Origin of the sequence: Legionella sp. km772 (assembly GCF_003989735.1) — a bacterium.
Lineage (GTDB): Bacteria > Pseudomonadota > Gammaproteobacteria > Legionellales > Legionellaceae > Legionella.
Genome location: NZ_RZGQ01000005.1, coordinates 1 through 49,990 on the forward strand (window position 1 = coordinate 1; position 49,990 = coordinate 49,990).

Sequence of the window (49,990 nt, forward strand, 5' to 3'; positions counted from 1 at the left end):
AGCTCTCCTGGCCTATGGACTTGTGGATAAGCCATTCTGAGAGTAAGGTGAATGAACTAACAAACCGGGAATAGCTCTTATTTTTCCTGAATTTTGTTCCAGATCCCCGGACCTAGCTAAGCACTTTCTGAGCTAATTGAAGATGCTTTAAATCTCCAACAAACCAGCATCGAACAATACAATATTAAGGTTGAGCGCCGCTATCAGCAACTCCCACCCATCGCGGTGGTTAAATCTAAATTGTTCCAGATTTTAATTAATGTGGTAAAGAATGCTATTGAGGCCCTAATTGCAGGTGATGAGCAAGAAAAGCGAATGATCATCACCTTAGAGGAGGATGAAAAAAATCTCATCCGTCTAAGCATCCGAGATAATGGAATAGGCATTAGCAAAGAACATTTAGATAAAATTTTTTCTTTTGGATTCACTACCAAAACTAATGGTCATGGCTATGGAATACATAGTTGCGCATTGATTGCTAAAGAATTAGGCGGCTCAATTACTGCTAGGTCAGACGGTTTAAATCAAGGGGCAACTTTTATTTTAGCTATTCCTCAAAGAGGACTTTTCGATCAATCTTAAACCAAGCTCAGAGTGAAACCCATTTTTTTTAAGCTCGCTCCTAGGTAGAGCGAGCGATTGCAAATTTAATTTTTTAGGGCTAGAGTGCGAAATTAGCTGCAAAACAATTCGGATGAACCACCAATGCTTAATAAAACCAGGAACTGTCTTTTAGCCTTACTTATAATTGTTCTATTTCACCCTAATGCCCAGGCATTTACCACTTATAAACTAGCACCGAATGAAACCATCGTTTTAAAAAACACCTTAAACCGCCCTATTTCGTCTTATTGCTTAATTAATGCTGTCTCTAACGTGGTTAACAGCATTTCAATTTATATGCTAAGTGGCGCTGGAATGTTCAATGGAAACAGCATAACCCCAGGACAAACTCTGTTCGAAAACATCTACAATACTCAATATATTCCTATTAGCGCCAATGCTTATGCCAGTGCTCGAATTACCAATATTGGTGGCTATACAGTGCAAGCACAATGTACGCTGAGCTAAATATCTAGCAAAACGCGGTATGCAGGGCAATAAATCGCTGAATGAGCCAAGAAAAATAGGGTTAACTAGAATAGGTCTAAAAGAAAGGGGGTGATGCACCTTGGTAAAAAGGTGCATTAAAAAGAGAACTTATTCAGAAGCAAGTTCAATCGCAAAAGCAATTGCTAATTTTGAAAAATTAGTCATATGCTCCAGGCTTAATTTCTCCATAGTATCCGCAGAGCTATGAATATAGGGGTTATGCTCCTCAAAATTTGACTCACATGGAAACGCAGCGGGTACACCTATATCAGTCCAAGACGCATGATCACTGCAGCCATAGCCACATTTAGAATAATCTACTGGGACGTGGACGTAGGTATCAATCAATTTGGCTACATAATTATTTAAGCCTTTGTCGGTATAATCAGTAAATACCCACATGGTTGGATCGTTTGCCTCGACGCGATAGCCCGTCATATCTAATTGTAAAGCGGCTTTAACTTTAATTTCTTTAGCTTGGAAGTCTTCGACTACATATTGCGATCCCACTAAGCCTCGTTCTTCAGCAGCATACCAAATAATGTAAATCGGGCGTTTTAATGCTGCTTTTGATGATAAGAGAATACGCGCCGCTTCCATTAAGCTTGATGAACCACTACCATCATCACCTGCACCAGGCATCTTACCATCGAGAGTATCCATATGAGCACCCAGGACAATTGCAGGTGCATCAATATCCTTACCAATAACGGTAACTAAAGAAGGTTGGATGTACCAGCCTGTTTTAACAAAAAAAGTATCAGTATCTGTACGGCCCGCTTCGCTGGCCATTTTTTCGAATTGTTTTTTCAGCCAATGTGCGGTTTCAACACCGGTGGCTTTAGTAGCAGAACGGTTATGGTACGTGGTGAGATGAGTCAAGGTGTCCCAAATATTATCAGCTACCACCTCTTTTAAAGCCGCATTGACTTCTTCTGAATGTTTAATTTCATAAACTGGTTTATCAGCCTGCTTGGTATTTTCAACGGCAAAGTTGGCTGGTTTTACCGTTCCACGCTGTAATAACCTTTGTGCTGCTTTGGAACTAGCCAATCCTGATTTCTTTAACTTATGGCTTACATTAATGAAGTGTCCGCAGTGTTCCTGATCCGCCAATGCAATTAATTTTTCCAGATCAGCAGCAGGCATATTAATAATTTTAAATTGCTTATTCTCGGCTAAGACAGAATGAGACGTTTTTATTTTTGCAGCGAGGCATTGAGGAACTTGCAACTGCTCATACACAGGGGGAGCACCAGCTGAAATTGAATTACCAGCCAGTAAAAGACCAGTAGAAATAAAAGCTATCCATTGATTCAAACGCATTTCCTCTCCTAAGTAATAAATTAATCAACAACGATAGTACATGATGAAGAAAAACATGCAAGTACCTTGAAATTATTCACCCATTTTCTCTGATTGCCTTGTATTTATTTAAATCCAAAACGATGAATGTGCTTTTTTTGAGCTGATTGGTATTGATAATCATTTTCATTTGAGATAAAGTTTTAACTTCCATACCTCAGCGTGGGCAAATATACTACAATGAAGACAAAAAATATACCTGTGAACTTAAAAAAGATACCTTATTACCTGGTGCTAAGCTTACTTACCACGGGAGCCAGCCTGATTTTAGGTTTTTTAAGCTTTAGTGGCATGTATGCCCTCTTGCCGGTGTTACCTTTGGCGTTCGGCACCTTCTTTTTATCAGTAGCCTACGAAGGCGAAATTTATTTACAAAATATTAAGGGGGCTTTGACTAAATTATTTAAAAATAATTATTTAGAAAATTACCTCGCCAAAGAATATTTGCTCACTCATTTCCCCGACAATACCGAGCAAGCAGATTGTCCCCAGTTTTTCCGGGATTATAAAGCCCAGCTGTTACTACTTGCTCAGTATGAACATAAAGAATTAAATCAAGAAAGCAAACAAAGAAGAAAACAAATTGCCAGAACCCTAAAGGATATGGAGCATTGGTTCGCTCAGCAATTATTTACAAAAACTCCTGATGATAAGGCAACACCTTATGCCTTAGAATTGCAAAAATGGTTAGCGGAGCACAGCCAAAAAGAATGGCAAGAAAAGATTAGCCAGCGCGGCTCGCGTTTCAATATAGTAAAAGGCTTCAGTGCACTTGCCGCGTTATTTATGGGGCTTGGCAGCACTTATTTAATGGTTGAAGCATTCAGCGCCATCCCCTTCTTTGCAACGATTCCATTTACCGTCTGGCCCCTGATTATTCTTCCCCTAGCAACCGTTGCCGGTGCGGCTTATGGCTTACTGACTTACAATGCTATCACCGATTTAATTAATAATAATACCGTTGTTAAATGGTATAACAAATTAAAAGCCGATTTAATGCAAGGATTGACTCCGCGTAATTTCTTTATGGCCGTTACCGCCACTTTTCTTGCAACCTTAGCAGTTGCCCTGACTGTATGTACGGCAGGAACTTGGTGGACTATTGCTACTAATGCTCGTCCTTTATTTGATTGGATGCGAAAAATGCCTAGTTTTATCATGGGCGTCATTAATCCCATCATTACAGGTGCTTCTGCAATAGTATTTAATATTCAAAACTCAGCGGAATCATTAGAGATGGTTGACGAGGCACTGCGCAGTGAAAAAAGTGTTTTTCAAAATGTTTATGATGCGCTTGCGAAGGGATGGCAAAACCTCCTGGATACAGAAAATTGGCTACAGATGCTTAATCCCTTTCGTTTGTTATTAAAACTAACCATCACGCCCTTACGTATCTTATTTTTCTTCGGCCATCTGGTGAGTATCGCGCTTACTTCAGATCGCATGCCAGGTGTTCCCCAAATTGTTGCAGCCTTAGTGGCTATTATTAGCGAGGGTTTTGAAGATGCGCATTACTTTATAGGCGGCTCTTCTGCCGAACAATGTGGACATCAGAATATTCCTGGCCACGTCCACCAATTTGAACTAAAAAAACTACTGCAAGAACGGGTGGAATCTGGCTCTGAACATGCTCATGGCGTGGATATCCCTACTTGGTTTATCCAAACTATTTCCGCCCCTATCTATGCTTTAGCTGCCGCTTGGGACTCTTTAGCCAGTAAGTGGAATCAAAGCAACAACAACGAGGAAGCAGCCACCAAACGCACCCTCAGTTTTGCTCAAGCCTGGAGTAAACAACGCGGTATTCCCCAAGAAGAAAATGTTAATCCCGCATTAAGCACCCGCCCCTCATGGGCATGGCAGGTAGAACATACGGTTACGTTGATTGATAAGCAAAGTAAAAAACTTGCGCAAGCCTCAGTAAACCGTGAATTGGCGCAAGAAAAAATCACCAGTCTTGACGCATTAAAAACCAAGGTACTACAAGAACCACAATTATTAGGCAAAACCTTAAGACAAGAAAAAAAGAATGCCGTGTATAATAAACATCGTCTTTTTGCCCTTGAAGAGCAAACTAGTACTCAATCCTTTATAGAGGAATTACCCGAGCGGGTAGGAACCAAAAATAAAGGACCTAAAGGTGCTCCGACCATGTGGAACCCTCGTGTCGCTAGTAGGAATCTCACCTCGCGGCCAGGTACAGAGAAAGAGAATGAAGAGTTTTGCATCCCTTGCAATCCCTAGTTACTAAAATTAGCGACGGAGCCTGGAGCAGTTCTGCAGGCTTCGTATCCACGTCGTAGTTTCTTAACTTAAGTTTTCCCTTCACCCAATAAACTTTTCAAACCCGATAAATGGGATTGGGCGAGCTTCTTCGATTGCTCTTCATTGCGCTCACCAGTCTTCCCAAACCATTCTAAGCTTTCTTGCGGAAGTTCTTCTAAGAAACGGCTAGGAAGGCAGTCGTTTAATTCCCCAGCTCGACGTCGTTGTTTTGCTAAGGTAAAGCACAAGCCTTTTTGTGCTCTCGTTATCCCCACATAGGCAAGCCGTCGCTCCTCTTCTATGTGATCCTCATCAATACTTACACGATGAGGTAAAAGCTCTTCTTCCATGCCAACTAAATAAACATAGGGGAACTCTAATCCTTTAGAGGCATGTAAAGTGAGTAACTGAACGGTTTCTTTATCGGGCTCATCTGCTTGCTCTAAGATATCAATTAAAATCAATTTATTAATTATCTCGGCTAAGGTTTTTTCTGGCTCCTTAGTCAATAAACGAGCGACCCAATCAATGAGCTCCCAAACATTATCCATTTTTTTTTGCGCTTTAGCAGGCGTATCAGTTTGCTCATAAATATAAGCTTCATAACCACTGTCTTCCACCATTTGTTTTAAAGTTTCACTAATAGAAAGCCCGGTGGCGGTATGTTGTTTAACCCGTTCAAACCATGATTTAAAGGTTTGCAAAGCTTGCCGCGGTTTTTCGCCTAAGAGCTCAGTCAAGGCTAGATGATCAGCCGCCGCATATAAGCTCAGCCCTCTTTTTTGCGCGTAGTGGCCTAAGGCATCTAAGGTTTGTTCACCAATACCACGTTTAGGCGTATTGATTACGCGCAAAAAGGCAGCATCGTCAGCTTCATTGCACAGCAACTTTAAATACGCGAACACATCTTTTATTTCAGTTTTAGCAAACCAAGATTGTCCACCGCTTATCCGATAGGCAATGCCATAATTTCTTAATACCTTCTCAAAAATACGGGATTGGTGATTGCCGCGGTATAAAATGGCATAATCACCGTATTGAACTTGCCCGCGCATTTTGTGGCTGATTAAATCAGTGACTACGCGTTCGGCTTCATCTTGTTCATCCTTACAACACAAGACACGTAATAATTCGCCATGGCCTAACTCGCTCCATAATTTCTTTTCGAATAAATGGGCATTATTGGCGATTAAGTGATTGGCGGCATGTAAAATTCTGGCCGTAGAACGGTAGTTTTGCTCGAGTTTAATTATTTTGAGGCGGGGGTAATCTGTTTGTAATTGCGCTAAATTTTCTGGTTTTGCCCCACGCCAAGCATAAATAGACTGATCATCATCACCCACTACGGTAAAATGGGCACGCACCCCTACTAATTTTTTTACTAAGAGATACTGACTCGTATTAGAGTCCTGGTATTCATCAACCAACAAGTGGCGTACTTTATTTTGCCAATACTCCAGGACCTCTGGGTGTTCAGTTAATAAGGCCACCGGCAAGCGAATCAGATCGTCAAAGTCAACGGCATTATAAGCCTTCAGGGCTAACTGGTAACGAGGATATAATAAGGCAGCCTCTTCAAATAAAGGTGCATTGGCATTCATCGTCATGACGGTCTCAGGACCTAATAAATCATTTTTCCAACGAGAAATATGTTGCTGAATTTGAAACAATAGCTCACGCTCATTGGCCTTATTAGCCGGTAAAAAACCGCGGATAATCTGTAAGCTGTCTTCACTATCAAAAATAGAAAAACCAGATTTCAAACCACATAAGGCTAAATGACGTTTTATCATACTTAAACCTAAGGTATGAAAAGTAGCCACCTTTAAACCACGGCGTTGGGATGCAGGTAAGAACGAGGCAATCCGCGCTCTCATTTCATTAGCCGCTTTATTGGTGAACGTGACCGCAAATACCGAAGAAGGAATATAACCGCATTGGTTTATTAAATACGCTATTTTCTGAGTAATCACTCGCGTTTTACCGCTTCCTGCTCCTGCAAGAACCAACAAGGGCCCATCGATATAATGTACTGCGGCCATTTGTTGACTATTTAACATCGTTTAATCTCAAGGCAAAAGAGGGGATTATTACTTAGTCAAAGTACTGACGCAACTTTTACTTTGTATTTATATCCAGTGAAGAGTATCGGCTTATTTTCTAGGCTACTGTCCCGTAATAGTTCCAATGCCTGTTACGGGAACAAAGGGGGTTACTTAGTTGGTGGAGCGTTGAACATCAAACTCCTCATCATTATCGCTTTCGATAAATTCAGGTTTTTTTTCAATTTCATTAATTTCTTCGAAACCAAAGAAAACTTTATCAATTTTCTTAAATAAGGGTTCAAGTATGTCGTGCTTTTTCATGATAGTATCCTCTTCTTCTTTGTAATTCTTTACCTAGGGAATATATTTAAGCGTAGTTCAAATTTTCGTTTTCTCAAGGAGAAACGCATTATTTTGGCAAATTAAAGACAGCCCAAAAACTAAGTTCCTCATTTTTTGTAATTTTTGTCAAAACGGGAACCACTCAGCAGATTTGTGCTAGAATGTTCATTAACTTTGAGCAGACCCAATACTAATAGGCTTTAAATGAACCAGGCAGATACTATACAACGATTTATTTTTGAACACGCTAATATTCGCGGGGAAGTTGTTCACATTGAGCAAACCTATAAAACGATTATTAATCAACGTGACTACCCTCCGATGGTTAAAAATTTGCTGGGCGAGGCCATTATTTCCTGTTTACTCTTGGCCAGTAGCATTAAATTTGAAGGCAGCCTTAATTTACAATTTCAAGGAGATTCTCGCCTTTCCTTGCTGCTAGTTCAGTGTGATAATAAGCTCAATGTCCGCGCTTTTGCTCGCTATACTGATGCCCTCACTATCGAAGAATATGCCCAAGCCTTTTTACAAGGCCAAATGGGATTAACCATCAATCAATCTAATCAAACGCAAAATTATCAAAGTCTAGTTCCCCTTCAATCAACCTCCATGAGCGAAAATTTAATGAACTATTTTGCTCAATCAGAGCAGATAGCAACCCGTGTATGGCTTGCAGTAAATGAGGATAAGGCCGCCGGGATGTTATTACAATTAATGCCTGGACAAGACACCCAACAAAGAGAACAGTTCTGGGAATACGCCGTACAATTAGGGCAGACTGTAAGTGAGGAAGAGCTTCTAGATTTAGATAATGAGACACTGTTGTACCGGCTCTACAACGAAACCGACTTGCGATTATTTGAGCCCCGCACGACGCAATTTCAATGCCGCTGCTCCCCAGACAAAATGAAGCAAGTAATCACTATCCTTGGTGAGCAGGAGGCTCAAGATTTAATCAAAGAAAAAGGCCTTATTGATATTAATTGTGATTTTTGTAATCAACACTATAGTTTTGATTCAATCGATGTTGCGCTGCTTTTTCACCATTAGTCATGGTCAAGTTAAACGCTTGACCTGAACTTCTTGCATTTCGGTTAGTAAACCCCCCCTATAAAATGAATTTAAATTCAGTTTTTTTTAATTTAAATTCATTTTTAGTTGACATCAAGGGATAAATCCAACTATATTCAAAAAATGAATAAAAAGTGGATTTAAAATCAAATGCACGCTTTACAACAAAATTTTTTCTATATCGGTCAAGGAACGATTTTGACTTTAGAATTAATGTTGGGAGGGATGTTCATTGGCTTGCTTGTCGGCACCCTATTAGCTATTTCACGTTACAAGGGTTTTGCCCGCCGAATAATTGATCGGTTCATTTCGTTTACGCGCGGGACGCCTCTCATTTTGCAATTGAGCTTCGTCTATTTCGTAACCCCTTCCTTAATCGGTTTAAAAATTAATATTGTAACGGCTGGCATTTTAACCTTTGGCTTCAATAGCTCGGCATACATCGCAGAAATACTTAGATCAGGCATTGAAAGCTTACCTAAAGGGCAATTTGAAGCGGGCAAAACCTTACAAATCCCCAGATTCTATTTATGGAAAGATATCATTTTACCCCAGGTAATAAAGAATATCCTGCCCGCCCTTGTTAATGAAATGATTGCCTTATTGAAAGAGACTGCCTTGATATCGACCATTGGCGGCATGGATTTAATGCGTAAGGCCCAGTCCATTGCAGCGGAGCAATTTAGTTATTTTCTACCTTTATGTATTGCTGCTTGCTATTACTATGTTTTGGTCTTGCTGATTGAATATTTAGGAAAAACTATAGAACGAAGGGGCAAATTATGTTAATCATCAATGACGCCAGTAAAACCTTTAACGCCCTCCCAGTGCTAAAAAATATCAGCCTAACCTTATTAGAAAATACAGTTCTGGGTCTGGCTGGGCACTCAGGCAGTGGAAAATCAACCCTGCTAAGATGCATCCAGGGCTTGGAATCATTAGATTCGGGGTTTATCCAGGGACCAGCAAAACGTGGATTTATGTTTCAAGATTTTCAACTGTTTCCTCACCTGACTGTCTTAGAAAATTTAACTTACGCCCCCAAACTTCATAATAAGGCAGTGGATCATAGCCAAGAGGCAAAGCAACTATTAGCCAACTTAGGTATTGCTGATAAACTAAACACCTATCCTCATCAGCTCTCAGGAGGGCAAAAACAGCGAGTTGCCTTAGCCAGAAGTTTGATGATGAAACCCTCATTATTACTCTGCGATGAACCGACTTCTGGATTAGATCTGGTCAGTATTGATGAGGTTATTAAGGTATTAAACATCGCCAAGGCAATGGGGCTAACCATGGTTATCGCATCGCATGATCTAGAGTTCTTAAGTAAGATTGCCGATCGCATGCTCATCCTAAAAGAGGGTCAAGGCATTGCCGATATTAGACCCCCGTATAATGACTTAAAAAAATATTATCAGGAATAAATAGCGACGCGTTCACTTATTGGTTATAGAAATAAGTGCTGTAGAGGTTTAAGTAGCTGTTATTTTGCTCCATAACCATTAAGATCTGGTTGATCCGTTCTATTAAAGCAGCATTTTGCGGTGTTGACATAATGCCAATCCCGAATCCAATCTCATCAATTGGCCCTAATTCTGCAAATAAAGTACAGTTTTGCGTCCAATACTTCACCGAAGAACGGCGCATAAAAGCGGCTGAAATGGATTTATTATTTAATGCTGTGACAATATCACTGATACTATCGTATTCATTTATTTTAAAACCAGGGTAGCTGTTTTGCAGATAAGTGATAAAGAGACTTCCTGAAGGATTTCCTTTAATAACACCGATAGTAGTACCTTTTAAATCGGCGATTTTTTGGTAAGGGCTTCCTCTTAAAGTCATAAATTGCCCTAAACCTACGATGTAGGGCAAACTAAAAATGTATTTAGGGCTAGGTTGAATAAAAATCCCCCCTATCGCAAAATCAATTTTTCCCGTATCTAATGCAGGAAAAAATTCATGATAATTCATGAACACTAAATTACATTCAGTTTTTAAGCTCGTGCAAATGTCACGCGTTAAATCAATATCAAACCCTTCGCTGGGAGAGTAAACATAGGGAGGGTCAAAAACAAGGACCCCCACATTAAGGGCTGCTTGAGAGCAAAGAGAAAGAAGGCTCAGCAATAAAGCTACTAACAGTGTTTTAATCGTCATTTAGTTCTAGTCCCTTAAAATCTATTATTCTTCTAGTTATAGCTCTAAGTTTAGACTAAAATACCGCCACTATTGAAGGGTTAAATCAGGAGGAGATAAAACCCCTGAATCCGCTTGGGAAAATTGAAAAAACTCGCCCCTCATTGCTTGTAAAATTTGCTGCAAACTCACAAACTGCGCGCTTAATTGAAAATATAAGTCTGCAGTTTCACTCGCATGCAACTCGCCGACAGAAAGATAGGCGGCTTGCCCCATATCAGAAAAATAATTCAAACTTACATGTCTTTTTCGGGCCATTCCCGGGAATAAACCGCAAAATAATAAACTTTTGTCGCCAACTTCACGCAATAACTCGACTTGATGTAGGCGTGATTTGCGCATGGACTCTAGAAAATCCAGCGCAACTATCGATTCAATAAGTTTTGGACCTTGAGAAAAGCGCATCAGCAGAAAAACCAGATAACTTTCCGTGTTTTCATTTAGAACTAGCCGAGTAGCCGCTTGTGCCTCATTAACTAAGGCATGCCATTGGCTAATATCAGTGGGATGTAAAATTAATTGTTTCATAAATACCCCCTTATTTACTTCTCACCACTTATCTTGCAAGGCACATACCAACATCACTTATTATTAGTATAGTCGCTACTCGGCTAAAAATAGAGAAAACTACCTATCTGGTTTACCCTATTCTCAATTTATTGACATTAAGGTCCTATGCCGTCAAATTATTGTCATCAATAGATTAAGTGCTTTATTAACAATAAAAAGTCGGCTCCCTTTCCGCCTCGATTCTTCCTAGTTATTATTCCTTAATAATACAAACCTGATAGGATTTAGCCGGCTATTCGTGTATAATGGTAAATCTATGAACAAACGCCCCATTTTATTCTTAATTTATTTTCTTGTTATTTCAATAAAAGGTTATTTATGATTGAAAAGATTCGCAATATCGCCATTATCGCTCACGTTGACCATGGTAAAACTACACTGGTGGATAAGTTACTCCAACAAACCGGCACCTTAAACGAAAGAGCACCAACTGTTGAACGCATGATGGACTCTAATGCCTTAGAAAAAGAGCGCGGCATTACTATTTTAGCTAAAAATACCTGTGTTTATTGGAATGGCTATCAAATTAATATCGTTGACACCCCTGGGCATGCTGACTTTGGTGGCGAAGTGGAGCGGATCCTATCCATGGTTGACTGTGTTCTATTGCTAGTAGATGCCGTCGATGGCCCTATGCCGCAAACACGTTTTGTTACGCAAAAAGCCTTTGCCCAAGGGTTAAACCCAATTGTTGTAGTCAATAAAATTGATAGACCGGGGGCTCGTCCTGACTGGGTTATCGATCAAGTATTCGATTTATTTGATAATTTGGGCGCCAATGATACTCAGCTAGACTTTCCAGTGGTTTATGCCTCCGCGCTTAATGGGTATGCCCAATTAAGTTTAGACGAAGAAGCCAGCAATATGGATGCTTTATTACAAACGATTGTTGAGCGAGTCTCCCCTCCTGATGTCGATGAGGAAGGTCCTTTCCAAATGCAAATTAGTTCTCTAGATTATTCTTCTTATGTAGGAACAATTGGCATCGGACGAATCACCCGCGGCCGGATTAAAGCAAAATCACCGGTGAAAATCATTGATAAAGACGGCAATATCCGTAGTGGACGTTTATTACAATTATTAGGCTTTAAAGGGCTTGAGCGTATTGAGGTAGACGAAGCTGGTGCTGGTGATATTGTGGCAATTACCGGTATTGAAGCCCTCAATATTTCTGATACCATTTGTGATCCTAATAATGTAGAGGCCCTCCCAGCTCTAAGTGTTGATGAGCCAACAATTAGCATGACCTTCCAAGTAAACGACTCCCCCCTCGCAGGCCAGGAAGGGAAATACGTTACCTCGCGTAAAATTAAAGAACGCTTGGATACTGAATTACTCCATAACGTGGCCCTGAAGGTGGAATTAGGCGAAGATCCAGATAAATTTAAAGTTTCTGGACGGGGCGAATTGCATTTATCGATTTTAATTGAAAACATGCGTCGTGAAGGGTACGAATTAGCTATTTCTAAACCAGAAGTTATTATTAAAGAAGTCGATGGTGTGCGCGAAGAGCCTTATGAACGAGTAACCATTGATGTTGAAGAAAGCCATCAAGGCACCATCATGGAAAAGCTCGGTGAGCGCCGTGGCGAAATGCAAGATATGGTTCCAGATGGGAAAGGTCGAGTTCGATTAGATTACATGATTCCAACGCGCGGATTAATTGGTTTTCATAACGAATTCTTATCCTCTACTTCGGGCACGGGCCTCATGTATCATGTGTTTGATCATTATGGCCCTGCGATTAAGGGACGAATTGGCAAACGCTTAAACGGAGTGATGATTGCTAATTGCTCCGGTACAGCCCGAGGTTTTGCTTTATTTAACTTACAAGATCGCGGCCGCTTATTTTTAGAACCTCAATCTGTCTGCTATGAAGGGATGATTGTAGGGATTCACGCCCGTGATAATGATTTAGTTGTTAACGTAACGAAAGAGAAGCAACTTACTAACATCCGCGCATCGGGTACAGATGAAAATATTATTTTAACCCCTGCCCTGAAATTTACTTTAGAGCAAGCTTTAGAGTTTATTGATGATGACGAGTTAGTAGAAGTCACTCCCAAATCCATTCGCTTACGTAAGAAAGAATTAAAAGAACACGAGCGTAAAAAATCTTCACGCCTTGCCAATAGTGATGAATAATTAGCATTATGAAACAAGCCTTTGAACGCGTTATTTTATATGCTCGTCAGCATCGAGCCAACCAAGATGTAAGCGAAAGCTTACATCGCTTGGTAGATTTTCTGCAAAAAAGAAAACTTGCTATCGTCCAAGATATTGATACTGCGGCAAGTTTTGCTTTACAAGTACCCGTGTTAGAGCGGGATAAAATGGGCAGTCAAAACGACCTCATCGTGGTAGTGGGCGGTGATGGTAGTTTACTTTCTGCTGCGCGAATGGCTATTAAAGTAAACACACCAGTCATTGGCATTAATCGTGGACGTCTGGGGTTTTTAACGGATATCTTACCCCAAGATCTTGAAACCCAACTGAGTGAGGTTTTAGCAGGTCAGTATGAAGAAGAACATCGCTTCCTGCTCAAAACGACTATTTATGATCATCAGCACACCTATTTTGAGGGTGATGCCCTTAACGATGTTGTTTTGGGGCGGGGTCGTGAAACTCATCTTATTGAATTTGATGTCCATGTAAACCAACAATTAGTTAGTCATTTTCGTTCTGATGGGCTTATCTTATCGACCCCTACAGGCTCTACTGCCTATGCCTTGTCAGCAGGTGGGCCAATTATGCATCCACAACTAAATGCCGTGGTCCTAGTCCCCATGTTTTCCCATAGCTTAAGCTCCCGCCCCTTAGTGATTGATGGCGAGGCACAGATTGAATTACATATTAGCAAATGTAATGAACATGATTTACGGGTAAGCTGTGATGGACATGAGTCCCGCATGGTCAAACCAGGACAAAAAGTAGCGATTAAAAAAAATAATAATCAGCTCCGCTTGCTACATCCCCCGGGCTACCACTATTATGATACATTACGTAGTAAACTAGGTTGGGAATCAAAACATCAAGGATAAACCATGCTAACTACCTTGTGCATTGAACACTTTGCTATTGTTAAACATTTAGAGTTAGATTTTAGCCAAGGGATGACTGCCTTTACCGGCGAAACCGGTGCAGGTAAATCCATCATGATTGATGCCTTAATGTTAGCCTTAGGTGGACGGGCCGATGCCTCAGTAGTTAGACCCGGTGAACAGCAATGCGATATTACAGCAGGGTTTACTTTTGATAGCCAATCAGAGCCAGCCTTATGGCTAGCCGAACACGATATTCCCTATACTGACAATGAGCTGTATTTAAGACGTGTGATTCATATAGAAGGCCGCTCCAAGTCCTATATCAATGGCCAGCCTTTTCCCTTGCAAAAAGTAAAGGAATTAAGCGAAAAACTAGTCCATATCCATGGGCAACATCAACACCAAACTCTGATGAAGCATCAAACGCATCGCCAACAACTTGATGCTTATTCACACCATCAAGCTCTGCTTGATGAGGTAAATCTCCTCTATAAACAGTTGCAAAACATTAAGCAAGAAATTGACCGCTTACAAGCACAAGAGCAGCATCGAGATAGAATAAACTTATTAGAATTTCAAATTGAAGAATTGCAAGCGCTTAATTTACAAGAAGGTGAACTCGATAATTTGTATCAAGAGCATCAACTCTTACATCATGCTAAAGAGTATATTGGCCATAGCCAGCAAATTCATTTCTTGCTGAACGGCGATGACGAACCGAACATTTGCTTTGCATTAAATCAGCTAATGAATATCCTAGCCTTGTTGCCTGCGGAACATACCTCGATCAAGAACACCCTCGAGTTAATCAATGGTGCATTGATTCAATGCGAAGAAGCGACAAGTGAAATTCAACAATTTGCCGAGCAGGTTTCTTTAGACCCCGAACGTCTTCTGATAGTAGAGGAGCGAATGAGTGCTATTCATCATCTTGCCCGAAAATATCACATTGATGGCCACCATTTAATCGAGCATATCCAAAAGCTACGAGATGAATTACAACAACTTCAAAATAACCAAAACCAGCTAAACTTTTTAAGTGAGCAGTTTGCTAAGTTATCCTCTTCTTATCAAGTCGCCGCAAAGCGATTAAGTGAGTCCCGCCAAAAACATGCTTTAAAATTAGCGCAAGAATTAAGCGCGAATATTCAACAATTAGGGATGCCCAAAGGATGGGTAGAAATAGAGTTCACTCCTTTAGAGCGTATCCAACCACACGGGCAAGATAAAGTAGAGTATAAAGTGTGTACTAATCCCGGAATGACCCCTGATAGCTTACATAAAATCGCATCAGGAGGGGAACTCTCAAGGATTAGTTTAGCCATTCAGTTAATCACAGCACAACGCGGAGCAACCCCCACCCTTCTTTTTGATGAAGTCGATGTGGGTATTGGTGGTGCCACAGCGGCTTTAGTCGGACAAATGTTGCGTAAATTAGGTGAGCGCTTACAAGTATTTTGCGTGACTCACCAACCGCAAGTAGCAGCTTCGGCCCATCATCATTTCATGGTTAAGAAACAAAGCGATGCCGAGCAAACATTTACCCACATTGTGTCTTTAAAGTCAGACGATAAAATTGATGAAATAGCCCGCATGATTGGAGGGTTAACTATTACTGAACAAACCCGCTCACACGCAAAAGAACTACTGCATTATGCTAATGGTTGAGTAGTAGTTTGCGCATAAATTTACATAATGCCTTTTTTTTTATCCTAAAACCATTAAAATTTAAAATATTTTTAAAAAAACTAATAAAAAAACAGCACAATTAATAAAATAATGCTACAATAAGCTGGTAACAATTTAGGAATATAACATGTCAGATAAAATTCGCGGTACAGTAAAATGGTTTAATGAGTCCAAAGGTTTCGGTTTCTTAGAAAGCGGCGGTAAAGATTATTTTGTGCATTTCAGTGCAATTCAAGCAGATGGTTTCAAAACTCTTGCTGAAGGCGCAACTGTAATGTTCAAAGCAAGCAATGGCCAAAAAGGTCCACAAGCTGAAGAAGTTGAAATAGTCTAATTTATATTCGCCCTGTTTAGGTAAAATAATCTTATTTTATTATAAACAGGGCGTTTTTTATCTTCCCCATTTTCTACTTTCCCTCCACAACTCAGGTCGGCTTACTCAAAAAAAAGACCGCTTGCTAGAAGCTAGACATCAGTATGTCGCTATGTGCACCTTTCTTAGGTTATGATTCTAAGCTTTAGTCCTCAAGGGTTAATTTGCTAGGCCTTTCATGGATGTTGGTGTTAGTTTTTTTTTATGGATTAACTTGCGATCTAATTGATTAGCTAGAGCTTGCATTTCTAGGAAAGAAAACGCTTTAAGCTTTCTAAATTTTAGTTGTTCTTTATTGGAAGTCATCCAGTACACCAGGCCATCATTACTAATGATGATATTGTGCTTTACTGGCCATATAGTTCCATAGTCTTTAGCATCGGAGGGGCCTGCCGCGTCATTTCTTTATTTTCGGGAGGAATAGTAATGCGTAAATAAGGGGTTTTATTGGATATCGTCAACTGCTCGGTATAGAGTTCTGAGGCTTGAGCAGCACTGGCGATCAATTATGGCCCGTCTACGTGCCTCGGCTTGTCCGAGGCATCCATGAGATGCTCCAATTAAACCAGAAAAACTTAAAAACAGGAAACAGTGATATTGATTAAGGTCTGTATAGACATCGTGACGAGCTTAATCTAGCCTGGATGCCTCGGACAAGCCGAGGCACGTAGGTGGGTGGAAAACGGCCAACACGCCCTAGTACAGCACTATTTTTCTCATTTAAATCCTACTGCTGGATAGCCGCAGGGATCTTACTCATAAACTCGCCATCGAAACCAGTCGCCACTCCTAATACCTTCCAAACGTGATCATGACGTAAATAGGCAACCTGAGCGTCATATTGCGGTTGAGGATAATGGACAAGAGCTGAAGCATAACCGGATAAACAGTGCTCAGAGTTGATAGTGATACCCTTTGATGCTCCTGCGGAATCATTTTTTATGTAGCCTTCAATAGCTCGATGGATATTGGCAAGTTCTTGTTCACTACAATTGGTCCCGACCGTAAGAGCCCAGCTACTAGAGCAGAAAAGCAAAGCAAGCATTGCCGATTTACTTATTGTCATTATTATTTACTCAAAGAAGTAGCTATTTTTAATATATAGCATGTAGAAATAATTCTGTTAGTGGCAGTAAACGAAAGTCATTGAACGCTACTATACTTAAAATAGTGTGCAAATTATAATCATTTTTTATGAAGACCTATAGATGGCATTGGGCTAAAATACTTTTAATTGCTTTTTGGAGCTTATGGCCTCTTTCGATAGAAGCAGGGCTTAGCAAACTTTATGGTGTCACCATCACTAATCCCTGGAAGCAACTTCCAGCTATCATAGACGCCCTAAAATCCTTAGCCAAAAAACCTACAGCACGCATTGTCTTTGATGCCGGTGTCTCTGCTAGTGACTATAAAAATATCGTTATCCAAATTCATAAAGTAAGTGGGACGATGGGAGAGCTGGTTGATTCAAGTGAGGTGAAAAATTATAGCCTAGCTCAATATTTAAACCGGACCAAAACCTATCTGAATACCTTGCAAGGCTATATCGATATTTGGGAAATTGGCAATGAAATTAATGGAGAGTGGTTAGGAAATACGTCCAGTGTAGTGGCCAAGATGACTGGGGCTTATGACTTGGTAAAACAACAAAAAGGTAAGACTGCTCTAACTCTTTACTATAATCAAGGTTGTTATAGTAGAGCGGATCATGAAATGTTTGCTTGGGTAAAAAAGAATATCCCGCTTAGAATGAAGCAAGGTTTAGATTATGTGTTCATTAGCTATTATGAGGATGATTGTAATAATTTAGAACCGGATTGGCCCACAGTATTCCAAAAGTTAGGTAGCTTATTCCCCAATTCTAAATTAGGTTTTGGCGAGTGTGGAACGACTAATAAAAACGTTAAAGAAGAATTTATCTATAATTATTATACTCTCACGATTAACCATCCGCGCTTTATATTAGGCGGCTTTTGGTGGTATTTTGACAGCTCAGCTAATGGTGGGCCAGGAGATATGGTGCCAAAAACTAAACCTTTATGGTCAGTGTTAAATGCAGCCATACAGTATTAATACTAAAGGTATTAAAATCGGCACTATACACAGAGTTATCCACAGGAATTGAAGATAATCCAACCGGCATATCATGCGAAATTCATGGTAAGTTATTAAAAAATAATATTTTTTTAAATTTAATACTTCATGCTTTTTAGAATACCACTTAGCTTGTTAGCACTTATCCCCAAGCTGTCCAGGAGAGATTATAGCAATAGGGCGGCTATCATATACAAATAAAACTTAAAAAAACAGACTTGACAACCTAGTTTTTAAGAAGCATTCTTCTTTTCATTAGTGTTTATTATAAGCCCCTGGTTTTGCACTTGATCAGGAAAGAATTTAACAAAAAATGCTTTGGACAATTGGGGGTTTACTTCATTTTTACGCACATACTCAAGCGTATAACCGCATTTTTTATAAAAGGCCGGCGCTTGGAAGGCACTGGTCACTAAATTAATATTATTAAACCCTTTACCCGTAAAGCGCTCCTCCAAAGCCGCTAATAATTTTCGGCCATAGCCATTACCCCGAAACGGGCTATCGACCCAAATATCATCGATATACACTTCAGAAAAAGCAGTATAGGCCTTGATAACTCCACAGACTACCCCTTGTTTATTGAATAAAAGAATAGAGAAAGGTTTATAATTTACATCAATACCAAGGCTTTTTTCATAAGCAATACAGCCTTGACTCATTCGCTCTTCCAGCTCGGGACTTAATTCATCCACAAATTGAATTTTAATTGTCTCATTGTCCTGCTCTGGCTTAGCTAATTCATTGGTATTAAAACGCAGAATATAACGTTGGTAGTGAGGTTTAGTCTCGTTTAGCTCAACAAGAGTCTCTGTATAAAGCCCGGAGGTGAAAACTAGAACCGTATTTCGCCAGAATGCTAAAGCGGCTTTATTTTCTGGAATAACCGAAATCTCCCAAATACCCGGGAAAATAGTCCATAGCTCTTCCGCAACAAAACGCCCAACGCCTTGGCCTTGGAATTTTGCAAGAATAAAAAACTCCCCCACATTCCAATCAGTGGAGGGTTGAACGCCCTTTTTGTTTAATAACACAAAGCCTGCTAACTCTTCATTTACGGTGATTAAGTAGGCTGAGCAGGTAGGATCTTCAAAGTAGGTTTTAAAATCATAACTTTCATACAGACCATCAGCTGGACAAATCCAATCTGGTGAAATAAAGCCACAACTACGTGACATATCATAAACATAAAACCTCGCCAGATTTTGAATGATCGGGTATTCCACCAGAGTGGCTGGTTGTAAACGAATTTGCCGCGCAAGAGAGTTCATTAGAGGGCCCTATTAGCATAAAAGTTTATTTGTTCAAGTTAGGTATATACTATAAACTAGCCTCATTAATACATTACAAGGAGTAGTTTGTATGAGTAAAAAAGTCGCTGTTATTATAGGTAGTTTACGCAAAGATTCATTAAACCGCAAAGTGGCAAAAGCACTTATTTCCCTAGCACCACGAGAAATGCACACCGAAATCATAGAAATTAGAGATTTGCCTTTGTACAACCAAGATCTTGACGATGAACATCGGGCGCCTGACGCATGGCTTAACTTTCGCCAACAAGTAAAACGCTGTGAGGGCGTATTATTTGTAACTCCAGAATATAACCGCTCCATCCCTGCCCCTTTAAAAAACGCAGTGGATGTTGGTTCGCGTCCTTATGGTGACAGTATTTGGAATGCCAAGCCTGGTGCAATTATTAGTGTTTCTCCCGGAGCAATTGGGGGTTTTGGTGCCAGCCAACATTTAAGACAATCACTATCTTGTTTAAATATTCCCTTGCTCCCTCAACCTGAAGCCTACATAGGCCAAGCGGGCTCATTATTCAATGAACAAGATGAGTTAATTAAAGAAGATACGCAGAAATTTTTTAAAGGGTTTATGGAGGGCTTTTTTAATTGGATAAACCTAAATACTGCTAAATAATTTTTCGCAGCTGCCTAAATTAACTATTTAGGTAGCCTTTCTGGCATTGAAAATAAACTGCCTTCACTAATACGCTTATTAAGCTTAAAACATCTAAAACCTTAGTTGCCTTATTAAAGAAATCGGCTCTATGTAGGAGCCGTAATTGTTTAATTACAACGAGCCTACGCTACTTATTCCTGATTTAGATGGGTTCGACGCTCTTGCATCGTTTCTACACTGTTAATAACTGTTTGCCGGCATATTTCATTCATGACGGGTATTTCTTTTAAAGAATGCCCCTCACGAATCATATAGGCAATAAGGAAGCTATCTTGCCAAGCTTTTTCATTTTTTCGTTCTTTTGCCTTAAGCCATAAAGCAATCCATAAGAAATGAAATTGCCATTTATCACGATTTAATTCCATTTCCTCAGCGAAGACATCGTCAATCGCATCCTCAAGACGACAGACCTTAATCCCATCAATAAAGCTACTGTTGTGGTTGACAATTTTATCGACTAAAGGACTTTCTATATACCAGGATTCCGTAAATTGTTTACTTTTGAGCCAAGATTTGGAGCGTTTTAAGGACTCATTCATCGTTTCTTGCGTAAAGGGCACTATTTCAACGCTAAGATGGGTAAAAAGATCATCTAAATCCAAGAGATGAGGGCGAAGACGCAGGCCTAACTCTTCTTGAATTTCTAAAAAATGTAAGCTAGGTACTTCCCCATGTTGAATAGTTACCGCTAAAAAATGCTCCACCACCATTTGGAAATAATCTAGATCCACTTCACGTAAAGTGACACTTTCTTCAAAGGCTTGATGATAATAATCTGCAACTTCTGCTGCAGGAATTGCAGGAGTAATCCAAGTATCTTTGATTCCTATCCCGTACTTTAATAACAAACCACCTAATTTATTTTTTCTTTTTTTGCGGGCATGAATGAAGATACCTTGTGAACCACTCCCATCAATTTCGGTTGCTTTTAATTTAACCGAAGCCTGACTAGGCTCAGGGGCGAATACCACCTCTTTTTTCCGTTGAATTTTAATCCAACGCTCAAAAAGTGCATGATAACTTTCTGGATACCAGTATTTGATTGTTTGTAAACGAGATAAGGAAATAGAGGATAAAGAAATTTTATCAATAATTTGATCAATGGTTGCAATCACCACCTCCCTTACTTCTGCTTTAGGATGCAAAAGGGTGAGCAGAGCAATGTCATGGCCTTCAGCAATGCTATAAAGATCAATAATCAAATCGGTAAAAAAATCCGTAGGCATAGCATAACTTTGAGCAAAAAAGTTTTCGGCAATATCAAACACGGAGAGATCCGATAATTCATGAATTAAATCGCGAATGGATTCTAAATGAGAAAACTCATCAACCTCGTCGTCATTGTCCTCCCCCTCTTCACTGGCTAAATCAAAATAAGCATCTTTTAAAGATTGGGTTAATTCAACATGCACTTCATAGAAGGCATTAAGCACCGGTAGCCAATAACTTAAGCCGTGCTTACGGGCATTAATTAACTCAGCTAAACGATCCATTAATTGCGGAAGGATTTTAGCTAATAGTTTATTATTTGTTTCGGTTGCAGACTGCAGTTGGGCAACACAAATATCAAAAGCAAAAACGCAGGCGGAATAAATTGGGGGGCCATCCTGGACAATACTGTCTTCAAAATTGTTAAGTAATTCTATTAATTGAAAGGCATATTCAGGATGTTGAAAAAATGGGGCATAGAGCTGCGGATCAGGTTCATCTTCTCGCTCAATTAAGACGGCCATTTCCGCTAGTAAACGCTGTAGTTCATTCTGATTAGAAGTCATGCTGATTTGGGTACCTGCCTTGGTAAACCATGTTCATCAATGGCCACAGAAACGAAAACGCCCTCGGTGACTTGATATTGCTCATGCTGATCGGCAGGCATGGCCCAAACCTCAACATTGACAGTCATTGAGGTATTACCAACCTTAACTAGTTCAGCATAACAACTAACCACATCACCCACGTGTACTGGTCGCAAAAATGTCATTGAATTAATAGCCACGGTAACAATACGGCCTTTAGATATTTTTTTTGCCAAAATCCCTACCGCCAGATCCATTTGTGACACTATCCAACCACCAAAAATATCGCCATTTGCATTGGTATCCATGGGCATGGCCAAAGTTTGGATAGTTAATTCTCCTTGGGGCTTTTTTGCCATTTTATCCACCACGTTTTAATTTAGATAAAGCATCGGCCATAGCTGTATTGAACACCGTTTTTTTCACGGGTTCCGCTTTTTTAGCGACGACTTCTTTTTTTCTGGTATCGGGTTTCTTAACCGGCACTTTTTTCGTGGCAGCAACTGTTTTAACTACCTTTTTAGGCTCTTCTCCAGTGCTATCCTCATTTAATTTCATGGTTAAGCCAATACGTTTTCGCTCTTTATCCACTTCAACAACTTTTACGGTAATGATATCGCCAGCTTTCACGACCGTACGCGGATCGCTAATGAAACGATTAGTCATGGCTGAAATATGGACTAGGCCATCTTGGTGGACACCAATATCAACGAAGGCGCCAAAATTTGTGACATTACTGACCACGCCCTCAAGAATCATCCCTTCTTCTAAGTGGCTAATATCTTCCACCCCCTCTTTAAATTGGGCGGTTTTGAATTCTGGACGGGGATCGCGGCCTGGTTTTTCTAGCTCATTTAATACATCGCGAACGGTGGGAAGACCAAAACGCTCTTCAATATAATCGGCGGCATTGATACTGTGTAAAAGTTCACGATTGCCAATGAGGTCTTTAATTTCTATCTTTTTAGCCAGAACGATTTTTTCTACCAAAGGATAAGCTTCAGGATGAACACTTGAGGAGTCAAGTATATTATCACCATTCATAATACGTAAAAAACCAGCGGATTGTTGAAAGGCTTTTTCACCCATCCGCTGAATATTTTTTAGTTGTTCGCGATTTTTAAACGCGCCGTGTTCATCACGGTATTGCACTATATTCTTTGCTAAAGTCTCATTTAATCCCGAAATATGAGTTAATAATTCGACTGAAGCGGTATTCACATCCACACCCACCGCATTCACGCAATCCTCAACTACACCATCTAAAGAACGAGCTAAACGTGCTTGATTAACATCGTGCTGATACTGACCCACGCCAATTGATTTGGCTTCAATTTTAACTAGCTCGGCAAGGGGGTCTTGGACTCGACGGGCAATGGAAACGGCACCACGAAGGGTAACATCAAGGTCAGGAAATTCATTAGCAGCAATTTCAGAGGCAGAATAAACAGAAGCGCCCGCTTCACTAACGATAACCTTAGTTAATTGTAGATCAGGATACATTTTAATAAGTTCCGCTACTAACCGCTCAGTTTCACGAGAACCAGTCCCATTACCAATACTGATTAAATTGACTTGATGTTTGGCTGCAAGTTTGGCTAAATCAGCTAAAGACTGATGCCATTCATTTTGAGGAGCAAAGGGAAAAATAACCGTGTAGTCAAGAAGTTTGCCGGTAGCATTAACTACCACCACCTTAACTCCGGTGCGAATACCAGGATCAAGTCCAATAGTAATTTGCGGGCCTGCTGGGGCTGCTAGCAATAAATCGCGTAAATTTCTTGAAAAGACTTTAATGGCTTCTTCATCAGCCATCTCTCTTAGGCGAGTTAATAATTCTAATTCAAGTTTGGTTAATAATTTTATCTTCCACGTCATACGGACTGTATCTAAAAGCCAAAAGTCCGCTTTTCTTTTTTGATCTGCAATCTTAAAGTGAGCAGCTACTTTCATCTCTCCGTATAAGGCGTCAGCTTCAGGTAATTGCAAACTGATTTGCAATACACTTTCTCTGCGTCCACGGAATAAAGCTAGGGCACGGTGGGAGGGAATTTTTTTAATTGCTTCTGAATAATCAAAATAATCTGAAAATTTACTCACTGCTTCTTTTTTCTTGCTTTCACCCACCGATTTAACTAGCGCATGTTGCCACAGGTATTCGCGCAACTCGTTGAGTAAATTAGCATCTTCAGCAAAGCGCTCCATTAATATATGACGAGCGCCTTCAAGAGCCGCCTTGGTATCGCTAATACCCGCCTCATTATTCAGAAACTCTTGCGCGTACACTTCTGGGTCGAGATTTGGATCGTTAAGTAAACCCTCTGCCAAACCTTGCAAGCCTGCTTCAATAGCCATTTGCGCCTTAGTACGACGTTTGGGTCTAAAGGGTAAATAGAGATCTTCTAACCGTGTTTTAGTATCTGCTTGAAGAATGCTTTGCTCTAATTCAGGTGTTAACTTTTCTTGATCACGAATGGATTGTAGAACGACGGTGCGTCGCTCATCTAATTCGCGTAAATATAATAAGCGCTCTGCAAGAAAACGTAATTGTCCATCATCTAAACCGCCAGTCGCTTCTTTACGATAACGAGCAATAAAAGGAACTGTTGCTCCTTCATCCAATAGGCTAATTGTCGTCTCTACCTGAGAAACTTTGACTTTAAGTTCTTGTGCAATAATTGCTGCTGATGTCAACATCGCTTGAGTCATTTACATCCCCGTAGTTACATAATAAAAAAATCACCATATTATACACGCATCACTTACGTTATGGCGATATAAAAATAGGTCCAAATCATCAAACACAGTACTTCATTTTCTAAAACTGTCAATACACCTAAAAATTGCCAACAGTCACCTTCTTTAAAATTATTTCTTCACCAGCTGCCATACCTTTTCTTCAATGCTAATAGGTTGACCTTGATTAATCACTGAGCGCTCATCGTTATCACGCAGTGTTGTTTTTAAACAATGAAGCGAAGCGCTCTTGTATAAACTAGCGACTTCTAAAGCGGGAACACTATAAGGTGGTCCGCTAAATAGTTCTGGATTATAACTTAAAGTTTTAAGAAATATAGAACCTTGGGGTTTAAGCCATTGCCAACATAAATCCACATAGGAAGGGCGTAATGCTTGAGGCAAAGCAATTAAAGCCGCGCGATCATAAATAGCATCAACAGAAGAGAAGAACTCTAGGTCCATGCTGAAAATATCTCCGACCCAAATACTTAAATGCTTGCTGGTGAAGCGAGGTAGTCCTAAAGAAGTATCTGAAGAAAAGGCCAAGTTATTTTCTTTAAAAAATTGCAAAACAGCGGTTTCACTTAATTCAATGCCGATAACTTGGTAACCTTGTTGGATAAACCAAAGCAGATCAAGGCTTTTCCCACACAAAGGAACCAAGATCTTGCTATTGGGCCTGACCTTGAGGGCAGGCCAATAAGTCACTAAATCGGGATTAACTTGGGCTCGATGAAAGGGAATACGTCCCTCCTGCCATGAATCAAGCCAAAATTGCTTACCCTTATTCACTCAACAGTCACCGACTTGGCTAGATTTCTTGGCTGATCCACATCGGTTCCCTTGGCAACAGCTACGTGATAAGCTAATAATTGTAGGGGAAGAGTATAAACGATAGGCGCAACCCAAGAACCACAACTTGGGACTTTAATTAAACGGGCACCGTTTGATTTCCAGGTTTGTGAGTCATCAACAAAAACGAACAGTTGTCCCCCACGTGCGGAAACTTCATGAAGATTAGACTTAAGTTTATCTAAGAGCTCATCATTAGGCGCTACTGCAATAACGGGCATTTCATTATCTACCAGGGCTAATGGTCCATGTTTTAACTCTCCTGCAGGATAGGCTTCCGCATGAATGTAAGAAATTTCCTTGAGTTTTAAAGCCCCTTCCAAAGCAACGGGATATTGCACGCCTCGTCCTAAAAATAGGGCATGCGCTTTATTAACAAAGAGCGCTGCTAAGGCCTCAATCTCTTCATTCATCCGTAACACCCGCTCGCAACACGCAGGCAAATCATAGAGTTGCTTTAACACTTCTTGGCCACGCTCATCAGGACACAAGGCAGTAGCGAGCATTAAAAAAGCAGCCAATTGGGTGGTAAAAGCCTTAGTAGAGGCAACGCCAATTTCCGTACCAGCACGAGTTAAAAAGACGCAATCTGCTTCCCGCACTAAAGTACTCGTTGCCACATTACAAATAGCTAGACTGGCTAAGTAATCCATTGTTTTTGCTTTGTGTAAAGCAGCGAGCGTATCCGCAGTCTCCCCCGATTGAGACACTGTTATAAATAAAGTATTTTTAGGGACCACTACTTCCCGGTAACGGTATTCACTGGCGATTTCTACTTGAGTAGGTAAGCCAGCTAAAGACTCCAACCAATATTTAGCTATCATTCCGGCGTGATAACTCGTTCCGCAGGCCACAATATGGATCTGTTTCACCTGAGGGAAAACATGTGTGGCACGTTCGCCAAAACTCGATTTGAGTACCTCTAAACTCGAAATACGCCCCTCTACAGTATCCGTTAATACCTTGGATTGTTCAAAAATCTCTTTAAGCATAAAATGCCGGTAAGGTCCTTTACTTGCCACTTCAGCATCACTGCTAAGAACATTTGTTTCGCGCTCTACTAAGCTGCCGCTGCGGTTATAAATACGAATATCATGGGCGGTTAATTGAGCGCTGTCCCCCTCTTGTAAATAAATGACGGATTGCGCAAAAGAGCGTAAAGCCAGGGAGTCAGAAGCAATAAAATTTTCACCAATACCTAAGCCCACTACCAAAGGGCTACCTTTTCTTATCGCGACAAGCTCGGTTGGTTTATGCTGGTGTATAACACCTAATGCAAAAGCCCCCTCCATCTCAGCTGCGGCTGTCTGCACCGCAAATAATAAATTTTCTTTTTTTACATAATGGTAATGAATTAAATGCGCCGCAACTTCCGTATCGGTTTCAGAAGTAAACTGATAGCCTTCAGCAAGCAGACGGTGACGTAACTCATCATGATTTTCAATAATACCATTATGCACTAAAGCAATTTCACCATGCGATAAATGCGGATGGGCATTTTGTTCAGAAGGCTTGCCATGGGTGGCCCACCGAGTATGAGCAATACCAGAATTCCCAGCGATAGCAGTTTCCTGCATGGCATCTGCTAAATTTTGTACCTTACCTTGAATACGGACGCGCTTCAATCGTGAATGTGAATCGATTACCGCAATACCGGCTGAGTCATAGCCCCTATATTCTAAACGTCTTAAGCCTTCTAATAATACTTTACTGATATCCCTTTCAGAAACAGCTCCTATAATCCCACACATAACCTATACTCCTCGCTGCAACCCTGATGATGCATTCTTAATTATCAATAGACCCACTAGTCGTTTTTATTTGAAAAGTGCTGGGTATTCCTACATAAATACACTTCATGTTTACCGATAAAAGTCATCAAGATAATGAACCGCCTCAATAAAGGGCAAATTATGCCATAATCTGGACTAATCACGAAGTAATTTAACAGATTCACCAAATGATGCTGCTAAGTGGCCGCAGCGGCCACTTAGGTACTAGCTTCAAAGTATGGGCGCAGGCTCTTTACAAGTTACCTCATAGCCATGCTCCTGCATTGCCCTGCATACTTCATAAGCTAGATATTTATGTGCTCGCGTACTGGGATGTACCTCATCCCAAAATAAATAACTATCCGGTGTTTTGCATACATGGAAATTCTGCTCACCAGCAGCCATACGTTTATCTTTGTACTGCAATACTTGGGCATATTGTAATACATAGTTATTAGCGAAGGGGGATTTCGCAAAAGCGCTAAACATAGGGAAAACTACATCAATACAGGCATCGCGCGTATTGGTAAAACCATATTGCTCAGGAGTGCTCACAGCTTTTGTTAAATAGGCCTGGATATCGACATAGAGAAAATCTGTCTTGGGATAAAGATCCTTCCATTCAGCAATACGTTGTTGTAAACGCTCATTATGCTTTTCAACCGCCGCATTTAATACCTCCCTATCGCTGGTATTAATATAGCGAGGCGTCTCACCTAGATGGGGCAAGCCCATAATTACAAACTGCTGCGCACCGGCATGTTCTAATTTAAAGACAGTTGCAGCTAATGAATCTAAAACGTTATCGATATATTTACTCATTACCAATTGATCATAGTTCGCTTCAAACTGTAATACGTTTAAATAATCATTGCCGCCAGAGAAAAGAATATAGACTGACTCCTTATCTAACTTAGGATGTTCGAGTAAATAAGCTTGGGTGGTTAAACCAAGGCTTGGCGGAATTAACTTGCCGACAATTAAATTTTTAATCGTTCCAATCGGATGTCTGATTAAGTTCCAAACCGTCAATTGGTAATCATAGGTTGCCGTCCAACTCCCACCGAACGCTTTATTAATGTAAACATTCTCATCACTTTGGGAGATAGCTAACATTTCCGCTAAGTATTCACTCCAGACTCGACCATTGGAAAACCGATAATTCCAATAAGGTTTTTCAGGAATAATGGGAACTAATTTAACTTTTGAAATTAAATCAGTCATATAGTAAGCAACGTCATGGTCAAAAAAATCGGTAACTAAATTTATACCCGCGTCTAAAACCATTTGCGGTACATAATATTCGCTGGCAAAGTCATTCATCTTATTGATGACGAAACGTTTAAAGGGGGCAACTAAAAAGGCAGGATCTTCTTCGCGGCGCAAACTTTTCAATAAATGCGTGGTATTTCCAACATCAGACAAGCTATCACCAAAAATAACTATCGACTTAACTGGTGTAGCCGCAAAATTAATTAAAGGGACAGCAAACAAAAATGCAAACAGTAGCCTGCGGGCAATCCTATACTTAGCAACCATATTCTCTCCTTGAACAATGCATGCAAATCTTTCCCTGTTGTCCTTAGAGTATGCGCAACTGTAAATTTTTGTCAAACGTATTTTTTATGACCAATTAAAGCCAAGACCTGAGGTAGCCAATTTCTGTGCTAAAATCAAAGAAATTCGCACCAAAAATTAAACGCATGCGGATAAAGACCCAGGGGCTTAAGCAGGCTTGTCAGCATTATGGCTACTAAAACGATGTCACTACCAGTACGCAGCGATTACTTTAAGGCTGAAGAAATTGTTCAACCCAGACAAGCCAAATAAATAACCAGTTTGTTTTGCGTTAGCGCATTTCTATTGATTAAATACTCAGTAAATGGTAGTTTCTGACAATTATTTTCTTTGTATCGGTCAGTGTGGTGAGCCAAATAGTTATTACATCCTTTTATAAGTTTATTCCCTTAACTGATTTCGAAAGTTTAAGGGCGCCCATACTAGCAACCATGCACCAAATGGAAATAAAAGGTACTATTCTTTTAGCTGCAGAAGGAATTAACGGTGGGTTTGCTGGCACCCGTGAGTGCATGAATAATTTTTATGCTTATATGCGTAGCGATTCGCGTTTTCATGATTTAAATTTTAAAGAAACCTTTGATGACAAAAACCCTTTTGAGAAAGCAAAAGTGAAACTACGAAATGAAATAGTCACTATGGGGCTTAAAGGCGTAGATCCACTAAAATCGGTTGGTGTTTATCTTAGCCCGGAAGAATGGCATGCGCTTATTCAAGATCCAGAGGTAATCCTTATTGATACACGTAATGATTACGAATATGAATTAGGGACATTTAAAAACGCCATTAACCCGAATACTGAGAATTTTAGAGAGTTTCCGGACTACGTCCAAAAGCAACTGAGCGACAAAAAAGATAAAAAAATAGCCATGTTTTGTACTGGTGGTATTCGCTGTGAGAAATCAACTGCTTATTTAAAAAATCAAGGTTTTGAGTACGTCTATCATCTTAAAGATGGGATTTTAAACTACATCCAAACCATGCCTAAAGAAGAATCATTGTGGGAAGGTAACTGTTTTGTTTTCGATGATCGTATGGCCGTGGATAATGAATTAAAGCGTGTTTATCCGCAACTACCGCAGGATTACAAAAATGAGCGCTTCCCTAAAGAATAATAAGGAATATTGAGGTGTCCTATGACTGCCCCTAAAACATCGGATTCAACCATTGTATTTAATCGAAAAGCCGGCTTTGAATATTTTATTGAAAATCAGTATGAAGCGGGTTTAGTACTGGAAGGCTGGGAAGTCAAAAGCTTACGCGCGGGAAAAATTAATATCGCAGATGCCCATATTATTGTAAAAAATGGTGAGGCTTTTTTATTAGGCGCGCAAATTAATCCGCTGCAAACTGCATCTACTCATATCACGAGTGACCCCCTGCGGACTCGCAAGCTCTTGCTTAATCGTAAAGAACTCAATTATCTTATTGGGGGGGTAGAGCGCCAAGGCTATACCATTGTCCCTTTATCGCTGTATTGGAAAAAAAATAACATTAAAATCAAAATAGCTTTAGCAAAAGGTAAAAAAGAACACGACAAGCGCGACACTATTAAAGATCGAGAGTGGCATAGAACTCGCGCTCGCATTATGAAAAACAAATAGGATGGATTATGGAAGAAGGACAAAAAGTACCTAATTTTAAATTTACGGCGACCAATAATTTATGTGCACAGCTGCACGACTATTTAGGCCAAAATATTGTTCTTTATTTCTATCCCAAAGATGCTACTCCTGGCTGTACCACTGAGGGGCAAGATTTTAGAGATGCTTATCAGCAATTTAGAAACCTTAACACCGTGGTTTTTGGAATTTCTCGCGATAGCTTAAGATCGCATGAAAATTTTAAAGCCAAACAGGGTTTTCCTTTCGAATTAATTAGTGATGCAGACGAACAAATATGCGCTTTATTTGATGTCATTAAAATGAAATCCATGTATGGGAAACAAGTACGCGGTATTGAGCGGAGTACTTTTCTCATCAATTCCGAAGGTATATTAAGCAAGGCCTGGCGCAAAGTATCGGTGCAAGGCCATGTAGCAGAAGTTTTAGCTAATCTGTAGTGATATGCGCAAAACTAGAGGAATAATTGGCAATCTAAAGTTAAAAATGCTGTCTTAGCAGACTTGCCAAGACAGCATTTTAGAAAGATTAACTTAATAAGATCCAATCCACTAGTTATAACAGGGATTTTAGGGTAGGTAGGCTAATGTTTCCACCACTTAAAACTATGGCGATGTTTTTATTTTTAAACCGCCCTGCTGACTTGAATAAAGAGGCAAGAGCCACACCTGACGCACCTTCCACTAACAAGCGCTCATGGGTAACTAAAGCAATAATAGCCTCTTGAATTTCTCGCTCTGAAACCAAAACATAATCATCGACATACTGCTGGCACATAGCAAAGGTTATAGAATCAGGTTCAATCCCCCCTGCCGTTGCATCAGAGAGGGTAGGCTTGGAGTCCATGGTGATTATTTTTCCAGCCTTTATTGATTCGAACATCACTGGCGAGTTTTCAGGTAAACAAGCAATGACTTGAGTATGAGGTGATACCGCCTTCACAAAACCGGCAATCCCAGCAATTAGTCCACCACCACCGACAGGGACAAAAACAGCATCCACTTTATCTAATTGCTGAGTAAGCTCTAAACCGATTGTTCCCTGTCCACTAATGATGAGCTCATCATTATAGGGAGAAATATAAGGCAGGTGCTGGTTTTTTGCATAATCCAGCGCATGCAGCTCAGTCAAGACGGAATCATGACCATAATGTCGGAGAGAATCGGAATAATTGCGAATATTCGCTTCCTTCACAGGAGAGACGTGCTCCGGAACAAAAATGGTGCCGGCCATGTTTAATTTAGCCAAACAAAAAGCAACTGCTGCCCCATGGTTTCCCGTTGAAGCAGTAACAATACCCTGTGCGCGTTGCTGCGCTGATAAGGAGAGTATTTTATTAAAAGCCCCCCTTACTTTAAAAGAGCGCGTATATTGTAAGTTCTCGCATTTCAAATAAAGCTTGGTTTGCGTTATTTTACTCAAAGAAGCAGAATACTCTAGCGGCGTTTCCCGTACATAGGAGTTAATCCTGCTTTTTGCATCGCTCACCGCAGTTTTAAAGTTGAGCATAACTAATCTTCGGCTCTTTCTGCTAAATAATTATAAACGGTTGCCCGAGAAATTTTTAATACTTGCGCCACATATTGTGCCGCATTTTTTCCAGTGAATGCGCCAACCTCTTGTAAATGGAATATTAAACTTTTCTTTTCTGGACGGCTTAAATATTCCAGGGTCAAACCATGTTCTTGCAAATAACTGTGAACATATTGATTAATACGCTCTTGCCAATCGTCTTTAAATAAAGCCGGTGGTTGGGGTATTAAGTTTGAATCATTAAGAAAATGAGAAATAGCTAGTTTAAATTGCTCAAAGAAGGAGATATCAAAATTGATACAAAGCATACCTACTGCTTTATCATTCTCATCTTGAATGATGCTACTCATTGATTTTAATTTTTTACCATCCCAATTGGTCTTCTCATAAGGACCGATACATTTTTCTAAAATGAACTGTTTTTTTTCTTCCGCACTAAATAGAGATGGATCGCCAACCCTGCGCTTAGAGAAAGGATGGTAAATGGCAACGATTTGGTCTAACTCTAAATCATGTACTACAACTTCTGCATAAGGATGTAACAAACGCTGAATTGCCTCAGCAGTAGATAAATAATTAGCAATGGCTTTTTTCACAAGGCCCCCTTGACTCAATTAATCTGTCTAAATTTAGACAAAATAGTTAGTGTTTACGACTGATAATTCCGAGAAAAAAATCAAATAATACTCAAAAAGAATAAAATATAGCCTTTCTATAGAAAAATTAATAATTTTTTATTATAATTTGGCTCTTTATCTTATAGTACCTATAATGCACCGCAATATTCAACTATTTATTGTTATTGCTTCAAGCATTTTGGCTTTAATAGCCACCGATATTATTTTACCTAGCCTACCACACATTACCCAATTTTTTGCAGTAACTGCGAATCAAGGCAAGATGCTCATTTTTATTTTTATGGTGGGACAGTTTGTCACCGCTTTGTTTTGGGGCATCATAGCCGATCAGATCGGTCGCAGAAAAACCTTATTTTTAGGTATGCTTGTATTTTTAGTTGGCTCGCTACTGAGTCTAAAAGCGAACTCGATTACTTGCTTATACCTCTGTCGTTTTTTACAAGGAGCAGGGGCGGTGGTTGCTCCGGTAGCCGGCTGGGCCTTAATTCAAGACCTTTACCCGAAAGACGAAGGGGCAAAAATTTTAGCCTGGGTGGGTACCTTAACGGCAATTATCCCCCTGTTTGCGCCAGTAATTGGCGGTGCTTTAGATGTGGTGTATGGTTGGCATAGTAATTTTGTCTGTATTGCCGCCTACTCATTAATTTTATGCGCTTTATTTATTATCTTACCGGGTGCTAAAAATCCCAGTTTGAATGAAGCCCTACCCTTAAAAACACGGTTCGCGACTTATAAAAAAATAATCAGAAATAAAACCTTTATTTCCTATATTGCGCTGTTTGGTTTATTAAATTGCGGCGAATGGTGTTTTCTGACGGTGGCCCCTTTTTTCTATGCCAGTAAACATATTCCAACCAACTCGATGGGTGTTTTACTGATGTTTAGCTCTATGGGCTTTGTTTTTGGTTCTTTATTAGCATCACGACTATTTCGGCTATTGGGTATTGATAAAACCATCCATTGTGGCATTCAACTTGCCTTATTTAGCAGCAGCTTACTGCTAATGGGTGATTATTTTCATTGGAATACTCATCAGCTTTATAATGCCTTAACCATTGGTCTTTATATCTCGAGTTCGGCCTTATTGTGGGGTGGAACAACATCGCGGGCTCTACAATGCTTTGAAGAATGCCGTGGTGCAGCTTCAGCAATACGCAGCCTCATTTTATTGTGTTTTTCTTCATTTGGCACTTATTTTGGTAGATTACTACCGCATAACGATTTATTAGCTACGGGCTTTTTCCTATTTTTTATGGCCCTATGTGCGTTAATAGTATTCAATAACAAAGAACTTAAAGCGCTACGTCTCAATCCCGAAACAGCTTAGTAATTATAGCGCAAGATCAAGCTAACTTTATGTAAAATCAAAAAAATATAATTCTTGACGTACCCTCCCTGGCTTAGCACAATAAAGGTAAGAGCTGATAATTCAACGCGCTGCAATTGAGCTGAATTATCAGCAATATTATTTTAGCTGATGGGGTGATTTATGGATAATAACAACACTGGTTTAAAGCTGTTCGTACTTGATACCAACATTTTAATGAATGATCCCTCTGCTATTTATCATTTTGATGAGCATGACATCTATCTCCCGATGGTAGTACTTGAAGAACTCGATAGCCACAAAACAGGTTCATCAGAAATTGCCCGTAACGTTAGGCAAACCAATCGGATGCTAGTTGAGCTGATGAGTAACGCAACTCATGAGCAAATCGTATCAGGCCTTCCTATCCCAAGCTATGCCAACTCTGATCGGAAGAATATCAGTGGGCGCTTATATTTTCAAACTGATGAATTTGATCAGGTTGTCCCCTCAACCTTACCGGGGCATAAGGTAGACAATACTATTCTAGCTACCGCATTAGGCTTACAAAAAAAATACGCTGGGCAAAAGCAAGTTATTATCATTTCGAAAGATATCAATTTACGAATTAAAGCAGGCATTTTAGGTATACCCGCCCAAGATTATTATAATGATCAGGTGCTCGATGATGTGAATTTATTACATCGCGGCCTTCATATTCTTGAAAATGATTTTTGGGATAACCATGTGAAAGATATTGATTCCTGGCAAGAGGGGGGTAGAACTTTTTACAAGGTCAATGGTCCTTTAGTAAAACATTGGAATCCTAATGATTGTATTAGTACCGAGGATAACCAATTTCAAGCCATTGTCAAAAAACTGCATGGTGAAAACGCCGTGGTCCAAATAGTTCGTGATTATACTCAGGCAAAACATTCTGTATGGGGCATTACCGCGCGCAATAGAGAGCAGAATTTTTCTTTAAATTTACTTCTAGACCCAGATATAGATTTTGTTACCCTGCAAGGTTCTGCTGGAACAGGAAAAACCCTATTAACTATTGCAGCCGGCTTAACCCAAGTCTTAGATCAAAATCGTTATAATGAAATTTTAATGACCCGCGTGACAATTCCCGTGGGTGAAGATATAGGTTTCCTTCCTGGGACGGAAGAGGAAAAAATGACCCCTTGGATGGGTGCGTTAATGGATAATTTAGAGGTTCTGCATGCCACCCAGATAGGGGGTAGTTTTGGTCGCGGAGCCACGCAAGATCTCTTGCAAAACAAGATCAAAATACGCTCTTTAAATTTTATGCGAGGACGAACCTTCTTAAATCGCTACATCATTATTGATGAAGCCCAAAATTTAACCTCAAAACAAATTAAAACCTTAGTTACCCGGGCGGGACCTGGTAGTAAAATTATCTGTTTGGGTGATATTAAACAGATAGACACCCCCTACCTGACTGAAACCACATCGGGATTAACCTTTGCGGTCGATCGATTTAAGCATTGGGAACACAGCGCCCATATGACCTTAACCCGTGGCGAACGCTCAAGACTTGCTTTTTATGCTGCCGAGCATTTATAGTACGCGTTTTACGAGGATAAAAAATGACTAACCATGCAATCACCTTTGATGATGTTCTGCTCGTTCCAGCCTATAACCACCACGAGTCACGTCGGGTGGTAGACACCACTAGCACGGATAGGCTGGAAAAACTTAGTTTAAGTCTTCCAGTAATTAGTTCTAACATGGATACCATTACCGAAAGCAAAATGGCTAATTTTATGAGCAGCAAAGGTGGTATGGGCGCCTTACACCGCTTTATGAGTGTTGAAGAGAATATTAACGAGTTTAAAAAGTGTGAGGGCAAAACTTTTGTCTCCATTGGTTGTACTGATGCTGAATTACAAAGAGCTGAAGCATTAAGAGATGCAGGAGCGGATTATTTTTGTGTCGATGTTGCCCACGCGCACGCTAAATATGTCGGTAAAACCTTAAAAAGCTTACGTAAATTACTTGCTGATCGCTGTATTATGGCAGGAAACGTAGCAACCTATGCCGGCGCTGATTATTTAGCCTCTTGTGGTGCGGATATTATCAAAGCAGGAATTGGTGGCGGTTCTGTCTGCAGTACCCGGATTAAAACAGGCTTTGGTATTCCCATGCTCACTTGCATTCAAGATTGCGCGCGTTCTGATCGCTCTATTGTAGCCGATGGCGGTATTAAAACTTCAGGCGACATCGTTAAGGCTCTCGCTTTCGGTGCGGACTTCGTGATGATCGGCGGTCTTTTAGCGGGTACAGCCCCTACTCCAGGTGAATATATTACTAAACCAGATGGCAGCAAAGTTAAACGCTATCGGGGTATGGCCTCGCAAGAAGCGCAAGAAGCGTTTATGGGACCGATGCACGAATGGAAAACTGCTGAAGGTGTGGCCACAGAAGTACCTTATAAAGACAATCCCGATGCTATTATTGCTGATATAGTGGGTGGTTTACGCTCAGGTTTGACCTATGCCGGCGCAGACACGATCAGTGAATTACAACGCAAATTAAATTATGTCGTTGTGACTCAAGCTGGGCGAATTGAAAGCTTACCCCATAAATTAATGGATCGCTAAGCCAAGCTGCTTGCGCCTGGATAATTGCCAGCTAATTCATTAGTACTAATAGAGATGCTGGGCCGAAGGCCCAACATCCAAGACAATTAACTATTTCATTCCAAGTTTAGTAGTCTCTTCAAGCTCCTCTGTTTTCTCTGCAGTTGCGCTAGGACTAGATGAACCCATAACTTCTGTAAGGCCTTTTTTTAAATCGGAGAAGGCACTCATGACTCGCGACGCCACTTCTTTAAGGCTAGGGGAGGTTGCAGGCTTGCTCATTTCCATATCGGCGCCTTTCTCTTTTTTAGCGCCCACTTCTTGCATTTCCATCCCTTCTTCCGACTCATCTTTGGCTTTAGGGCTGGGGCCTTTTGAGAGCATGCCTTTGGCCATAGAGGCTACATCAGACGCAACATCTTTTAATCCGGACAATCCTTTTTGGAAGTTTTCGTTTTCACCGAGGTCCTTAGCTTTATCCTTAGCGAAATTTTTGAGGTCATCACGAAACAAATTAACCTCTTCCGTTAACCCTCTGAGCATCGACATAATGGACTTTACAAAATCTTCGTCCTTTTCTTCTTTCTTTTTTTCACCCTTATCATCAGAAAGCTTTTCTTGCATCTGCTTATCAATGTCGTCGATATTCGAACCAAGCTTATCCTTTAATGCACCTGCTCCTGCTTTTACTTTATCCATTATCCCTCCACCTTCAGGCTTTGGGGTAGGCGGAGTTGTTGATGGTGGTGTGGTAGAGGGTGGTGTGGTACTAGGGGATTCTTCAGCCATTATTAACCTCTATTTATTAAAGCGACTATCTATCCTTTAAAGATAGCACAAAATGCTCTTCAGTAAGATAAAGACCATGAAATTTACATTAAATAAACATAAAGGCAGATGAAGAATAACACCGGACAAAGGCATCCAATTGAAAAGATTACGACCAAACAGACTTCATTCCATGCTTTATGCGCGTAATCAATCCCTATTCTTATGTAAGATTGTCTAGATACCGCGCATAGAGCGGGTACCTAGACAATAGCGTAGGCTTAACTGTGCACTATTTAGCTGCGTTTGCCCTGAAGAATAACCGCTTAGGTTTGTAAGTTTATAAAAATACTTCCATAATTATACTAATTTTTATTTAATCTAGATGGTTATGAATATTCATGATTTTCGTTACATGCGCCAAGGGCAGCAATTAAGTGATCTAAAGCTTAGCGAGGAACACCTTTTAACACCTTTTAATCAACGCGGTGAGAAAAAAGAACATGCCTTATTAATTTTCCATGGCTTTTCCTCCTCGCCAGCAGTTTACCGCGGCCTTATCCCTAAAATAAAACATTATGATGCCCTGATTTGCCCGGTATTGCCTGGTCATGCAGACAGCATTCATAGTTTTTCGCAAGCCAAAGCAAGCCAATGGTTAAATGCAGCACACGAGCAGTTTGCCGCATTAAGTAAAGAATATAAAAAAATCGATGTCCTAGGTTTATCTTTAGGCGGGTTATTATCCTGTGAACTAAGTAAAACTTGCGCAATAAATCATCTCTATCTTCTTGCACCGGCTCTAAAATTACATATGAATATTCCCCTAATGCTCAATACGGCTCGTTTATTCAGCTATTTAGGCTTTGTGCATTTACGTAATGCCGCGGGTAATATTTTAAATCCAGAGCATGGTGAAATTACCTACCGTAAACTCCCCCTAAGCACTGTCATTGAAATGTTGCAATTAGTGGATAATTACCAATGGCAAGCGCCCTCTTGTCCCGTTGATTTATTCTTAGGAGCCCACGATCTGGTGGTTAATTCCCATGCGGTTGAAGAGTTATTTCTACCTTTAGCCAATACTCAAATTCATTGGCTAAAAAACTCAGCCCATGTATTGCCCCTGGATAATGATCTTAATGAGATCATCCAGTGCATTAATAAGAAAGACCGGCAGAACGTAAAAGTTAAGACTTAGCTTAAGTGCAGGCGGTTGGGTTAAAGCAGGCCCAACCGCAAGCCGACCACTAAGGAAAATGCTTATTATAACGGGTATATTCTTGATTGAGGTAGGGGCTAGTTAAATCCCGCATATCCAAGGTTGAACCGTCAAAGCCCATAAAATCAGCCCTCGTATTCGGGATATTATAATAATAAATATCACTTGCGTCCGTAGACAAACTACTTTGGTGATTTACGGAGGCAATTTCGGCTACCGATTTATCATGAGTTTTTACAAAACTACGTTGTGCTCTTAAATAGCGGCCTTTAAATTGTGCCGTACCCCATAGCTCTACTTCTAAGCGGTTGGCGATACCTGCTAACTGGATTTTGGCGGTATTTTTGGCCTTAATCAGTAAATTATTGCTTTTTACCCAGTACAAACTTAACCAGCCACCGCCACTTATATTCAGCTCAGCTAAGTTAACAGTACCGTTTATTTGAACCTTAGGACTGCCTATCAAATGGATTTGCATGTTATAACTGGTCACCCCGCTAAGCTGCACTAAACCATTGCCTTTAACGACCAACTCCTGTACTCCCAGTGAGCCGCCAAGACGAGTGGTGCCCTGGTTAGCAAGATATAAATCCAAAAACCGGGTATTCAATCGGTTTCCTGTAACTATCCCAGCACCTTCATAGCGGAATTTATTTAAAAAACGACCCTGAACATCAACGCTTACTTCACCATGCTGAGGGTAGCCCGAGCCTAAACTAATATACAAGGTATCATTTTGGACTTTAGTTTGAACTTGCATTAAATCCCTTGGATCACCTCTTAAAATTAATTGCGGCTTTTTATAACCGGTATGTAAATTAATATTAAGCCGCCCTTGGACATCCACTAGATTAAAAGCCGCCAGACTACGTGTTTGAGTGGAACTCATAGAAGTTGGGGCGTTTACTGCAGGCAAAGGAGTTTTCTTGTGCAAATGAGAACAGCTTGTCATTAGAAAAGACAATAAAATCAATAAATAATACTTCTTGTGCATGACTAGGGTTCCTGATTCAATATTCTCTCTACATTAGAGGAAGTTGCTGTATTGCGCAAGGCTCAGGTATTTAAAACCATCTATCTTTATTAAAATGGGAAATAGTCACCATAGGGCCACAAAGATCGCGCGAATGATTATTAGGCGCTTCATTCACTAATTCTATTAAGGAATCAGTACTTAGAGCCGCTGGTAGTTGGATATAGATATCGACCAGCACATTATTTTTACACCCTAAGTAAATTTTTTCTCGATTAACAATACCAAAGCTTTGTTCAATCATTTCCCGTAAAGCACTTAATTTTACTGTTTGGCCTTGGTGCGCAGTTAAGTAAGTACCAAAAGGGGAACTATCCGCTTCCACCAGCAAACGCATCGCTAGACTAAAATAGTCATCGGCGGACAAGATTTGACAACTACCATGCTTATTCCATTCATGACGCTCCAAACAACTGCCATAATTATAACTAGGCATGAATTTTTTTAAGGCCTCACTAACATTAGGGGCTAAGTCTAAAGGAGGATAATCACAGTGACTGGCTTGGGGACGGACATTACAAAAGCCATAATGTTGTCCGCATACATCTATATTAGGCCATAAGCCATGTAAGGTTAAATGTTTGGCCTGGTAAGAGTCTTTAGCCAATTTTCGACATTCAGGTTTGCCCGCCTCATAGCCATATGTTTCACAAAACCCGGGCTGCGAGCTTAAAGCCAAGACATAAGAATCAGCCATACCCGCACTGTCACAACTACTCGTTGCTTGCCCATTTTGTTGAGTTAGTCCACATTCAGCGCTTACCCAACGCGAACTATGCTGCTCCTGCATCTCAATACGATACCAATCTGGGGATGGTTTATTAATTTCGCGCACCGGATAGACTTTACCTGGCTCGACACTTAAATTATTAGGGTTGGTTTTTTTATTTTTAGATAGATAAGCAGGACAGCTTTGCGTGGCTAGAAAATCGAGGCTACTTATATTAATTGCATAACTGTTTAGGGAAATGAGCACTAACAACAGATTGATGATTTTTATCATAACGCATCCTGCCAATCTTAAGTTAATGCATTATGTCCTATGTGAATGATGAAATCTATCTTTCTGAGAAGATAATTCGTGCCCTTTATTTTACACTTTATGTTGACTATCCTCTAATTAGGAAGACAACAGAATTTATCCCTAATCCCCTAGAGTATCAATAATGATGGATGAACATACAAAAAACCTTAAAACCGAGGTGCTACAAAATAATCCTATCTTCGCTCCTTTAGAGCCGCCTATCCTCAATAAAATTGTTGAGGAGGGAGAAGTGACCTGTTTAGAGCCCGGCGAATTAATTATTGCGGAAGAACAGTCTGTACGTAAGGAGTTTTACATTGTTATCAAAGGTGAATTAGAGGCCTTTAAAAAAGATAAGCAAGGACATTGTTACAGTTTAAACCGTATCCGCACGGGCGATCTCTTCGGCGAAAGCATTATTCTTGGAGAGAAACATCGGACTACCTCTGTACGCTCTTTAACTGAGGCAGAAATACTTAAGGTCCCTAATGATTTAATTGAACAATTTTCTGCCCGTTACCCTATTTCAGTCACCGAATTTGGCAAGAACCTGCATAAACAAACTATTAGCTACTTAAGCAAGGTGAATGAAAAAGCGACTGAATTAATTAATACCCAACAAAACATCAATTTTTTTCTCATTAACATAGTGGTTTTTTTAAGCATCTTTGCCATTCTAGTCCCCTATATTTCCACTATTATCAAAGAAGTTTATTCAACCTATATCACTACGCCCCTAGTTTTGGCCGGCTCAATACTTGTTTTTTTTCGTTTGCGCTCATTAAACTTACCCTTATCAGTAGTAGGAATCACCCCCAAGAATTGGAAAAAAGCAATCGTTGAAGCCTCCCTACTTAGTTTTGCCATCCTTCTCGCTATTGTGCTCATCAAGCTTTTTCTAATCCATTTTACTGAACGCTTTTCATCAATGCCCCTTTTTCTGCCCTCTTATGAACGCTATGAATTAGAAAAGGGTATACCCATGGGTTTAGGTATGTTTATTTCTACCCTTATTTTTTATGCTGCGCATGCTATTTTCCAAGAAATTATTGCCAGAGGCTCTTTACAAGGTATATTTTGTCAAGTTTTCCCTCCCCAAAAAAAATATTGGGCGATTGTGTTAGCGAGTTTAGTTTTTGCTAGTGCTCATGCTTATTTTGGCATTGCAATGGTTATGTTGGTTTTTTTGCCTGGTCTTTTTTGGGGATGGTTATTTTATAAACAACAAAATATCTTTGGTGCTATCGTGTCCCATATCATTATTGGGATTGGTACCATTGGTTTTATTGGTTGGACAGACATTCCTAGTTAAAAACCCTAAGCCCTTTGCTACTTTCTCTCTTGCTAGCACAATTTAGTGTGCGTCCTAAGCATTGACGGACTAAAATAGCCTGCTTAAGATAACTTCATTGAGTAAGCTGCTACAAGGGATTAATAGGTGGCAAAACGGTCGTTTTTCCCGTCCAGCCTGTCTTATTGGCCTTGAGCGCTAAAACAGCTTGACATAATTCCTCTCCCCGCCAAGTATGGTTATGTTTTTTATAAAGCGCCTGGGAAAGCAATTGAATTTGTTTTTTCAATTGACTATCGTGAGTTAATTGCGCGAGCTGATTTAAATTTAATAGCGCAACATCGGGCCAATTTATCGACGCCCATTTTAATAGAGCGTCGCGCGCTGCTTGCGGGTTACCGCTTGTACACGCCTCTTTTAAACTCTCCAAGGCTTTTTTCTCAGTATGCTTACGTCTAGTCCCGCGTGGTTTTTTCCACCAGGCTAAACCAAGCGTAATTAGCCAAGCAGCAGCAAAAAATAAAGCCAGTAGCCAAGGCCAATAACTCGTGTCTTTTACGGGCAAACTGCCTACAGGCAGTGATTCTGCCTTATTTGCAGCTGTAGTGGTAGGAACTTGACTAGTAGTCGGAGTTTGGCTTGAGTTAGTCGTTAATGAAGGAGTAATATCCAGGCTTCTTGGAGCTAAAATAGCAATTTCTTCTTTACCGGTAGTGGTATTAAACCAGGTAAGTTTTAATTCAGGAATAATTATTTTGCCTGGTTTATTGAACAAATAGGTGACTTTAAACTCCGTACGTCCCACTAACTCATCTTGCTTTATTTGATTTCGATCTGTCCCTTTCTCTGGGTAAACAGAAAAAGCATCCGAGTTTTTGAAATCAAGTGAGGGTAATAACTGCGCAGGTATCCCAGTCCCTTCTACCACTACGGTACGCACCAAAGTACTTCCTTGACTTAAACTTTGATTCGCATTTTCATATTCCTCGCTTAAACTTACTTTTTTGGCGGGTAACCATGCACCTTGATATTGAGGGGGGATAGGCTGAATAGTAAGCTTGGTTGCTTTATCACTGACTTTTACCCGTTGAGGATCAAAACCATAAACCAAGGCGGTAAAGCTAGGTGAGCTTATAGTAAATTCCCCTGATTTTTGGGGAAAAACGGCATATTTTTGTTCCTCAACCACATAACTAGTATTATTTTGTACAGTTTGGTATTGTTTGGTATCGCCTAAAGGAATGATAAGCCCATTATCAGCCTTAGGAGCCTCATAGTCAGCATCCAGCAAGCGTTTACTATTATATATTTTAACCGTATAAATAATTTCTTGATTTACATAGGGTCTATCCTGATTTACAGAAGTTTTCAACAAGAGATCCTGTTGATCAAAATCGCTATTGTCTTGCTTTGTACCGGCAGCCTCCACATTAATAGTCATGGGGGCACTTGACTCTGCCCCCATTTTAATCGCAGGAATGGATAAAACACCGGTTTTTAGAGGTTTGAGGGTCACTACCCATTGGCTGGTTGAAGTACTCTGACCATTAATTACTGAGTAGTTAACCTGACGAGCGGTGCCTAAAATTATAAACTCTTTTTGCAAAACACTTAAGTCGGGAACACCACCGGCTTGGGCATCCGACTGAGTTAAGGTTAACTGAAACGTTTCATTAATGGTTACAGGCGAGGGATTTACCTGTACTTGTATTTCAGCATGAACCATAAAAACATAAGTGCTTAACACTAGTGCAAAAAATAATCGTTTCATTGGTACCATCCACGTTGTCGACGTAAGTGATCACGCAAAAACTTCTCTCTTAATAACCCGCCAGGATCATCAGGAATTAAACGTAACCACTGTTCATTGGCTTGTTGTTGTTCTTTTTCTTCTTTGGTTTGCTTATCAGCATGCGGCTTTTTAGCCTTCTTCTGAGCTTGTTCTTGATTTTGTTGCGCTTTGTTTTGTTGATCTTGGTTTTGCTGATCTTGGTTTTGCTGATCTTTGTTTTGCTGATCTTTGTTTTGCTGATCTTTGTTTTGTTGATCTTTGTTTTGTTGATCTTTGTTTTGTTGATCTTGGTTTTGTTGATCTTGGTTTTGTTGATCTTGGTTTTGTTGATCTTTGTTTTGTTGATCTTGGTTTTGCTGATCTTTGTTTTGTTGATCTTTATTTTGCTGCTCTTTATTTTGCTGCTCTTTGTTTTGTTGATCTTTGTTTTGTTGATCTTTGTTTTGTTGATCTTTATTTTGCTGCTCTTTGTTTTGTTGATCTTTGTTTTGTTGATCTTTGTTTTGTTGATCTTTGTTCTGCTGATCTTTGTTTTGTTTTTGGTCTTGGTCTTTTTTTAATAAATCACTAACCACTTTATAATTATGTTGTGCATCTTGGTGATGTGGATTAAGGGTCAATGCCTTCTTATAGGCCTTTAATGCCTCTTCATAACGGCCCAAACGCGCTAAAGCATTTCCTTCATTATAATAACCATTCTCGGTTTGCTCCTTTTTATATAAATCCGCAGCGCGTTGATAATCACCGGCTTTATAGGCTGCAGCAGCACTCCAGTCTTCCCGGTCAAATTTATCTTTTGCCTTAGCAAACTGGCCTTGATTCATGAGTTCCTGAGCTTGCTGATCAGGGGTTAGCCACAAGTCGGTCCACGTCCAAGCATTGATTTGCAGTGAAAATACAAGACTCACTATAAAAACTAGTAAACGCATCATTGAGCCAACCTCTGTAACCAACCACGCTGAAACACGGGTAGAAAAAATAATAAGGCGGGGATTAAAAACCAAGGGCCTTCATCACGCCATACTGGTATCTCATCGTGAGTATTCTTTACAAATTCGCCACTTTGTTTTTTATTAAGCCAAGCGTTTAAATCCTCAGAATCGGGACTATAAGGAAGTAAGCTACCGTCGCCCGCAAGTGCGAAGCGCTGGAATAAGGGGTTTAGATCCTTATCGGCACGAATGGGTAAAATAGACGATGAGACCCCGTCGGCGGCTATGGCTTTAGCTGTAGCAATGGCTTGTGTAGATGGAGTATCCGAAGTTAAGACCAGTATTTGCCCTTGCTGGTATCCTGCTTGCTTAATTAAGCGGTTGGCTTCATCCAAGGCCGTTTCTAATTTTTGCCCACTCACGGGCATCACCTCAGGTGTTAAGGCCGATAATAAGGAAGAGATGGTTTGTCCATCATCTGTTAAGGGCGACACGACGAAGGGTTCACTGGTATAAGCAATCAATCCAAACTGTCCTACTTCTTTACGCGCCAGTAAATCATGTAATTTAAATTTAGCGCGACTCAATCGGTTTGGGCTTAAATCAGTATTCAACATATTCTCAGACATATCCAAAATTAATACCCGAGCCTGTACAGGTTTATAAGTGGGTACTGGTAATTTATGCCATGCGGGTCCGGCTATTGCGATGATCATGAAGAGAAAACTAAGTACTAAACCCAATAGTGCAAATTTTTGCTTTTTAGCGCCTTCACTATGAGGAAGATAGGCAAGCAAATGCTTGTCACAAATTTCCGACCATCCTTGTAAGGGAGCAGACTGGCGTAACACAAAAAATAATAAACCGATAAAAGGAAGAGTTGCTAATAACCACCAGGGCCTTAAAAAATGAAAATCTGCAAGCATAGCTATCTTGCCTCCTCTTGTCGCTCTAATTTGCGCATTAAGCCACTTTGAATAGCGAGCCAAAAATCTCCGAGCAATAAAGCTATAGCAATTAACCAAGGATAATATTCTTTTTGAGGGCGAATACTTGCCTGCTCTTGTTTTATACGCTCCAATTGATTAATTGTTTTATAAATAGCACCTAGAGAATCAGGATCGGTTGCCCGAAAATATTGTCCGCCCGTCATTTTAGCCATTTCTTTTAAGGTCTCTTCGTCGAGATCGGCAGAAACATTAGCATCTAAGAAATTATCGGGTGTGAGCGCATTGGGATCAGATTCAGCTCCTAAACCAATGGTATAAATTTTAATATCATCTGCCTTTGCAATTTCAGCAGCCTTTAAAGGGGCTAATACGCCTGAATTATTTGCTCCATCGGTCAATAAAATAATCACTCTACCTTGCTTCGGAACTGCTTCCAAACGTTTTACCGCTAAGCCTACGGCATCGCCAATGGAGGTGGTTTTACCAGCGAGGCCCACCGTGGCATCCTCAATGCGAGCCAAAATGCTTTGCCGATCATAAGTTAATGGCGTTTGCAAATAGGCTTGCGTCCCAAATAGGATCAAACCAATATGATCCCCCTTGCGGTCCTCAACAAATTGTTCAGCTGCCCGTTTAACCACCATCAGACGACTCACTGGCCGGCCATGTAAGACCATATCAGTGACCTCCATACTTCCCGAAAGATCTAAGGCCATCATAATATTATAACCTTCGCGCTTTAGCGGTAGAGGCTCTCCCACCCATCTTGGCCCGGCTAAGGCGAGCACTAAAAACAACCACATTAGACTGGGTAAAATTAACGAAGGTCTGGCGAGGGCAAATTTTTGCTGCTTTTGAATTAATTGTTTCATTGCATCATAAAAAGGCACCTCTAAGGCATCCATTACTTTGACTTTTGTCTCCGGAAGCAAAAACCACACTAATAAGGGCAAAGGAATAAGGATTAAAGCCCAAGTATGAGCTAATTCAAACATAGCTCCCTCCTTTGTTTTATCCAAAGCGTTGCTTGGCTAATTAAGGGCTTTAAATCGATTTGCTCATTAGGCTTAAAAGGAGAATCTAAAAGCATAGTTTTCACCGCTTCAAAATCAAGGCCCTTACTGGTCGCATTTAAGAAATTAATCCATTCCTGCCCATGAATACTCGCTACTTGTTGACGGGGAAAATATACTAAAGCCACGCGCTTCAGTAATTCTGAAATCCGCGCACTTGCTAATTGGGAGTTTCTATCCTGTTCATACTGCTGTACATAACTTTGTAATAAAACAAGAGCCTGTTTTTTAGCCCGCGCGTTTAAATAACGCCGATAAGCAACAAAACTAAGCCCAGCCATAAGTATAAAAAAGACGATAATTAGGACATACCAACCAGGCGCCAAAGGCCATATGCCTACACTGGTGGGTAAATGGATATCTTTTAATTGTGCTAACGCATCTACTTCAGCCACGAACCCTCCGCGGAAATGTTTGACGGACTAAACGCGGAATATCCGCTGCAGCTGTGGTTTGGATGTAAGGTATTTGTAGGCGCTTAAATTGCTCATTTAGTCCTTGTATTTTTTGCTGGCAATATTGTTCGTAAGCCATGGAAATGGAAGGTTGAGTGGTATCAAGGATTACTTCCTCTTTTCCATTGGTCATGGCATATTGTTGCGGTTTAGGTGCAGCCAATTCAATAGGATCGCAGAGGTGATAAGCCAAAATATCATTATTCGCCCGTAAACGGGTTAAATGTTTCTCTGACTCAAGATCTATCGCATAAAAATCGCTAATTAGAACTAGAATGCTGCCGGGACGGATTACTCGGCGCAAGCGGATCAGTGCATCACTCAAGGGCCTGTTTATACTGTCTCTTTTTCTATACGCTTGTTCAGTATAATGACTTAAGGAGGCCAACAGGGGTAAAACCCCAGAATCACGCCCCCGAGGAATAAACTCACTATGTTCGGTCGCTGAAAAAAAGAACCCTCCTACGCGATCACCTTGCTTAATAACCGTCCAAGCAAGCATGGCGGCTAAACGCGCAGCCACGACCGATTTAAACGCAATCCTGGTACCAAAAATCATGGAGGGATTAAAATCAACTAAGAGCACGGTGGGCCTTTCACGTTCCTCTTGATAAATTTTTACATGCGGGCGACCCGTGCGGGCCGTTACTCGCCATTCCATATGCCTAATCTCATCCCCAGCCTGATAATTTCTTACCTCGGAAAAGTCCATACCTCGGCCACGTACTTTGGATAAATGAAGACCGCTTCGGAGAGCCTTAGCTTCAGGATAATACTGGACGGACTGGGCATACCGCCTAAGATCAATCAATTCATTTAATTCAGCTACGACACCATCTGCCATAAAGAACCTCTAAGGTACAGCTACTAGACGTAATAACGAATCAATAAAATCATCACTCGTAATGCCTTCGGCCTCTGCTTCAAAGCTTAGTAAAATGCGGTGGCGTAAAACATCGTGAGCTATGACATGAATGTCTTCTGGGATCACATAATCACGACCAGCAAGCCAAGCATGGGCTTTAGAGCAGCGATCGAGGGCAATGGTTGCCCGTGGGCTTGCGCCAAAGCGTAACCATCTTCCTAATTCTTCTCCATAAATCCCTGGGGTGCGGGTAGCAATAACTAACTGCACTAAATAATGCTCTAGAGCATCACTAGTATGAACGTTTAAGACTTGTTGGCGCGCTTCAAATAAGGTGGTTTGCGCTAATTTCGGTGTTTTAGCTTCAGTTTTTGCAGAAAGTCCTAAAGCCTCTTTGCGCGCTAAGGTTAAAATATCATGCTCTACTTTAGCTTCTGGATAACCTATTTTTACATACATTAAGAAACGATCGAGTTGCGCCTCGGGTAAAGGATAAGTCCCCTCTTGCTCGATAGGGTTTTGGGTAGCCATCACTAAAAATAATTCGGGTAGAGGATAGGTTTTACCGCCAATGGTCACCTGCCGCTCCGCCATTGCTTCTAATAATGCAGATTGTACCTTGGCAGGAGCGCGGTTGATTTCATCAGCTAAAATTAAATGATGGAATATAGGACCGGGTTGAAATACAAAAGAGCCATTTTGCGGGTGGTAGACATCCGTACCGGTTAAATCACCAGGTAATAAATCGGGGGTAAACTGGATCCGATGAAAATCACCTTCTACCCCATCAGATAATTCTTTTACTGCTCTCGTTTTCGCTAAACCTGGCGCTCCTTCTACTAGTAAATGGCCATCAGCTAATAAAGCAATCAACAAACGAGAAATGAGATCTTTTTGCCCTAAAATCCGTGCATTTAAATGCGCACTTAAGTGCATTATTTGTTCTTGCACCGAATTCATCGTTTTTTCCTCTAGCTGTTCCATAAGACTTATCTTCCGCAAAAATCTTATCCTAACGTGAATTAATAGGTATGCCAAGAGGGGTTAAACATCAATACCTAAAAACTAACCACAGGAGCAATAATAAATACAAGCTGGTTTACAAAAATCACAAACAAATGTACCATTTATAAGCAAAAAAGAGAGCAAAGATACCCTCTTATGAATCACTACATCTGGTTTCATCCAAGCTATGTGCAGGAATCTGACGAAGAGTTAATTACTGGGCAAAAAAAGAATGCCCAACAACATGGTTACCTTGTTTTAGCAGAGAATGAACTCCATAAAGTAAAAAAAAGCGATCATTTAACTTTAGTGGGGCATTCAACTCCGCCACCCTCTGCGGATAAAAGCAATTTAAATGACAGTGGTGACTACATTCAAGGCGAAAGCGCACCGCAATGCGTTAAACGTTTAAAGCAAGCAGGTCTTCGTTGTGGCCCTAAAATATTCAGTTTAGAATCTTGCCTTGCAGGCCTCCCTGATGGGATTGCGCAGCAATTATCAAGGGACCCTTTTTTTAAATATACTCTTATTGAAGCCAACACGACTGCAGTGGGCAGAAGTTATGGGGCACATTGGGCCTTAAAGATGGATTATCTGGGGAGGGCCATTCTGAATCCGCAAAAAAGCATGTGGCATTTTTATTTACAAGGCTATGAGATTCAACGCCTGGTCCATGCCTCTTATAAGCTCGAACAAGTGCTAGAGCAAATTAAACCCGCTTATTTTCAGCAACGCTTCTTTTCTAATTACCAACCCGGTTGTTTTGGTGGCCGGGTAGGGCGTGATTGCGCCAAGGGAATTTTATTGACCTTAGAAAGGGCTTTGTTTTTTGCGCAAGAGAACCAGAATTCCGCCACCGCAGACGCTTTAGATCTAACCTTAAAACAAATTTATACTTACTAACTCATGTTACGCACATAAACTTGTAGTTTGACTAAAAAGCATTAGAATTCCGCCCTTAATTTTAGGGAGGGAATTAAATGGATATGCTTGATCTTTATAGTGATTATTTGATTTTCCA

The 49,990-nt window shown here is 40.4% G+C and carries 48 protein-coding genes; 21 read left to right on the forward strand and 27 right to left on the reverse strand.

Features of this window, described 5'->3' with window-relative positions; genetic code table 11:
- Positions 1 to 240: 240 nt before the first annotated feature.
- Together ELY15_RS01210 and ELY15_RS01215 are read left to right on the forward strand one after the other, a co-directional pair.
- Positions 241 to 582 carry an ATP-binding protein gene (locus ELY15_RS01210; protein WP_158617393.1) on the forward strand — a complete coding sequence of 114 codons (342 nt, stop codon included), beginning with the start codon at positions 241 to 243 and terminating at the stop codon, positions 580 to 582.
- Between the two features lie 123 nt (positions 583 to 705).
- A complete protein-coding gene (locus ELY15_RS01215) occupies positions 706 to 1,071 on the forward strand; it encodes a hypothetical protein (RefSeq protein WP_127097837.1) in 366 nt (121 codons plus the stop codon).
- Positions 1,072 to 1,200: 129 nt separating this feature from the next.
- On the opposite strand, the gene lapA is transcribed toward ELY15_RS01215, so the two are convergent.
- Entirely contained in the window at positions 1,201 to 2,418 is a 1,218-nt protein-coding gene (gene lapA / locus ELY15_RS01220; protein ID WP_127097838.1) for an aminopeptidase LapA, read from the reverse strand.
- A gap of 219 nt (positions 2,419 to 2,637) precedes the next feature.
- On the opposite strand from lapA, the gene ELY15_RS01225 reads away from it, so the two are divergent.
- Positions 2,638 to 4,701 carry a hypothetical protein gene (locus ELY15_RS01225; RefSeq protein WP_305033551.1) on the forward strand — a complete coding sequence of 688 codons (2,064 nt, stop codon included), beginning with the start codon at positions 2,638 to 2,640 and terminating at the stop codon, positions 4,699 to 4,701.
- Between the two features lie 68 nt (positions 4,702 to 4,769).
- Here the strand turns inward: ELY15_RS01225 and ELY15_RS01230 are convergent, their stop codons facing one another.
- Both ELY15_RS01230 and ELY15_RS16350 read right to left on the reverse strand, forming a co-directional pair.
- The gene (locus tag ELY15_RS01230; RefSeq protein ID WP_127097839.1) at positions 4,770 to 6,782 is read right to left on the reverse strand and encodes a UvrD-helicase domain-containing protein; all 2,013 of its coding nucleotides are present in this window, start codon (positions 6,780 to 6,782) and stop codon (positions 4,770 to 4,772) included.
- Positions 6,783 to 6,938: 156 nt separating this feature from the next.
- Entirely contained in the window at positions 6,939 to 7,088 is a 150-nt protein-coding gene (locus ELY15_RS16350) for a hypothetical protein (RefSeq protein WP_199744138.1), read from the reverse strand.
- A gap of 225 nt (positions 7,089 to 7,313) precedes the next feature.
- Here ELY15_RS16350 and hslO point away from each other — a divergent pair, with 225 nt between their 5' ends.
- From hslO to ELY15_RS01245, 3 genes are all read left to right on the forward strand, one after another.
- The gene (hslO, locus tag ELY15_RS01235; RefSeq protein ID WP_127097840.1) at positions 7,314 to 8,159 is read left to right on the forward strand and encodes an Hsp33 family molecular chaperone HslO; all 846 of its coding nucleotides are present in this window, start codon (positions 7,314 to 7,316) and stop codon (positions 8,157 to 8,159) included.
- A 171-nt stretch (positions 8,160 to 8,330) separates the two neighbouring features.
- Entirely contained in the window at positions 8,331 to 8,969 is a 639-nt protein-coding gene (locus ELY15_RS01240) for an amino acid ABC transporter permease (protein ID WP_127097841.1), read from the forward strand.
- Complete coding sequence (locus ELY15_RS01245; protein ID WP_127097842.1) at positions 8,963 to 9,607, forward strand: amino acid ABC transporter ATP-binding protein; 645 nt, start codon at positions 8,963 to 8,965, stop codon at positions 9,605 to 9,607. Before ELY15_RS01240 ends, ELY15_RS01245 begins: the two co-directional genes overlap by 7 nt.
- A 16-nt stretch (positions 9,608 to 9,623) precedes the next feature.
- On the opposite strand, the gene ELY15_RS01250 is transcribed toward ELY15_RS01245, so the two are convergent.
- Together ELY15_RS01250 and ELY15_RS01255 are read right to left on the reverse strand one after the other, a co-directional pair.
- Positions 9,624 to 10,343 carry a transporter substrate-binding domain-containing protein gene (locus ELY15_RS01250; protein WP_127097843.1) on the reverse strand — a complete coding sequence of 240 codons (720 nt, stop codon included), beginning with the start codon at positions 10,341 to 10,343 and terminating at the stop codon, positions 9,624 to 9,626.
- 69 nt (positions 10,344 to 10,412) lie between these two features.
- Positions 10,413 to 10,910 carry a hypothetical protein gene (locus tag ELY15_RS01255; RefSeq protein ID WP_127097844.1) on the reverse strand — a complete coding sequence of 166 codons (498 nt, stop codon included), beginning with the start codon at positions 10,908 to 10,910 and terminating at the stop codon, positions 10,413 to 10,415.
- Between the two features lie 360 nt (positions 10,911 to 11,270).
- Between ELY15_RS01255 and typA the strand changes: the two genes are divergently transcribed.
- The 4 genes from typA (at position 11,271) to ELY15_RS01275 (ending at position 16,019) form a co-directional block, all read left to right on the forward strand.
- Entirely contained in the window at positions 11,271 to 13,097 is a 1,827-nt protein-coding gene (typA, locus tag ELY15_RS01260) for a translational GTPase TypA (protein ID WP_127097845.1), read from the forward strand.
- A gap of 8 nt (positions 13,098 to 13,105) precedes the next feature.
- Positions 13,106 to 13,993, forward strand: coding sequence for an NAD(+) kinase (locus tag ELY15_RS01265; protein ID WP_127097846.1), 888 nt, complete (start codon positions 13,106 to 13,108; stop codon positions 13,991 to 13,993).
- 3 nt (positions 13,994 to 13,996) lie between these two features.
- Positions 13,997 to 15,664, forward strand: coding sequence for a DNA repair protein RecN (gene recN / locus ELY15_RS01270; protein ID WP_127097847.1), 1,668 nt, complete (start codon positions 13,997 to 13,999; stop codon positions 15,662 to 15,664).
- Between the two features lie 148 nt (positions 15,665 to 15,812).
- Entirely contained in the window at positions 15,813 to 16,019 is a 207-nt protein-coding gene (locus ELY15_RS01275) for a cold-shock protein (protein ID WP_127097848.1), read from the forward strand.
- A gap of 198 nt (positions 16,020 to 16,217) precedes the next feature.
- On the opposite strand, the gene ELY15_RS16020 is transcribed toward ELY15_RS01275, so the two are convergent.
- The 3 genes from ELY15_RS16020 to ELY15_RS01280 all read right to left on the reverse strand — a co-directional run bounded on the left by ELY15_RS16020 (position 16,218) and on the right by ELY15_RS01280 (position 17,124).
- A complete protein-coding gene (locus ELY15_RS16020; protein WP_158617394.1) occupies positions 16,218 to 16,364 on the reverse strand; it encodes a hypothetical protein in 147 nt (48 codons plus the stop codon).
- Positions 16,365 to 16,405: 41 nt separating this feature from the next.
- Positions 16,406 to 16,564, reverse strand: coding sequence for a hypothetical protein (locus ELY15_RS16025; protein ID WP_158617395.1), 159 nt, complete (start codon positions 16,562 to 16,564; stop codon positions 16,406 to 16,408).
- A gap of 221 nt (positions 16,565 to 16,785) precedes the next feature.
- The gene (locus tag ELY15_RS01280) at positions 16,786 to 17,124 is read right to left on the reverse strand and encodes a hypothetical protein (protein ID WP_127097849.1); all 339 of its coding nucleotides are present in this window, start codon (positions 17,122 to 17,124) and stop codon (positions 16,786 to 16,788) included.
- 128 nt (positions 17,125 to 17,252) lie between these two features.
- Here ELY15_RS01280 and ELY15_RS01285 point away from each other — a divergent pair, with 128 nt between their 5' ends.
- Positions 17,253 to 18,131 carry a hypothetical protein gene (locus ELY15_RS01285; protein ID WP_127097850.1) on the forward strand — a complete coding sequence of 293 codons (879 nt, stop codon included), beginning with the start codon at positions 17,253 to 17,255 and terminating at the stop codon, positions 18,129 to 18,131.
- A gap of 254 nt (positions 18,132 to 18,385) precedes the next feature.
- Here the strand turns inward: ELY15_RS01285 and ELY15_RS01290 are convergent, their stop codons facing one another.
- Positions 18,386 to 19,423 carry a GNAT family N-acetyltransferase gene (locus tag ELY15_RS01290; RefSeq protein WP_127097851.1) on the reverse strand — a complete coding sequence of 346 codons (1,038 nt, stop codon included), beginning with the start codon at positions 19,421 to 19,423 and terminating at the stop codon, positions 18,386 to 18,388.
- Between the two features lie 91 nt (positions 19,424 to 19,514).
- On the opposite strand from ELY15_RS01290, the gene ELY15_RS01295 reads away from it, so the two are divergent.
- Positions 19,515 to 20,075 carry an NADPH-dependent FMN reductase gene (locus tag ELY15_RS01295; RefSeq protein WP_127097852.1) on the forward strand — a complete coding sequence of 187 codons (561 nt, stop codon included), beginning with the start codon at positions 19,515 to 19,517 and terminating at the stop codon, positions 20,073 to 20,075.
- A 173-nt stretch (positions 20,076 to 20,248) separates the two neighbouring features.
- On the opposite strand, the gene ELY15_RS01300 is transcribed toward ELY15_RS01295, so the two are convergent.
- From ELY15_RS01300 to plaC, 6 genes are all read right to left on the reverse strand, one after another.
- Positions 20,249 to 21,892, reverse strand: coding sequence for a hypothetical protein (locus ELY15_RS01300; RefSeq protein WP_127097853.1), 1,644 nt, complete (start codon positions 21,890 to 21,892; stop codon positions 20,249 to 20,251).
- Positions 21,889 to 22,272 (reverse strand): acyl-CoA thioester hydrolase YciA, encoded by a 384-nt coding sequence (gene yciA / locus ELY15_RS01305; RefSeq protein WP_127097854.1) that lies wholly within the window; start codon positions 22,270 to 22,272, stop codon positions 21,889 to 21,891. Before yciA ends, ELY15_RS01300 begins: the two co-directional genes overlap by 4 nt.
- Before the next feature lies 1 nt (position 22,273).
- Complete coding sequence (locus ELY15_RS01310) at positions 22,274 to 24,622, reverse strand: Tex family protein (RefSeq protein ID WP_127097855.1); 2,349 nt, start codon at positions 24,620 to 24,622, stop codon at positions 22,274 to 22,276.
- A 159-nt stretch (positions 24,623 to 24,781) separates the two neighbouring features.
- Entirely contained in the window at positions 24,782 to 25,444 is a 663-nt protein-coding gene (locus ELY15_RS01315) for a thiopurine S-methyltransferase (RefSeq protein ID WP_127097856.1), read from the reverse strand.
- A complete protein-coding gene (glmS, locus tag ELY15_RS01320) occupies positions 25,441 to 27,255 on the reverse strand; it encodes a glutamine--fructose-6-phosphate transaminase (isomerizing) (protein WP_127097857.1) in 1,815 nt (604 codons plus the stop codon). Before glmS ends, ELY15_RS01315 begins: the two co-directional genes overlap by 4 nt.
- 252 nt (positions 27,256 to 27,507) lie before the next feature.
- A complete protein-coding gene (gene plaC, locus ELY15_RS01325; RefSeq protein ID WP_127097858.1) occupies positions 27,508 to 28,815 on the reverse strand; it encodes a lysophospholipase/glycerophospholipid:cholesterol acyltransferase PlaC in 1,308 nt (435 codons plus the stop codon).
- A 386-nt stretch (positions 28,816 to 29,201) separates the two neighbouring features.
- On the opposite strand from plaC, the gene ELY15_RS01330 reads away from it, so the two are divergent.
- From ELY15_RS01330 to ELY15_RS01340, 3 genes are read left to right on the forward strand one after another with little or no spacing between them, the layout of a single operon-like run.
- A complete protein-coding gene (locus tag ELY15_RS01330) occupies positions 29,202 to 29,969 on the forward strand; it encodes a rhodanese-related sulfurtransferase (RefSeq protein ID WP_127097859.1) in 768 nt (255 codons plus the stop codon).
- Between the two features lie 21 nt (positions 29,970 to 29,990).
- Positions 29,991 to 30,458: an SsrA-binding protein SmpB gene (gene smpB, locus ELY15_RS01335; RefSeq protein ID WP_127097860.1), complete on the forward strand. Its 468-nt coding sequence runs from the start codon at positions 29,991 to 29,993 to the stop codon at positions 30,456 to 30,458.
- An 8-nt stretch (positions 30,459 to 30,466) separates the two neighbouring features.
- Complete coding sequence (locus ELY15_RS01340; protein WP_127097861.1) at positions 30,467 to 30,916, forward strand: peroxiredoxin; 450 nt, start codon at positions 30,467 to 30,469, stop codon at positions 30,914 to 30,916.
- A 115-nt stretch (positions 30,917 to 31,031) separates the two neighbouring features.
- Here the strand turns inward: ELY15_RS01340 and ELY15_RS01345 are convergent, their stop codons facing one another.
- Both ELY15_RS01345 and ELY15_RS01350 read right to left on the reverse strand, forming a co-directional pair.
- Positions 31,032 to 31,985, reverse strand: coding sequence for a threonine/serine dehydratase (locus tag ELY15_RS01345; RefSeq protein ID WP_127097862.1), 954 nt, complete (start codon positions 31,983 to 31,985; stop codon positions 31,032 to 31,034).
- A gap of 2 nt (positions 31,986 to 31,987) precedes the next feature.
- Complete coding sequence (locus ELY15_RS01350) at positions 31,988 to 32,605, reverse strand: transcriptional regulator (protein ID WP_199744139.1); 618 nt, start codon at positions 32,603 to 32,605, stop codon at positions 31,988 to 31,990.
- Positions 32,606 to 32,777: 172 nt separating this feature from the next.
- Here ELY15_RS01350 and ELY15_RS01355 point away from each other — a divergent pair, with 172 nt between their 5' ends.
- The 3 genes from ELY15_RS01355 to ELY15_RS01365 all read left to right on the forward strand — a co-directional run bounded on the left by ELY15_RS01355 (position 32,778) and on the right by ELY15_RS01365 (position 36,580).
- Entirely contained in the window at positions 32,778 to 33,974 is a 1,197-nt protein-coding gene (locus ELY15_RS01355; protein WP_127097879.1) for an MFS transporter, read from the forward strand.
- Positions 33,975 to 34,136: 162 nt separating this feature from the next.
- Positions 34,137 to 35,543, forward strand: a complete 1,407-nt coding sequence (locus ELY15_RS01360) for a PhoH family protein (protein ID WP_127097863.1) — start codon at positions 34,137 to 34,139, stop codon at positions 35,541 to 35,543.
- A gap of 23 nt (positions 35,544 to 35,566) precedes the next feature.
- Positions 35,567 to 36,580, forward strand: a complete 1,014-nt coding sequence (locus tag ELY15_RS01365; protein WP_127097864.1) for a guanosine monophosphate reductase — start codon at positions 35,567 to 35,569, stop codon at positions 36,578 to 36,580.
- Positions 36,581 to 36,670: 90 nt separating this feature from the next.
- Here the strand turns inward: ELY15_RS01365 and ELY15_RS01370 are convergent, their stop codons facing one another.
- Positions 36,671 to 37,258, reverse strand: coding sequence for a hypothetical protein (locus ELY15_RS01370; RefSeq protein ID WP_127097865.1), 588 nt, complete (start codon positions 37,256 to 37,258; stop codon positions 36,671 to 36,673).
- 460 nt (positions 37,259 to 37,718) lie between these two features.
- Between ELY15_RS01370 and ELY15_RS01375 the strand changes: the two genes are divergently transcribed.
- The gene (locus ELY15_RS01375; protein WP_127097866.1) at positions 37,719 to 38,528 is read left to right on the forward strand and encodes a carboxylesterase; all 810 of its coding nucleotides are present in this window, start codon (positions 37,719 to 37,721) and stop codon (positions 38,526 to 38,528) included.
- Positions 38,529 to 38,577: 49 nt separating this feature from the next.
- On the opposite strand, the gene ELY15_RS01380 is transcribed toward ELY15_RS01375, so the two are convergent.
- Together ELY15_RS01380 and ELY15_RS01385 are read right to left on the reverse strand one after the other, a co-directional pair.
- A complete protein-coding gene (locus tag ELY15_RS01380; RefSeq protein ID WP_127097867.1) occupies positions 38,578 to 39,543 on the reverse strand; it encodes a GIN domain-containing protein in 966 nt (321 codons plus the stop codon).
- A gap of 70 nt (positions 39,544 to 39,613) precedes the next feature.
- The gene (locus tag ELY15_RS01385) at positions 39,614 to 40,585 is read right to left on the reverse strand and encodes a ribonuclease T (RefSeq protein ID WP_127097868.1); all 972 of its coding nucleotides are present in this window, start codon (positions 40,583 to 40,585) and stop codon (positions 39,614 to 39,616) included.
- 163 nt (positions 40,586 to 40,748) lie between these two features.
- Between ELY15_RS01385 and ELY15_RS01390 the strand changes: the two genes are divergently transcribed.
- A complete protein-coding gene (locus ELY15_RS01390; RefSeq protein ID WP_127097869.1) occupies positions 40,749 to 41,918 on the forward strand; it encodes a cyclic nucleotide-binding domain-containing protein in 1,170 nt (389 codons plus the stop codon).
- A gap of 109 nt (positions 41,919 to 42,027) precedes the next feature.
- Here ELY15_RS01390 and ELY15_RS01395 read toward each other — a convergent pair whose 3' ends face one another.
- The 7 genes from ELY15_RS01395 to ELY15_RS01425 are packed head-to-tail and all read right to left on the reverse strand — an operon-like array spanning position 42,028 to position 48,948.
- The gene (locus tag ELY15_RS01395) at positions 42,028 to 43,668 is read right to left on the reverse strand and encodes a BatD family protein (protein WP_127097870.1); all 1,641 of its coding nucleotides are present in this window, start codon (positions 43,666 to 43,668) and stop codon (positions 42,028 to 42,030) included.
- Positions 43,665 to 44,621, reverse strand: coding sequence for a tetratricopeptide repeat protein (locus ELY15_RS01400; protein WP_127097871.1), 957 nt, complete (start codon positions 44,619 to 44,621; stop codon positions 43,665 to 43,667). The genes ELY15_RS01395 and ELY15_RS01400 overlap by 4 nt, the downstream gene beginning before the upstream one ends.
- Positions 44,618 to 45,547, reverse strand: coding sequence for a VWA domain-containing protein (locus ELY15_RS01405; protein ID WP_127097872.1), 930 nt, complete (start codon positions 45,545 to 45,547; stop codon positions 44,618 to 44,620). Before ELY15_RS01405 ends, ELY15_RS01400 begins: the two co-directional genes overlap by 4 nt.
- Before the next feature lie 2 nt (positions 45,548 to 45,549).
- Positions 45,550 to 46,566, reverse strand: coding sequence for a VWA domain-containing protein (locus ELY15_RS01410; protein WP_127097873.1), 1,017 nt, complete (start codon positions 46,564 to 46,566; stop codon positions 45,550 to 45,552).
- A complete protein-coding gene (locus ELY15_RS01415; protein WP_127097874.1) occupies positions 46,554 to 47,039 on the reverse strand; it encodes a DUF4381 domain-containing protein in 486 nt (161 codons plus the stop codon). The genes ELY15_RS01410 and ELY15_RS01415 overlap by 13 nt, the downstream gene beginning before the upstream one ends.
- Entirely contained in the window at positions 47,032 to 47,943 is a 912-nt protein-coding gene (locus ELY15_RS01420) for a DUF58 domain-containing protein (protein ID WP_127097875.1), read from the reverse strand. Before ELY15_RS01420 ends, ELY15_RS01415 begins: the two co-directional genes overlap by 8 nt.
- A gap of 9 nt (positions 47,944 to 47,952) precedes the next feature.
- Positions 47,953 to 48,948, reverse strand: coding sequence for a MoxR family ATPase (locus tag ELY15_RS01425; protein ID WP_127097876.1), 996 nt, complete (start codon positions 48,946 to 48,948; stop codon positions 47,953 to 47,955).
- A gap of 177 nt (positions 48,949 to 49,125) precedes the next feature.
- Between ELY15_RS01425 and ELY15_RS01430 the strand changes: the two genes are divergently transcribed.
- Positions 49,126 to 49,872 carry a hypothetical protein gene (locus ELY15_RS01430; protein ID WP_199744140.1) on the forward strand — a complete coding sequence of 249 codons (747 nt, stop codon included), beginning with the start codon at positions 49,126 to 49,128 and terminating at the stop codon, positions 49,870 to 49,872.
- Positions 49,873 to 49,990 lie beyond the last annotated feature (118 nt).

What these genes read in the sequence shown, in the direction of transcription:
- ELY15_RS01230 (WP_127097839.1), bottom strand. Translation starts at nt 6,782, where the DNA reads ATGTTAAATAGTCAACAAATGGCCGCAGTACATTATATCGATGGGCCC.
- yciA (WP_127097854.1), bottom strand. Translation starts at nt 22,272, where the DNA reads ATGGCAAAAAAGCCCCAAGGAGAATTAACTATCCAAACTTTGGCCATG.
- ELY15_RS01385 (WP_127097868.1), bottom strand. Translation starts at nt 40,585, where the DNA reads ATGATAAAAATCATCAATCTGTTGTTAGTGCTCATTTCCCTAAACAGT.
- ELY15_RS01405 (WP_127097872.1), bottom strand. Translation starts at nt 45,547, where the DNA reads ATGCTTGCAGATTTTCATTTTTTAAGGCCCTGGTGGTTATTAGCAACT.
- ELY15_RS01395 (WP_127097870.1), bottom strand. Translation starts at nt 43,668, where the DNA reads ATGAAACGATTATTTTTTGCACTAGTGTTAAGCACTTATGTTTTTATG.
- ELY15_RS01250 (WP_127097843.1), bottom strand. Translation starts at nt 10,343, where the DNA reads ATGACGATTAAAACACTGTTAGTAGCTTTATTGCTGAGCCTTCTTTCT.
- ELY15_RS01420 (WP_127097875.1), bottom strand. Translation starts at nt 47,943, where the DNA reads ATGGCAGATGGTGTCGTAGCTGAATTAAATGAATTGATTGATCTTAGG.
- smpB (WP_127097860.1), top strand. Translation starts at nt 29,991, where the DNA reads ATGACTGCCCCTAAAACATCGGATTCAACCATTGTATTTAATCGAAAA.
- ELY15_RS01390 (WP_127097869.1), top strand. Translation starts at nt 40,749, where the DNA reads ATGATGGATGAACATACAAAAAACCTTAAAACCGAGGTGCTACAAAAT.
- ELY15_RS01430 (WP_199744140.1), top strand. Translation starts at nt 49,126, where the DNA reads ATGAATCACTACATCTGGTTTCATCCAAGCTATGTGCAGGAATCTGAC.
- lapA (WP_127097838.1), bottom strand. Translation starts at nt 2,418, where the DNA reads ATGCGTTTGAATCAATGGATAGCTTTTATTTCTACTGGTCTTTTACTG.
- plaC (WP_127097858.1), bottom strand. Translation starts at nt 28,815, where the DNA reads ATGGTTGCTAAGTATAGGATTGCCCGCAGGCTACTGTTTGCATTTTTG.
- recN (WP_127097847.1), top strand. Translation starts at nt 13,997, where the DNA reads ATGCTAACTACCTTGTGCATTGAACACTTTGCTATTGTTAAACATTTA.
- ELY15_RS01225 (WP_305033551.1), top strand. Translation starts at nt 2,638, where the DNA reads ATGAAGACAAAAAATATACCTGTGAACTTAAAAAAGATACCTTATTAC.
- ELY15_RS01380 (WP_127097867.1), bottom strand. Translation starts at nt 39,543, where the DNA reads ATGCACAAGAAGTATTATTTATTGATTTTATTGTCTTTTCTAATGACA.
- ELY15_RS01290 (WP_127097851.1), bottom strand. Translation starts at nt 19,423, where the DNA reads ATGAACTCTCTTGCGCGGCAAATTCGTTTACAACCAGCCACTCTGGTG.
- ELY15_RS01370 (WP_127097865.1), bottom strand. Translation starts at nt 37,258, where the DNA reads ATGGATAAAGTAAAAGCAGGAGCAGGTGCATTAAAGGATAAGCTTGGT.
- ELY15_RS01245 (WP_127097842.1), top strand. Translation starts at nt 8,963, where the DNA reads ATGTTAATCATCAATGACGCCAGTAAAACCTTTAACGCCCTCCCAGTG.
- ELY15_RS01365 (WP_127097864.1), top strand. Translation starts at nt 35,567, where the DNA reads ATGACTAACCATGCAATCACCTTTGATGATGTTCTGCTCGTTCCAGCC.
- ELY15_RS01400 (WP_127097871.1), bottom strand. Translation starts at nt 44,621, where the DNA reads ATGATGCGTTTACTAGTTTTTATAGTGAGTCTTGTATTTTCACTGCAA.
- ELY15_RS01255 (WP_127097844.1), bottom strand. Translation starts at nt 10,910, where the DNA reads ATGAAACAATTAATTTTACATCCCACTGATATTAGCCAATGGCATGCC.
- ELY15_RS01285 (WP_127097850.1), top strand. Translation starts at nt 17,253, where the DNA reads ATGAAGACCTATAGATGGCATTGGGCTAAAATACTTTTAATTGCTTTT.
- ELY15_RS01410 (WP_127097873.1), bottom strand. Translation starts at nt 46,566, where the DNA reads ATGTTTGAATTAGCTCATACTTGGGCTTTAATCCTTATTCCTTTGCCC.
- glmS (WP_127097857.1), bottom strand. Translation starts at nt 27,255, where the DNA reads ATGTGTGGGATTATAGGAGCTGTTTCTGAAAGGGATATCAGTAAAGTA.
- typA (WP_127097845.1), top strand. Translation starts at nt 11,271, where the DNA reads ATGATTGAAAAGATTCGCAATATCGCCATTATCGCTCACGTTGACCAT.
- ELY15_RS01295 (WP_127097852.1), top strand. Translation starts at nt 19,515, where the DNA reads ATGAGTAAAAAAGTCGCTGTTATTATAGGTAGTTTACGCAAAGATTCA.
- ELY15_RS16350 (WP_199744138.1), bottom strand. Translation starts at nt 7,088, where the DNA reads ATGAAAAAGCACGACATACTTGAACCCTTATTTAAGAAAATTGATAAA.
- ELY15_RS01265 (WP_127097846.1), top strand. Translation starts at nt 13,106, where the DNA reads ATGAAACAAGCCTTTGAACGCGTTATTTTATATGCTCGTCAGCATCGA.
- ELY15_RS01340 (WP_127097861.1), top strand. Translation starts at nt 30,467, where the DNA reads ATGGAAGAAGGACAAAAAGTACCTAATTTTAAATTTACGGCGACCAAT.
- ELY15_RS01280 (WP_127097849.1), bottom strand. Translation starts at nt 17,124, where the DNA reads ATGACAATAAGTAAATCGGCAATGCTTGCTTTGCTTTTCTGCTCTAGT.
- ELY15_RS01375 (WP_127097866.1), top strand. Translation starts at nt 37,719, where the DNA reads ATGAATATTCATGATTTTCGTTACATGCGCCAAGGGCAGCAATTAAGT.
- hslO (WP_127097840.1), top strand. Translation starts at nt 7,314, where the DNA reads ATGAACCAGGCAGATACTATACAACGATTTATTTTTGAACACGCTAAT.
- ELY15_RS01240 (WP_127097841.1), top strand. Translation starts at nt 8,331, where the DNA reads ATGCACGCTTTACAACAAAATTTTTTCTATATCGGTCAAGGAACGATT.
- ELY15_RS16020 (WP_158617394.1), bottom strand. Translation starts at nt 16,364, where the DNA reads ATGACTTCCAATAAAGAACAACTAAAATTTAGAAAGCTTAAAGCGTTT.
- ELY15_RS01310 (WP_127097855.1), bottom strand. Translation starts at nt 24,622, where the DNA reads ATGACTCAAGCGATGTTGACATCAGCAGCAATTATTGCACAAGAACTT.
- ELY15_RS01275 (WP_127097848.1), top strand. Translation starts at nt 15,813, where the DNA reads ATGTCAGATAAAATTCGCGGTACAGTAAAATGGTTTAATGAGTCCAAA.
- ELY15_RS01345 (WP_127097862.1), bottom strand. Translation starts at nt 31,985, where the DNA reads ATGCTCAACTTTAAAACTGCGGTGAGCGATGCAAAAAGCAGGATTAAC.
- ELY15_RS01425 (WP_127097876.1), bottom strand. Translation starts at nt 48,948, where the DNA reads ATGGAACAGCTAGAGGAAAAAACGATGAATTCGGTGCAAGAACAAATA.
- ELY15_RS01300 (WP_127097853.1), bottom strand. Translation starts at nt 21,892, where the DNA reads ATGACTTCTAATCAGAATGAACTACAGCGTTTACTAGCGGAAATGGCC.
- ELY15_RS01360 (WP_127097863.1), top strand. Translation starts at nt 34,137, where the DNA reads ATGGATAATAACAACACTGGTTTAAAGCTGTTCGTACTTGATACCAAC.
- ELY15_RS01215 (WP_127097837.1), top strand. Translation starts at nt 706, where the DNA reads ATGCTTAATAAAACCAGGAACTGTCTTTTAGCCTTACTTATAATTGTT.